The sequence below is a fragment of the Limosilactobacillus kribbianus genome (assembly GCF_026413145.1).
In the GTDB taxonomy this organism is placed as follows: domain Bacteria; phylum Bacillota; class Bacilli; order Lactobacillales; family Lactobacillaceae; genus Limosilactobacillus; species Limosilactobacillus kribbianus.
Map to the genome: position 1 here is coordinate 1 of NZ_JAOVYZ010000011.1, position 45,834 is coordinate 45,834.

General features: G+C 47.0%; 44 protein-coding genes, 1 tRNA gene, 3 pseudogenes and 1 CRISPR repeat array. Of the genes and pseudogenes, 9 read left to right on the plus strand and 39 right to left on the minus strand.

The window, feature by feature from the left end; genetic code table 11:
- Positions 1 to 104 (plus strand): annotated as a pseudogene (locus OCT58_RS03860) (IS30 family transposase); the annotation flags it as partial.
- Between the two features lie 22 nt (positions 105 to 126).
- Here the strand turns inward: OCT58_RS03860 and OCT58_RS03865 are convergent.
- The 8 genes from OCT58_RS03865 to recX form a co-directional block, all read right to left on the minus strand.
- Entirely contained in the window at positions 127 to 1,137 is a 1,011-nt protein-coding gene (locus OCT58_RS03865; protein WP_267201543.1) for a glycosyltransferase, read from the minus strand.
- An 11-nt stretch (positions 1,138 to 1,148) separates the two neighbouring features.
- Positions 1,149 to 1,790, minus strand: a complete 642-nt coding sequence (locus OCT58_RS03870; protein ID WP_267201544.1) for a YveK family protein — start codon at positions 1,788 to 1,790, stop codon at positions 1,149 to 1,151.
- Positions 1,787 to 2,992 carry a hypothetical protein gene (locus OCT58_RS03875; RefSeq protein WP_267201545.1) on the minus strand — a complete coding sequence of 402 codons (1,206 nt, stop codon included), beginning with the start codon at positions 2,990 to 2,992 and terminating at the stop codon, positions 1,787 to 1,789. The genes OCT58_RS03870 and OCT58_RS03875 overlap by 4 nt, the downstream gene beginning before the upstream one ends.
- 36 nt (positions 2,993 to 3,028) lie before the next feature.
- The gene (locus OCT58_RS03880; RefSeq protein WP_267201546.1) at positions 3,029 to 3,961 is read right to left on the minus strand and encodes a glycosyltransferase family 2 protein; all 933 of its coding nucleotides are present in this window, start codon (positions 3,959 to 3,961) and stop codon (positions 3,029 to 3,031) included.
- Positions 3,962 to 3,976: 15 nt separating this feature from the next.
- A complete protein-coding gene (locus tag OCT58_RS03885) occupies positions 3,977 to 4,738 on the minus strand; it encodes a DUF4422 domain-containing protein (protein WP_267201547.1) in 762 nt (253 codons plus the stop codon).
- Between the two features lie 23 nt (positions 4,739 to 4,761).
- Positions 4,762 to 5,700: a glycosyltransferase family 2 protein gene (locus tag OCT58_RS03890; protein ID WP_267201548.1), complete on the minus strand. Its 939-nt coding sequence runs from the start codon at positions 5,698 to 5,700 to the stop codon at positions 4,762 to 4,764.
- Positions 5,701 to 5,725: 25 nt separating this feature from the next.
- A complete protein-coding gene (locus OCT58_RS03895; protein ID WP_267201549.1) occupies positions 5,726 to 6,379 on the minus strand; it encodes a sugar transferase in 654 nt (217 codons plus the stop codon).
- Positions 6,380 to 6,455: 76 nt separating this feature from the next.
- Positions 6,456 to 7,247, minus strand: coding sequence for a recombination regulator RecX (recX, locus tag OCT58_RS03900; protein WP_267201550.1), 792 nt, complete (start codon positions 7,245 to 7,247; stop codon positions 6,456 to 6,458).
- Positions 7,248 to 7,344: 97 nt separating this feature from the next.
- Between recX and OCT58_RS03905 the strand changes: the two genes are divergently transcribed.
- On the plus strand, positions 7,345 to 7,557 hold the full coding sequence (locus OCT58_RS03905) for a DUF1659 domain-containing protein (RefSeq protein ID WP_267201551.1): 213 nt from the start codon (positions 7,345 to 7,347) through the stop codon (positions 7,555 to 7,557).
- A gap of 25 nt (positions 7,558 to 7,582) precedes the next feature.
- Positions 7,583 to 7,816: a DUF2922 domain-containing protein gene (locus OCT58_RS03910; RefSeq protein WP_267201552.1), complete on the plus strand. Its 234-nt coding sequence runs from the start codon at positions 7,583 to 7,585 to the stop codon at positions 7,814 to 7,816.
- Between the two features lie 48 nt (positions 7,817 to 7,864).
- Here OCT58_RS03910 and OCT58_RS03915 read toward each other — a convergent pair whose 3' ends face one another.
- The 3 genes from OCT58_RS03915 to map all read right to left on the minus strand — a co-directional run bounded on the left by OCT58_RS03915 (position 7,865) and on the right by map (position 11,644).
- Positions 7,865 to 8,740, minus strand: coding sequence for a YihY/virulence factor BrkB family protein (locus OCT58_RS03915; RefSeq protein ID WP_267201553.1), 876 nt, complete (start codon positions 8,738 to 8,740; stop codon positions 7,865 to 7,867).
- 230 nt (positions 8,741 to 8,970) lie between these two features.
- On the minus strand, positions 8,971 to 10,482 hold the full coding sequence (gene yjeM / locus OCT58_RS03920) for a glutamate/gamma-aminobutyrate family transporter YjeM (protein WP_267201555.1): 1,512 nt from the start codon (positions 10,480 to 10,482) through the stop codon (positions 8,971 to 8,973).
- Between the two features lie 304 nt (positions 10,483 to 10,786).
- Positions 10,787 to 11,644, minus strand: coding sequence for a type I methionyl aminopeptidase (gene map, locus OCT58_RS03925; RefSeq protein WP_267201556.1), 858 nt, complete (start codon positions 11,642 to 11,644; stop codon positions 10,787 to 10,789).
- 183 nt (positions 11,645 to 11,827) lie between these two features.
- On the opposite strand from map, the gene OCT58_RS03930 reads away from it, so the two are divergent.
- Both OCT58_RS03930 and OCT58_RS03935 read left to right on the plus strand, forming a co-directional pair.
- Positions 11,828 to 12,280 (plus strand): flavodoxin, encoded by a 453-nt coding sequence (locus tag OCT58_RS03930; protein ID WP_267201557.1) that lies wholly within the window; start codon positions 11,828 to 11,830, stop codon positions 12,278 to 12,280.
- Positions 12,273 to 12,716, plus strand: coding sequence for a GtrA family protein (locus OCT58_RS03935; protein WP_267201558.1), 444 nt, complete (start codon positions 12,273 to 12,275; stop codon positions 12,714 to 12,716). Before OCT58_RS03930 ends, OCT58_RS03935 begins: the two co-directional genes overlap by 8 nt.
- 95 nt (positions 12,717 to 12,811) lie before the next feature.
- On the opposite strand, the gene OCT58_RS03940 is transcribed toward OCT58_RS03935, so the two are convergent.
- From OCT58_RS03940 to OCT58_RS03960, 5 genes are all read right to left on the minus strand, one after another.
- Positions 12,812 to 14,281, minus strand: coding sequence for a KxYKxGKxW signal peptide domain-containing protein (locus OCT58_RS03940; RefSeq protein WP_267201559.1), 1,470 nt, complete (start codon positions 14,279 to 14,281; stop codon positions 12,812 to 12,814).
- A 171-nt stretch (positions 14,282 to 14,452) separates the two neighbouring features.
- Positions 14,453 to 15,586, minus strand: coding sequence for a non-hydrolyzing UDP-N-acetylglucosamine 2-epimerase (gene wecB, locus OCT58_RS03945; protein ID WP_267201561.1), 1,134 nt, complete (start codon positions 15,584 to 15,586; stop codon positions 14,453 to 14,455).
- Between the two features lie 171 nt (positions 15,587 to 15,757).
- Positions 15,758 to 15,830, minus strand: a tRNA-Arg gene (locus OCT58_RS03950).
- Positions 15,831 to 15,890: 60 nt separating this feature from the next.
- Complete coding sequence (locus OCT58_RS03955; RefSeq protein ID WP_267201562.1) at positions 15,891 to 17,195, minus strand: DEAD/DEAH box helicase; 1,305 nt, start codon at positions 17,193 to 17,195, stop codon at positions 15,891 to 15,893.
- 12 nt (positions 17,196 to 17,207) lie between these two features.
- Positions 17,208 to 18,224: a Gfo/Idh/MocA family protein gene (locus OCT58_RS03960; protein ID WP_267201563.1), complete on the minus strand. Its 1,017-nt coding sequence runs from the start codon at positions 18,222 to 18,224 to the stop codon at positions 17,208 to 17,210.
- Positions 18,225 to 18,390: 166 nt separating this feature from the next.
- Between OCT58_RS03960 and OCT58_RS03965 the strand changes: the two genes are divergently transcribed.
- Positions 18,391 to 18,753, plus strand: coding sequence for a DUF4828 domain-containing protein (locus tag OCT58_RS03965; RefSeq protein WP_267201564.1), 363 nt, complete (start codon positions 18,391 to 18,393; stop codon positions 18,751 to 18,753).
- A gap of 38 nt (positions 18,754 to 18,791) precedes the next feature.
- On the opposite strand, the gene OCT58_RS03970 is transcribed toward OCT58_RS03965, so the two are convergent.
- From OCT58_RS03970 to OCT58_RS04010, 9 genes are all read right to left on the minus strand, one after another.
- Complete coding sequence (locus OCT58_RS03970) at positions 18,792 to 19,361, minus strand: LOG family protein (protein WP_267201566.1); 570 nt, start codon at positions 19,359 to 19,361, stop codon at positions 18,792 to 18,794.
- Positions 19,354 to 20,283, minus strand: a complete 930-nt coding sequence (locus tag OCT58_RS03975; protein WP_267201567.1) for a lactate/malate family dehydrogenase — start codon at positions 20,281 to 20,283, stop codon at positions 19,354 to 19,356. The genes OCT58_RS03970 and OCT58_RS03975 overlap by 8 nt, the downstream gene beginning before the upstream one ends.
- A gap of 76 nt (positions 20,284 to 20,359) precedes the next feature.
- Entirely contained in the window at positions 20,360 to 21,901 is a 1,542-nt protein-coding gene (locus OCT58_RS03980; protein ID WP_267201568.1) for a glutamate--cysteine ligase, read from the minus strand.
- 69 nt (positions 21,902 to 21,970) lie between these two features.
- A complete protein-coding gene (locus OCT58_RS03985; protein WP_267201569.1) occupies positions 21,971 to 22,804 on the minus strand; it encodes an EAL domain-containing protein in 834 nt (277 codons plus the stop codon).
- On the minus strand, positions 22,797 to 24,119 hold the full coding sequence (locus OCT58_RS03990; protein WP_267201570.1) for a glycosyltransferase family 2 protein: 1,323 nt from the start codon (positions 24,117 to 24,119) through the stop codon (positions 22,797 to 22,799). The genes OCT58_RS03985 and OCT58_RS03990 overlap by 8 nt, the downstream gene beginning before the upstream one ends.
- The gene (locus OCT58_RS03995; protein WP_267201571.1) at positions 24,120 to 24,629 is read right to left on the minus strand and encodes an ABC transporter permease; all 510 of its coding nucleotides are present in this window, start codon (positions 24,627 to 24,629) and stop codon (positions 24,120 to 24,122) included.
- Positions 24,630 to 24,742: 113 nt separating this feature from the next.
- On the minus strand, positions 24,743 to 25,411 hold the full coding sequence (locus tag OCT58_RS04000) for a type 1 glutamine amidotransferase (RefSeq protein WP_267201572.1): 669 nt from the start codon (positions 25,409 to 25,411) through the stop codon (positions 24,743 to 24,745).
- A gap of 108 nt (positions 25,412 to 25,519) precedes the next feature.
- Entirely contained in the window at positions 25,520 to 25,915 is a 396-nt protein-coding gene (locus tag OCT58_RS04005; RefSeq protein WP_267201574.1) for a hypothetical protein, read from the minus strand.
- Between the two features lie 65 nt (positions 25,916 to 25,980).
- Positions 25,981 to 26,919 (minus strand): nucleoside hydrolase, encoded by a 939-nt coding sequence (locus OCT58_RS04010; RefSeq protein ID WP_267201575.1) that lies wholly within the window; start codon positions 26,917 to 26,919, stop codon positions 25,981 to 25,983.
- Positions 26,920 to 27,533: 614 nt separating this feature from the next.
- Between OCT58_RS04010 and OCT58_RS04015 the strand changes: the two genes are divergently transcribed.
- A complete protein-coding gene (locus tag OCT58_RS04015; protein ID WP_267201576.1) occupies positions 27,534 to 28,670 on the plus strand; it encodes a 5-methyltetrahydropteroyltriglutamate--homocysteine S-methyltransferase in 1,137 nt (378 codons plus the stop codon).
- Between the two features lie 23 nt (positions 28,671 to 28,693).
- Positions 28,694 to 29,170, plus strand: a pseudogene (locus tag OCT58_RS04020) (S-ribosylhomocysteine lyase).
- Here OCT58_RS04020 and OCT58_RS04025 read toward each other — a convergent pair.
- The 3 genes from OCT58_RS04025 to OCT58_RS04035 are packed head-to-tail and all read right to left on the minus strand — an operon-like array spanning position 29,071 to position 31,718.
- On the minus strand, positions 29,071 to 29,361 hold the full coding sequence (locus OCT58_RS04025; protein ID WP_267201592.1) for a hypothetical protein: 291 nt from the start codon (positions 29,359 to 29,361) through the stop codon (positions 29,071 to 29,073). The pseudogene OCT58_RS04020 and the gene OCT58_RS04025 sit on opposite strands and share 100 nt — an antisense overlap.
- Before the next feature lie 12 nt (positions 29,362 to 29,373).
- Positions 29,374 to 29,985: a DapH/DapD/GlmU-related protein gene (locus OCT58_RS04030; RefSeq protein ID WP_305069082.1), complete on the minus strand. Its 612-nt coding sequence runs from the start codon at positions 29,983 to 29,985 to the stop codon at positions 29,374 to 29,376.
- Positions 29,986 to 29,999: 14 nt separating this feature from the next.
- On the minus strand, positions 30,000 to 31,718 hold the full coding sequence (locus OCT58_RS04035; RefSeq protein WP_267201577.1) for a hypothetical protein: 1,719 nt from the start codon (positions 31,716 to 31,718) through the stop codon (positions 30,000 to 30,002).
- Positions 31,719 to 31,926: 208 nt separating this feature from the next.
- On the opposite strand from OCT58_RS04035, the gene OCT58_RS04040 reads away from it, so the two are divergent.
- A complete protein-coding gene (locus tag OCT58_RS04040; RefSeq protein WP_267201579.1) occupies positions 31,927 to 33,012 on the plus strand; it encodes an LLM class flavin-dependent oxidoreductase in 1,086 nt (361 codons plus the stop codon).
- 128 nt (positions 33,013 to 33,140) lie between these two features.
- Here OCT58_RS04040 and OCT58_RS04045 read toward each other — a convergent pair whose 3' ends face one another.
- From OCT58_RS04045 to cas3, 11 genes and pseudogenes are all read right to left on the minus strand, one after another.
- A complete protein-coding gene (locus tag OCT58_RS04045) occupies positions 33,141 to 33,788 on the minus strand; it encodes a CatB-related O-acetyltransferase (protein ID WP_267201581.1) in 648 nt (215 codons plus the stop codon).
- A 319-nt stretch (positions 33,789 to 34,107) separates the two neighbouring features.
- Positions 34,108 to 34,812, minus strand: a pseudogene (locus tag OCT58_RS04050) (alpha/beta fold hydrolase).
- Between the two features lie 102 nt (positions 34,813 to 34,914).
- Positions 34,915 to 36,045, minus strand: coding sequence for a hypothetical protein (locus OCT58_RS04055; RefSeq protein ID WP_267201582.1), 1,131 nt, complete (start codon positions 36,043 to 36,045; stop codon positions 34,915 to 34,917).
- A gap of 167 nt (positions 36,046 to 36,212) precedes the next feature.
- Positions 36,213 to 37,588: a CRISPR direct-repeat array (repeat unit 28 nt; unit sequence GGATCACCCCCACATACATGGGGAATAC).
- A gap of 29 nt (positions 37,589 to 37,617) precedes the next feature.
- Positions 37,618 to 38,493 (minus strand): type I-E CRISPR-associated endoribonuclease Cas2e, encoded by an 876-nt coding sequence (cas2e, locus tag OCT58_RS04060; RefSeq protein ID WP_267201591.1) that lies wholly within the window; start codon positions 38,491 to 38,493, stop codon positions 37,618 to 37,620.
- The gene (cas1e, locus tag OCT58_RS04065; protein WP_267201583.1) at positions 38,490 to 39,440 is read right to left on the minus strand and encodes a type I-E CRISPR-associated endonuclease Cas1e; all 951 of its coding nucleotides are present in this window, start codon (positions 39,438 to 39,440) and stop codon (positions 38,490 to 38,492) included. The genes cas2e and cas1e overlap by 4 nt, the downstream gene beginning before the upstream one ends.
- Position 39,441: 1 nt before the next feature.
- The gene (gene cas6e / locus OCT58_RS04070; protein WP_267201584.1) at positions 39,442 to 40,071 is read right to left on the minus strand and encodes a type I-E CRISPR-associated protein Cas6/Cse3/CasE; all 630 of its coding nucleotides are present in this window, start codon (positions 40,069 to 40,071) and stop codon (positions 39,442 to 39,444) included.
- A 17-nt stretch (positions 40,072 to 40,088) separates the two neighbouring features.
- On the minus strand, positions 40,089 to 40,778 hold the full coding sequence (gene cas5e, locus OCT58_RS04075) for a type I-E CRISPR-associated protein Cas5/CasD (protein WP_267201585.1): 690 nt from the start codon (positions 40,776 to 40,778) through the stop codon (positions 40,089 to 40,091).
- A complete protein-coding gene (cas7e, locus tag OCT58_RS04080) occupies positions 40,759 to 41,859 on the minus strand; it encodes a type I-E CRISPR-associated protein Cas7/Cse4/CasC (RefSeq protein ID WP_267201586.1) in 1,101 nt (366 codons plus the stop codon). Before cas7e ends, cas5e begins: the two co-directional genes overlap by 20 nt.
- 5 nt (positions 41,860 to 41,864) lie before the next feature.
- On the minus strand, positions 41,865 to 42,461 hold the full coding sequence (gene casB / locus OCT58_RS04085; protein WP_267201587.1) for a type I-E CRISPR-associated protein Cse2/CasB: 597 nt from the start codon (positions 42,459 to 42,461) through the stop codon (positions 41,865 to 41,867).
- An 11-nt stretch (positions 42,462 to 42,472) separates the two neighbouring features.
- A complete protein-coding gene (locus tag OCT58_RS04090) occupies positions 42,473 to 44,158 on the minus strand; it encodes a type I-E CRISPR-associated protein Cse1/CasA (protein ID WP_267201589.1) in 1,686 nt (561 codons plus the stop codon).
- Positions 44,139 to 45,695: a CRISPR-associated helicase Cas3' gene (gene cas3, locus OCT58_RS04095; protein ID WP_267201590.1), complete on the minus strand. Its 1,557-nt coding sequence runs from the start codon at positions 45,693 to 45,695 to the stop codon at positions 44,139 to 44,141. The genes OCT58_RS04090 and cas3 overlap by 20 nt, the downstream gene beginning before the upstream one ends.
- Between the last annotated feature and the right edge of the window lie 139 nt (positions 45,696 to 45,834).

The window sequence follows — 45,834 nt, forward strand, 5'->3', positions numbered from 1 at the left end:
TGATGCATCGTCGGAATAACATTCCTCGCAAGTCATTGAACTACCGCACACCACTTGAAGTATTCATGAAGCACGTCACCGATGAGCAACTAGCTTTTTTCTAACTTAATTTGACATTTCGGGTCTTTATAAATTCTCAAGTTTTTCAACTGCTTGCTTAATGAAGTATCCTGAGCGCAGCTTTTCCGCAATCTTCAAGACGTTTTGCTTGTAGGTTATGAATTGTTCCTCGCTAACGCTTGCCAGTACCTGGTCAAGGTTTTCAAGACTTTCAACTGCAATCCCCAGTTGATTTTCAACAATAAACGATGCTTCAGCTGCCTGCTTCCAGATCATCACTGGCAAGCCGCTGCTAAGGTACAAGGAAATCTTGTGGGGATTATTGTACCGCATATAATCGCCGTACTTACCGCCACAGGTATCCAAGACATCGCCGTCCCAAACTAATCCGAAGTTCTGCGTCAAATGCTTTGGTAACTCTTCAGGAGTGAATTGCCCCATGTATTCGACACCATGATGGTAGTGGTCACTGGGATTGGAACCAAAAATCTGCAGTTTACCATTAGTAAGTTCGATCTTATTCAAAAAAGAAGATTTAAAAAGATTGCCTGCATAACAGACTTCTTTCCGATAAGTCATATCTTTATTCAGATCCTGGGGGTTATCGTAATCGAATACCCCTAGTTCAACCATTGGAACAGTAACACCATTGTCTTTTAACCATTTTGCCATTCTGGCATTATGAACAATTAAGCCGTCACTACTATTAAGTAATAACCGCTCGCCCTGCCAATAATCCTTATTGCCGGAGAAGATTCGCAATGACTCAACATCATGGATTACAAAATAAAGTTTGTTTGTGTTACTTCTGAATTTTGGAATCAATCTCCGCATCAGAAAACTAGAGTACGTTGGATATTGAAAAATCAGTTCATCGAATTTAGCGGTGTGATCGAATAAATGAGGAATCATCCAAAAAGCATCCTTAAATTTCTGGATTTTTGAATGCACTTGGAACCGTTGATGGATAACTTGAAAGCCCTCCTGGGAAAGGTAATGATCAATGTCCACCTTTGCCTTAGGGCCTGCATTGCTCGCCCCATCGTATTCTTCAACAGTAAAAATAGCCTTTTTCATTTGATTACCTACTATTTTTTAAGAAAGTTTTTGATTGTTTCTGCTACAAAAACAATAACTAACCCCAGAAGGCCACCAAGTGCTAAACCAACAATAGCATGTTTCTTAACGCTTGGTTTAGTCTCACTAGTTGTGCCATTTACGGTCGCCTTCTGCAACAAGGTTACCTTCCCAGAACCAGGCTGCAACTTCGGCAGCTGTTTCTGCATTGCCTGAGCTGTTGCATTAACGATCGCAACTGAATCCTTCCGTGATCCAGTCTGGGCCTTTAATTCCATTACCAAGGACTGCGGTGTTACTTTGGCATGAACAGCACTCTTAATGTCATCGCTTGAGTACTTGGAACGCATCTTCTTTGAAAGATTTTTTCGGGAGGCCGCTGCAATTGTCCCATTTTCGGCGATGTCCTTATAAGTTGGCATCATGTTATTATCTTCGTTAACAATTGAATCGTTGGTATTGCCACGTTCACTCTGCAACGTTTTTTCAACATTATGGGAAATTACAATTGACCGTGTTGCTGTATAGGTAGTTGTCCTCTTATGCCGAGCATCAAGCCCCATGAAAACTCCACCCAATAGAGCAAGAATAATAACAATACAAATGTCCTTACCGAACTTACTCATGAAGTTCTTAATCGTGTAGTTCTTCAATTTTTTACCTCCGTCAACTTTCCCTTCTTATGAATTAGATAACACTGTGCAAACGTAGCGAGAAGAAATGGGTCATACCCGAAATCAAGCAGCCGTTGTTCAACGACCGCGCTAATTGTAACAATTACTAAAATGCTTGCCAACGCGAAATCATGAGTTGCAATTGATTGCCAGGAAATAACGGTCATCATGATCACAACCAATAGCAATACAATAATACCATATATAATAAATGTCCTAACGAATGCGGAATCAACAAAAAAGTAACTACTATTATCGCCAGTGGCAATCATGTGGCCTGAATTTCCGCCAAAGCCATGTTCGACAATCCGCTGACCTATCCATTTAAATGGATACTTCATCAAAGCTTCATGGCCAAAAAACAACCGACCTGACAAAACATTGTTAACTCGTTCTAATAAAGCACGTTGTGGGCTGTAAAGATATGTCATTAAAAGCATAATGTAGGCAGATAACGCCGGTAGTGTCCAATAGAATGAGGCAATAAATTGACAGAGCCTATTCCCCTGGCTTGCCTTTTGACCAATAAATATGACCGGAATTAGGATAATCAACGCATAGGCACTTAACCGTGCATCGCAATATTTGTTTAAGCCATATGCTAACAGGCAGAATACCAAGTAGCTCCGCCAGCCAACTTTCTTAAAGTATAGGTAACAATAGGCTAAAACAAGGTAGAGTACGTGCGCAGCAAAATCGGTTGGATAAATAATTCCAAAGGATCTTCTAACCGTATCAACACCACGATGATAAACCAGATTTTTGGTAAGACCGAGTAGCGAAGAGAAAAACACAAAGGCAAGCAAAATCGTTCCCAAAATAAGGTAAAGATACATTAGCCGTCGAAAATCAACATTTTTTGCTCCAAGAATGAAGATCCCCATTGGAAAGATTAAGTAACTTCCTGACGCCCGCCAAGTTAACACCAATAGTGCTAGAACAGCGAGGTTAACAATCAGTCTGCTTTTCGTATCATAGTCTAAGATAAAAATCTTAAATAGTACCATTATCAAGGGAATAAATGATAACTCATGTAAGAAATTGCCCGGGAAATAATCCGTATATGTTGATGTTTGGAAAAAAGCAATTACAAAATAAAAAGAAAACGCGATCTCATAGATAACTGGACCATTTAGTCGCATCTCCCCAATTCTTTTGCCCTTGTCTATTAAAGATGTCAATTCCTTTCTCCTCTTTGAACAAAGTTGCTAGTTAAGCTACTTTTTCTCTTTCACAATATAGATTGGTCGCTTCTTCACCTGCATGTAGATCCTTCCAATGTAGCGGCCCACAATCCCGAGACAAAGGAGCTGGACACCGCCAAGGAAGAGCATGATGCAGACCAGTGACGCCCAGCCAACGGTGCTACTTCCCGGATCAACAAAGTAACGTACAATGACAACGATCAGACCAATCACCGCAACGAAAGCCGTGATTCCCCCAAGCCAAGTGGCCAGCGCCAATGGGGCCTCGGAGAAATCAGTAATTCCATCAATCGCGTACTTGAACAGCTTCCAAGTCGACCAGTCCGTTGTCCCGGCGACCCGCTCAACATTCTTGTAAGGCAGATACTTGGTTTTAAAACCGACCCAGTTGAAAATTCCCTTTGAAAAACGGTTATATTCTTTCATTGAAAGAACAGCATCAACCATCTGCCGGGTCATCATTCGATAATCCCGGGCACCAGAAATAATCTTGGTGTCCGAGATTTTGTTGATCACATTGTAAAACTGGTCGCTGAGGAAGGACTTAAATCTAGCCTCCCCCTTTCGATCAGTCCGCCGCATTCCCACGCAGTCGTATTCGCCGCTGGTGATGTACTTATACATCTCTGGCAAATATTCCGGCGGATCCTGCAGGTCGGCATCCATGACTACCACGTAATCACCAGTAGCTGCTTCTAGTCCAGCATACAGGCCAGCTTCCTTCCCAAAGTTACGGGAAAATGAAACGTAATGCACCCGTTGCGGAGCGGCTTCATGCAGCTTGCGCATTTCGTTGAGGGTGTCGTCCGCGGAGCCATCGTTGATAAACCAGTATTCGATTTCCAGGGGCATCTTGGAAACGACCTTCTCAACCGCTGGATAAAACAGCGGAATGGCTTCCTGCTCATTATAGCAGGGAACCACAATCGATAACTCAGCTGTCATTCCACGCCCCTCCTTTTATTTATAGCCAACAATTTTCCGCTTCAGGAAGGCACCACCCTTCTTAAACCAATTGGTGTGCTCCATGAAGACATAGTTAACCTCAGTTGTCGAGTATTCTGGATGCTGATCCAGCCAAACGTCTAATAAAGGCTCGCTTAAGAAGCCGTAGACTCGTTGCTCATAAGTGGAATAATTGCTGATGTCAATCCGCTTTTCAACTTCGCTCAAGACATCGAACATCCACTTGCAGTATTCATTCAACGGGCCGCGCTTCATAATGAACATGTTGAACATGTGGGCCCAAGTCCGCTTCATTACTTTCCGATAAGAGGCCTGATATTCTGGATATTTCTCAGCGATTACCTGAGTCATCACGTCTAATGGTTCGTTTTCGTGTGAATGCCGGTAGTGTGACTCGATCGTTTCGATGTAATAACGCCGTTTTGGCGGCAAAATAATATCGTGATCTTGCAAGAGATCCACTGCTTGTTGCCGAGACAATACAGCGTCCAGGGACTTCTTGTGGTTCAGACTCAGATAGCGCCGGTAGTGCACTAATCCCATGGCATCAAGGTCAAGGTTCTTCCAGCCCCAATAAATTGCCGTTAATTCATTGTAGTAGGGGTTTTTCGCTGAAATATTGTCACCCGTGTTGTCACCCTGAAAACTGTGGTTAACGTCCGGATGGATTGCCTTACCAACAAAAACTGGCAAATACAGCTCATCCTTTGGCATGGCATAGTTCTTATGCGCTGCAACAAGTACTTTGATTTCCACTGTCTTTCTCCTTATATTATAAGCTATTGTTTTCGTCTTCTCTGTATACCGAAGATCCAAAGTGCTAGTGGAGCTGAAAACTTGAACAGTCCCATTGTCACCTTATATCGTTTTTCAATGTTTTTAGGGATCGGATTATCCTTCAGTACTCGATAAGCACGTTGATAGAGTCCTTGATTGTAAGACTTGGGACAAAACGTACAGTAACGTAATGCCTTAATAATCAACTCATTAATGTTATTTGCAAAAACTCGGGGATAATTCTCACGGAGAAAATCAAATTGATTAGCAATTGCCTCAAACTGATCGGCGATGATTTTACTACTTTTGCTAGCAACAATGCTATTACCATTTTCAACATAAAAGTAGTTCACATTTGGAGTATAAGAAATCACCTTTGCCTGGGCAAATAACTTGTAAGTTGTGAAGCCGTCTTCATAATAGCGACCCTTGGGATATTTAATATCGTCAAAAAGCGATTTGCGGTAAAGTTTATTCCAAGCGTAGCTATTCTCAACAGAATAGTCCATTGCTTCTTCCCTAGAAAGCACTCCTGCTTGTTTATCCGCAATTAGTCGCTGGTATTTTTGGCCCTCAGTAACTCTAGCATAACCAAAAATGACGATATCCGAATGGTAACGTTCCTGATTTTCCACTGCATCAGCACAAAAACTAGGGCTTACATAATCATCACTATCCACGAGCATTAAATAATTACCATGAGTTTTCTTGATCCCCGTGTTTCGTGCAACTGAAAGTCCTTGGTTTTCCTGCGCAATTATTTTAATTCGATTGTCTAATTTAGCATACTTTTTACAGATAGCTAATGAGGTATCAGTTGAACCATCATTTACTAAGATAATTTCGATATTTGAATAGGTTTGCTTTAAAAGGCTCTCAATACAACGTGGTAGATATTGAGCAACATTATAGACTGGTACAACAACACTAATAAGTTCCATTGCTGAGCTCATTTTTTCACCGCCACTAATATGCTCCGTTTGGCTTAATCATTACCTTAACAGTTTCAAACATAATCTTGAGATCAAGCCAAATTGAGCGTTCCTGAATATAAGTCAAATCCAATCTGACCATTTCATCAAAATCGACGTCATTTCGGCCACCAACCTGCCACATGCCAGTCGCCCCCGGTTTTACCATCAGGCGCTGCTTGTCATAGTCGGTATACTCGGCCACTTCACTCGTTAGCGGCGGCCGCGGACCCACAATGCTCATCGAGCCGCCAACGACATTTACCAACTGCGGCAACTCATCCAGGCTGTACTTCCGGATCACCCGGCCAACCCGGGTAATTCGGGGATCGTTCTTCATCTTGAACATCGCCCCGTTGACCTCGTTTTGACTTCTGAGCTTTTCCAACAGTTCATCGGCGTTGGTGACCATTGAGCGGAACTTATACATCTTAAAAAGGCGGCCATCCTTGCCCACCCGGGTCTGCGAATAAAAGACAGGCCCCTTGGGATCATCGACCTTAATACAGATCGCGATGATTAAAAAAACGGGACTTAAAATTATCACGGCAATGGAAGCCGCAACAATATCGAATAGCCGTTTAATTGTCCGATAAGCATACTGATGGTTCAGCTGCTGCTCATCGACATAAATTCTCATATTTTCCATTGCGCATTCTCTTTATCTTACTTCGAAATTAAATCATATCTTATACATGATACCAACATTTTTCCTATTAGGAAAGCTATTCTTCGTGATCATCCAACCAGGCCTGTACCCGGTCCAGATCAAAGCCCCGCCGAAACATCCCCTGCTTGAAGTGCTGCACCCACGCGCGACCCTCATAGCGGCGATAACGACGCCAGAGTTTCTCTGCCTGCTGGGTCAGCAATTCATCCTGTTCTTCTGGATCTTCCGCCGGCTCGACACTGGCCTTGACTTGATCGAAGAGTGCGCTGGCATATCCCTTAGTCATTAAACCCTGGCGCACCTTCTGCTCCTGGCGCATTCGGGGCTGGCTGCGATAGCGCTTGAAAAGCTTCTGCGCAAGCTTGGCCGCATTTTCCTGCTGACGCTCCGGGGTGAACTGGGTCAGTGCCGACTCGATATCATTATCCCCGATCTTTTTGGTTCGCAGGTGTTGACGAATCACCCCCGGTCCTTTCAGGCTGGTGATCATCGCCGTTCGGACATAACTGGCCGCGTACTCATGATCGTCGACCAGGTGCTGGTCGCGCAGCTTTTGTAAGATCGGCGCGATAAACTGTTCCGGGGTCTCCAGATCGTGCAATTTTTTGACGATGTCACTCTCCGTCCGCAGACTGTGCGCTAAGTAGTCGAGCATCCGCGAGTAGGCCCGTGCCTGGGCATCTGCCGTGGTGATTGCCGCCACCTGATTTTTGTCGAGCTCCAATCCCTTCATCAACCGGAATTTGATCAAAACACTTTCGGCGACCGGAAAAGCATAGTGCCCATCAAGATAAATATTATAGCGCCCCCGTCGCTTCTGGGCTTCGATTTTCGAAATTTTTGCCATTTCTTAAATTCCCCTTTACTTTTTTCATTTTCATTCGTCTATATCAATGTAAGCAGTGGCCACCGCTTATCAAATTAAATTCAAAGGAGTGCCTAAGATGAGTATGGTACGTAAATTTAAGTCCGCGAAGGTTCAATTGACGCTGGTCGGTGAACAACATCCCAAGGGCGTAGCGCATCTCTTCAATAACGTTCGCGAAGAAGTCAATGAGGACCAACTGGCAAAGTTAACCCAAGCCATCGAAAGCTTGACCGGCGAAAAATGCAGTGGCGCCAACGTCATCATTACCGATCACGTCGCAATCTCTTAATTTTGACAAAGGAAGGTAAGCAGATATGAAATCTCTCAATCTTACATTTAAAGGCATCACCGGTAAGAAGCACCTGCTCAAGCTCAGTTATGCCAACGACAATCTCGATGCTAAAACCGTTCGCTTCGCCATGGAGCAAATCGTCAGCTCCGGCTTGTTTATCAAAGACGGTGAGCAGCTTTATGTCACACCAGTCGCGGCCAAGTACGTTGACACCGTCTCGACTGTCCTCTTCAACGACGAGCAAGCCGCCGCATAAAATTTTCCTTCCTCCCAAAAAGATAAAGGGAGCAGTAATCGAGTGCGATTACTGCTCTTTTTTCATTTTTTCCTCATGTTCAATCAATTGCCAGAAGTGCTTGCGCTCGTGCAGTTGGCCTTCATGCGCCTCCTGAAGCGTCGCATTAAGTACCGCCCCCCACATGATGATATAGCCGGAAAAGTCCAGCCAAACCATCATGGCAATGAAGGCTCCGATCGTCTTGTAGGTGACTACGCTGTGACGGAAAATCACCGTGTAGTAGGAAAAGAGTCGCGACAGGCCCATCCAAAGCAACGCCGCAAGCAGGGCCCCGGCCAGGGCGTAACGCAAGCGCACCTGGGCATTGGGGACAAAGTAGTACAGCAAGGTCAGCGCGATGAAGAGCACGGTGAAGGTCACCGGCCACCGCAAAGAGCTGAAGATATAGATGTACTTCCGATGAAAGTGGAAGATCGGCTGGGCACTCTTGAGAAGCTGTTCCCCGATCCCATAGGCCAGGACGATCAGAAAGATGATAATCAAAACGACAATCATCCAAATGAAGGAGATCACCCGGTTGCTGACCGGGTTCTGGTTACGGGCCACCCCATAGGTCAGGTTAACGCTGCGCTGAAAGGCAGCGATCCCTTGACTGGTCGACCAAAGGGCAATCAAGGCCCCGGTCGTCAGCAGGCCACCGCTCCCCTGACGCAGGAAGTCGTAGATGAAGGGCTGGATGAAGGTGTAGATCGACTTGGGAACGGCCGTCTGCAGGTAGGACAAGACCGTCTTGGCATTGAGCCCAACCATTGGCAAAAGGTTCCCAATCACCAGGACTGCTGGGAAAATCGACAGCAGAGTATAGTAAGCCAGGGTCGCTGCCGAACTGGAAATTTGGGCCATCTGAAAGTGACGCAGCAGCAGCAGCACGAATTTTTTCATTTTACTCGGTTCTTCCGTCGTCCTGACCCCCTAGTTAATATAGGCTAATTATACCAGAACGGTCATAAAAAATAAGACCCGGTAACAAATTGTTATCGAGTCTTAATTTAATGAATGCAATTAACGTCCAGCGGGCCATACAGCTAACCTAGGGCAGAAGGTGGCGCTGAAGGCGCCGGCTCTCGTCCATAGATAGATACTAGGGGCTCGCTTGTTTCCACGTTATTTATTTACTTTTGTTCAATGTGATTCCGCTTCGTCGCAGTCTGGTAGAAGATCAGCGCTACTGCAGCGAAGAAGATTGGACCGGCGATCGTCCAGAAGGCCGTCTGCCAATCGTGCTCCAGCATTGGCTGAATAAAGGTGAAGAGGATCCCGATGATCAGGATAATCTCAACGAACCACACGATGACGTTTGTCCAGAACTTGCTCTTGAAGGCAACGAATGGCCGCTCGATGTCAGTCCGCTTCTTGAAGAATGGGAAGGCACCGACTAAGAACAGGTATGGGAAGCAGGTCGAAACGTTGGCCATATCAGTCAGAATGGTGTAGAACTTCTGGGCGGCAGAACCACCGAAGGCTACCAGGAAGATGATGATGGAAACGATCGTAATCTGCAGCCACATGGCATTGGCAGGCATCCCCGCCTTGTTCAGCTTAGTCAGCTTCTTTGGCCACAGGTCTGGGTTGGAACCCAAGATGAAGGCCTTGATTGGCGAGTACATCAGAACGAAGAGCGCACCCAAGAAACCGAGGGCCTGTGAGAAGGCCACGATCCGGGTCATTGCGGAACCCCAGCCAAGGGCAGCGGCATGAGAAAGCCCCAGTGCCGTCGCCAACTTAACCCCGAGAATGTTGAAAAGAACATAGGTGGCGTTCCCCAGGTTGGTCGTGGAAACCGCAAAGTCGTGCTTGTAGTTAGCGAACCAGCCGGCCATCAAAATCATAATGACATAGGCACCAATCGTGAAGACGGATGCGATAATCAGACCACGTGGGAAGGTCTTTTCCGGCTTCTCCATCGAGTCGGTGACGGAACCCAGTGACTCCATCCCACCGTAAGCGAAGATGGCGTAGACGACGAAGGAAATAATGGCAATCGGCGTCTGGAACTGGGCATTTGGTGACATGATCAAATCCCGTGCACCATGGAACGGCTGTGCCAAAGCACCACGGTTAGCAATCAAAACAATAATAGCTGCGATGATGTAAATGATATTGACAACCACGGTGAAGATCCCACCGATTGAACCAACCTTAGCGATCGCGGTCATTCCCCGGGAACTGAAGTAGGTGCAGGCAATCATCAGGATGATCCCCAAGATCCCGATCACTTCGGTCGAGGACAGGCCGGCAAAGTGCCATTGCTGGGTGGTATCCTTACCGAAGATCAACGCGGAGAAGGTGATCCAAATCCGTGAGGCGGTCGAAACCATCCAAACAATCCAGGAAGCAAGCCAAACGAAGGTCCCAATAAAGGCCATTCGTTCACCGATCGAGCCGGCCAGCCAGGAGTAAATACCACCCTTGGCGTCCTTAAAGGCGGACCCGTATTCGGCCATCATTAAGCCACACGGGAAGAAGAAACAAATCCCCGCTAAGGCATACCAGATGATACTACCGTAACCCATTTGCAGGTAGGCGTTTGAAACATTACCAAATCCGAAGATCGAGGTAATGATCATCGTCACCAGGCCAAAGGTAGTAATCATCTTTTTATTATTACTACTTTGCTCATCCAATGTAATAAGCCTCCAAAATATTTAAATTCTTAAATAAAAATAAGAATTTATTTAATAATTCAAGTATAGTCCTTTATTTTAAAAATAAAAGTCTTCTTGGGCGATTCTAATTCTTTTCTCACGCAAAATATACAGTTTTGCACGCATATTTTATTATTCTTCTGCATAACCTCCTATTTTCTGCCGTTTTATGCATAGAAATGTCCCCAATCGCCACAGGATTCATGAATTGTTTGATCAATATTTATGCTTAATTGACTGTATAAAAAGCGCCTTCTCTTATAATAGAAGGCGCTTTTCTAATTTATTTCTTGTATTGTTGAGCAATCTTGCGGGCAATTGCACCATAATGGTCCAGGTAACCAGCGTAGTTGTCGTCGTAGAGGTACTTGGCATCGGCCTCAGGATCCTGAGAGGTCAGGATCTTCGGGCCGTCGTTGGTAACTACCAGGGTGTGCTCGTACTGGCAAGACCAGCCACCATCAGCCGTCTTGGCCAGCCAGCCGCTCGGATCGGAGGTATCGGCTTCCCAGGTGCCAGTGTTGATCATTGGTTCCACGGTAATCGTCATGCCGTTCTTCAGGCGCAGGCCCTGGCCGTGTTCACCATAGTGCGGTACCATCGGATCTTCGTGCATTGTTGGCTGGATCCCGTGGCCGACGAATTCCCGCACGTCGCCGTAGCCATTCTCGTCTTCGGTGTAGTGCTGGATGACGGCACCGATGTCACCGATCCGGTTGCCAGGAACACACTGGTCGATTCCCATGAAGAGGGCCTTCTTGGTGACGTCCATCAACTTGGCAATCTCCGGCTTAACCTCACCGACCGCATAGGACCAGCAGGAGTCGGAGAAGAAACCATCAACGCTGACCACGGTGTCAACCTTGACCAGGTCCCCCTTCTTCAGGATCAGCTTTTTGCGGGGGAAGCCGTGGCAAATCTCGTCGTTAACGCTGACACAGGTGGCGTACTTGTAGCCTTCAAAACCGATCTGTTCAGCCTTGGCACCCGCCGCCTTGAAGTACTTACGGGCAAACTCTTCAATTTCCCAGCTGGACATCCCCGGCCGGATAAACTCACGAATACCGAGGTGCATGCCGGCAAGGGCGGCCCCGGCCTTTTCCATCGCTTCAATTTCACGCGGTGATTTTAAGGTAATCATTCTCTATGATGTCTCCTTTTTTGACATTTCTACCTTACACAGTATACCACTAGTTCGCCGATTCCGGGTAAAGCATGCTATACTATGGAATTGATCAAATCTTTTTGAATAGAAGTTGAATCAAAACTAGTGACACTTTTGATAAAATTAGATCAAACTAGTGATAATATGGAGGAATCTAAAATGAAAGCACTCGTGGTATATGCAACGATTACCGGGAACAACGAAGACGTTGCCGACATCATCACCGAAGTCTTAGAAAACCAGGACGTCGAAGTCGAGGAAACTGAAATCACAATGGCCGACCCGGCCGACTTCGAGGACGTCGACATTTGCGTCGTTTGCCCATACACCTACGACGAAGGGGCCCTGCCGGAAGAAGGGATGGATTTCTACGAGGATCTGCAGGACGAGGAACTGGATGGCAAGGTCTATGGAGTTGCCGGCTCTGGCGACACCTTCTACGGCGACAACTTCTGCAAGGCCGTTGACGACTTTGGCAAAGTCTTTGAAGAAACTGGCGCTACCAAGGGTTCTGAGAACGTCCACGTCAACCTGGCACCGGAAGAAGACGATATCGTCAAGCTGGATGAATTTGCTAAACAGCTGGTAGAAAAGGCCGGGCAGAATGACTAAGCTGGTCGCGCTTTTCAACAAGTACCGCTCAATCATCGCCTACCTTTTCTGGGGCGTGGTGACCACGGTTGTTAACATCGCGGTCTTCCAGTTCTTGAGCTCTGGAATTCATTGGAACTACGAGCTGGCGACCGTGATTGCCTGGTTCCTGTCGGTGCTGGTTGCCTACTTCACCAACAAGGTCTGGGTTTTTGGCTCTCACTATTCGACGGTCAAAGCCTTCGTGAAGGAATTCATCCTGTTTTACTTCTACCGAGGGCTGACCTTGATCATGGACCTGATCATCATGTATGTCGGTGTCACCCTGCTGGGCTTCGACTCACCGATCCAGCAGCTAGTGGTCAAGATCATTGATAACGTGGTCGTGGTGATCGCCAACTATGTCTTCTCCAAGTGGCTGATCTTTCATGATAATCGGAAGATCGCGGAGAAATAATAATTAAAAATCAAAGAGCCTTGGAAGATTTTTCTTCCGGGGCTCTTCAGTTTTTAAATTTCCGGGATCATTTTCTTGAATGGTGAGACTAAGAATTATCTGTCCCAGACACCGTTGGTACTAAAATGGTAGTTCTTCCCATTAATGTTATACCAGCCGTCTTTGTATATCTTACCGTCGGCTCCTGCATAGTACCAGACACCATAATTCTTATACCAACCACTAGTCACCAGTTTTCCATCTTTACCGACAATATACTCGCTTTGCACATCACTGCCGGGCATCGAAGCACTCCCATCAGATTGTTGACCTGTTACTAAATGATCTGTAACTAGAGAACCATCCATATTAAAACAATACCAGGCATTATCAATATAGTGCCAGCCATAAAGAATCCGTCCATCATGTTGCCCATCCGCATAGTACCAGGCACCATAGTTCTTATACCAACCACTAGTCACCAGTTTCCCATTTTTGCCGACAATATACTCGCTTTTCGCGTCACTGCCAGGCATCGAGGCACTCCCATCAGATTGTTGACCTGCTACTAAATGATCTGTAACTAGAGAACCATCCATATTAAAACAATACCAGGCATTATCAATATAGTGCCACCCTTTAGCCAATTGTCCATTTGATAAGCGATATTCCCAGGCACCATAATCATTTATCCAACTACCATTTGACTTTCCCGAGTTCCATGCTCCCGACGGTTCGAAGTAGTAGCTCTTACCATTAATATTATGCCAGCCGGTCAGCATCCAGGCGTTGGTCGGGTCAAAATAGTACCAAGTGTTATTAATTTTTTGCCAACTCTTGAGCGCCCAGGCATTATTCCAATCGAAGTAATACCAGTTGCCGTTAATCTTTTGCCAGCCAGTCAAGGCCCAAGCATTGTTCCAGTCAAAGTAGTACCAGTTGTTGGCACCGGATTCGAACCAGCCACGATCAGCCCAAGCATTTGTTGGGTCGAAGTAGTACCAATGATTATTAATATGTTGCCAACCGGTCAGTGCCCAGGCGTTATTGTTGTCAAAGTAGAACCAGTTACCGGCGCCAGACTTGAACCAGCCAGTCTGAGCATAACCCGCATTGTTGAAGTAATACCAGTTGTTATTGATGTGTTGCCATTGGTTGTAAATCCAGTTGCCCTGGTCATCCGTGCGCGACCAGCCCTGATCGCAGTGAACCCACTGGTTGCTGGCATTGGCCTTCGGCTGCGAAACCGTTAGCGTGCCAGCGTTTACCGCAGCCTGATTGGCGGTTGGGCTCTCCTGCTGCGTTGTGATTCGATTGGTGGTTGCAGCGGACTGCTGCTGGATAGACTGGTTCTGCTGCCCGGTTGGGCTCTGTTGCTCCGCGTTCGTTGTGCCAGCCTGTTGTTCAATATTTGACTGTGCTGGTTGCGTCGTTTCTGTCTGCGCTACAGTCGTCGTTGCTGAACTTGCATCGGCATGCACGCTGCTGGCTGCCAAGCCACCCAGCAAAGTAACCGCGGCGATTGTAATCGTTGCCGTTAGCCAATTTTTACCGGCCTTATACAGTTTCTTATGCTCCTTATTCAATGAAGGTCCCTCCCAGATTTATGTGTACGATTTTATAGTAGCACCTCTGAAAGCGTTCAAAAGCCGGTTCTTTCAGTTAACAGGCTTCATTTTCAGTGACTGAAAAAATATTTTTCAATCTAAAAAAACTGTCCCACAACCGTGAACCTCTCCGATTATGAAACAGTTTTTTTATTCTTTTGCGCTTAAATAACGATCAATAATTTCAAGGATCTGCTCGCTGGCGTGACCGTCGCCGAAAGGATTCGGTGCGCTGGCAATTTTGCGGTAGACCCGGTGGTTATTCAGCAATTCAAAAACTGCCTGCTGAATGGTCGTCGGATCGGTGCCGACGATCCGGACCACCCCAGCGTCGACTGCTTCTGGCCGTTCAGTCTTCTCCCGTAAGAGCAGCACCGGCTTGTGCAGAGCCGGCGCCTCCTCCTGGATGGAGCCTGAATCGGTGATGATCAGGGTGCTGCGGGCCGCCAAATTCAGGAAGTCGCGGTGTGGCAACTGCTTCACCAGGTGGATCCGCTCCTGGTCCCCCAGGATCTCATTGGCCAGGTCCATAATTTCCGGATTCGCAATCACTGGGTAGATCAGCTCCACGTCGGGATTGGTTTGAACAATGTCGCGCATCGTATGGAAAACCCGCTTCATCGGGGCTCCGACGCTTTCAGGACGGCGCATTGTCAGAACAATCACCCGGTGGTCCGCCGGCAACTGATCGAGGAGCGGGCTATGAAATTCGGTCGAGAGAGCTTCACGGACGGCATCGATCGAGGTGTTGCCGGTGACGTAGATCTGCTGGGCCGGGTGGTGCTCCGCCAACAGGTTATCCCGGGCACGGGTCGTCGGGGCAAAGTAGAGATCGGCCAGGTCATCGGTCAGGCGGCGGTGCATTTCATCGGGGAAGGGCAGATTTTTATCGTAAGTCCGCAGTCCAGCCTCCACGTGCCCCAGCGGCAGGTGGTGGTAGAAGCTAACTAGACTAGCCGCCAGACTGGTCGTCGCATCCCCAGCCACCAGCAGCATGTCGGGCTGGCTGGCCTTCATGACGTTGTTAAGGTCATGGAGGAGCTTACTGAGTTGCTCGACCAGGTCATATTCGGGCGCACCAGCCACATCGAGATTAAAATCTGGTTGGATCTTGAAACGTTCGATTGCCTGCAAAAGTTGCGACTGATGCTGTTGCTGTGCCGTCGTCACGATCACTGGCTGCCATTTGTCCGGCTGGTGACGCATCAGCCGGATGACCGGGATAAGTTTGAGTGCCTCGGCCCGCGTCCCGAAGAGCAGCATGATCTTGTATGGTATCTGCACGTTGAATCCCCCTTCTGCATTACTAATGTTCATTATACGCTAAAGAGGATGGTATTTGCGGTTTATTGAGCTTAATTAAGCGCTGCCAGTACTTAAATTTTGCCACTTCAGACAGAATTTATTTTGCAAAAAACAAAAAACGCCAGCCCAGCGTGGGCATGGCGTCATCGATGATCCCATCCGGGCTTGAACCGGAATCGACCGCTTAGGAGGCGGATGTACTATCCAATTATACTATGGGACCAAACAAAGAATATTATCGCATTTTACCGGGCATTGGTAAAGACGATAATATTCTTTTCTTTTAATTACCGGCATTCTTGCGGCGATGCTTGAGCCGAATGCCCTTGTTCTTGCGATTCTTCTTGTGGCGTCGCTTCTTCGGCTTGGTAAAGCCAGCTAGCGTTTTGTGAACGTGTTTTTCCACGCTGCCGTCGTCACGCTGGGCCTCCTGCAAGTGGTGGCTAAACTTGCGCTTCAGTGAAACCGTTGTCTGGCCCGCCACCGGCTTTTGGTCGGTCAGTTGGTCGTTGGCGATGTACATCTGGATCAGCTTGACGTCAGTCTCGCCCACCAGCTTCTTCAGGTCCCGAATGTCGTGGTCATCCCCGAGGTTCAAAACCACGCCGGGTTCACCCTGGCGACCAGTCCGGCCCGCCCGGTGAATGTAAGTGTTAGTCGCCTTTGGCAGGTCGAAATTGACTACGCCGGGCAGCTTCGGAATATCCAGGCCCCGGGCCGCCAGATCTGTTGTCAACAGCAGTTTAATCTGCCGCTTCCGAAAGAGTCGCATTGCCCGCTCACGCTGGGTCTGCTTCTGCCGGCCACCCAGGATACCAATGCTGACGTGCTCATGCTTTAAACGACTGGCTGCGTAGTTGAGCGTCCGGGTGCTGTTGAAAAATACCAGGGCCCGGAAGTCCTTGACACTAGCCAATCGCCGCAGGGTGGCAGTCTTCTGCTGGTTTGTCCGCGCGGCCAGGTAACCGTGTTTGACCGGCCCCCGCGATTTGTCAGTGTCGCGAACGTCAAAGACAACGATGTCCCGGCCAAACATGACATCCAGGTCCTTGAAAACCGGTGACATGGTGGCGGAGAAGAAGGCCAGCTGAGTACTCAACGGCGTGGCCCGCTCAATGTCCTCAACCACGGCCTGGGTATCGTCCTGGAGTAGGTCGTCCGCCTCGTCGATCACCAGGGTCTGCAGGTGGCCGAGCTTGAGGTGGTGATTGTCCAGCATGTGGAGGACCCGCCCCGGCGTCCCGACGACCACGTCCGGATGCTCATGCAGCTTTTTGACCTGGCGATACAGGTTGGCACCCCCGGTCAGCGATTGAACCTTGACCCCAATTAAGGTCGCCCACTCGCGCATCACCCGAGCAGTCTGCAGGGCTAGCTCCTGGGACGGTGACAGAACTAAAATCTGGGTGCCGGTTCCCGGCATGACTTTCGGCAACAACGGCAGCGTGAAGGCCAGGGTCTTCCCCGATCCGGTCGGGGCAATCCCGAGGACCGACTTGTCATTTTTCAGTGCTTCGGCGACCGCGGACTGAATTGCGGTCGGTTCCTTATAACGCGCGTTGAAATGTTCCTGAAATTGTTTAATCAATTCAACATCATCCTATTCTTCCTTGTCTGCTGGGAATGTCAGGTTGGCGGACTTGCGCAGCGAGTACATGATCGAGTTGACCGTCCGGGCCAGGTCCAGCCAGTGCTTGTACTTTTCCTGTTCTTCTGGGTCATCCGGGTTGTTGAAGAGGTCGGCGAAATCGTTCATCTCGTCGGTCATCGAATTCTTGGCAACCGGCGCATCCAGGACGTGGGCGTTTTGGTCGGCGTCATAGTAAGTAACGTGCTTGGTGTTAAAAATACTGTCAAAGACCAGGGTATCCTTTAGGCCGTACACTTCGGAATCAAGGTGGGAGTTGGCAGTCTTCCCAAAGTTCAGGGTAACCGAGTAGTCCTGGTAGTTCAAAATGGCAACCCCTTTGGCATCAACGCCAGTCTTAGCCAGGGTTGGGAAGTAGAGAACCGACGTTGGCGTGCCGAACAAAGTAACCGCACCATAAACGGCGTAAACACCGAGGTCCATCAGCGCCCCACCGGCGAAGTCGAGAGTAAAAATGTTCGGGTATGGCTTCGAGTCGGCCAGTACCTTATCGTAGCGCGACGAGTACTTCATGACGGTAATCGTCCCACCCTGACAATGTTCCTTCTTCATTTCGTCAAACTTGGCAACCGCCTGTTGATAAAGCGGCGTGTGGATGTGCCGGGCCGCTTCGACTAGGCGGGCTTTCGGATGAGCGGCCAGCAGTGACTCGATGGCCTCAAATTCGGCCGGATTGACGAAGGCTGGCTTTTCAACGATGATGAACTTATCATTTTCGATTGCCAGGCGCACCTGTTGGTAGTGAAGGCTGTTCGGTGAGGCTACGTAGACAACGTCAAAATCACCGTCTTCGAAGAACTTGTGCAGGTCGTCATAGTACTCGGTGGCACCATAGGGTTCACCGTATTCCTTAGCACGAGCCATCGTCCGCGAATAGACAGCCGTCAATTGATACTTCCCGGTCGTCTTTGCCGCATCTAACATCTGATCAGTGATAATGTGGGTTCCAATAATTCCAAGCTTAAGCATACTGTTTTTCCTCTCCCTTTTACGCAGATAGTTTTGCTTATCCTAATTCTAACAATTATTGCGTGATTTTAACAGAATTGAAATCTTCTCATAATACAAAAGTGTGTATAATATTGATGATGAAAAATTAACTTATCACTTAATTAATTGAGGAGACTGATGGAATATGAAGAAAAAGGGAATGTTACTTTTCGGCGCGGGACTGATGGCTGGGCTCAGCAGTACTTTTGGGTTCAGTCACGCGAAGAAAAGTAGCAAGACGACCGCACTACCAATTTTTTACACGGGCACTTGGCAGTATTACGATAAGGAACGCGATCGCTCCCATAAAATTACCATTTCTCCTGAATTAAAATTGGGAATCGATGATCAGCCGATTCCGGCCACCGTTCAGCAGATTCAGGCCGACAAATTAGTATTCCTCGATAAGTTTGGCTATCACATTACCATTCGAGCAAACGAAAATCGTCCCGTTTCCCTCACTGATGAGGCCGACGATCAAATTTACACCATTCAACCACTGCAATAATTCACGCCGTTTCTCCGGCGTTTTTTCTTTTTAAATTTCTATTTATACTGCCGCCGCAACGGTGCCCGATAATTATTCATGAAGTCCAAGATCCGGCCGAAATCAGTGCTAAAGCATAAGCTGTTCAAATAGCGTTCTTCCAAAAAGCCTGTCCGGTTCATCTCCATCAGTTGATCGCGGAGGGGATCGTAAAAGCCATCCAAATTGTAAAAGGCCACCGGCTTGGCGTTGTCGCCAAGGGTAATCCAGGATGCCGCCTGGCTGATCTCCTCAAGGGTTCCCAGGCCGCCGGGCAAGGCCAGCATCCCATCGGCCAACTTCATCATTTCCTTTTTGCGTGTATCCATGTCGGGCACCACCCGCAAATCGGCAATGGCATCAAAGGTCACGCCCCGGTCGACCAACTGCTGGGTGATGATGCCGTGCACAGTCCCAGCGTGTTCGAGGACGCCCCGGGCCACGGCCCCCATCATTCCATATTGGCCCCCACCGTAAACCAGGTCAATCTGATGCTGGGCCATCTTGGTGCCGATTTGTTCAGCAATCTTTTCGTAGTCGGGATTCTTCCCGGCGCGCGAACCACAGTAAACTGCTAATTTTTTAATCATTATCTTTCCTCATCCTTTGCATGGCCGCCACCTGCTGTTGAATCGTCGTGGCGGCCGTTTTAATTCCGGCCTCTTCAACCGGGTAGAGTTTCAGTAATAAGAGATTGCCCACACCCTGACGGCCAATCAGGGCTGGGAAGCTAACGTAGGTCGAGTATTGTGGCTGGTAGATAGCCACTGGCAAAGCTAAATGCTCATCGGTTAGAATTGCGCTAATGATCCGCTGAGTCCAGACACAGGCCGCATGAGCGTTGTATCCCAGCCCCTGGAGTGAGTACCAATTGCTCAGGTCAGCGTTGACTTTCAAATGCGATTGATCGAGCTTACGGCCATTGATCATCGCGTCCAGTGGCTGGCCATTGACCCGAACCGTCGACCAGGCAAAAACCTGCTGGCCGTCGTGCTGGCCGTAAACAAAACCGCCCACATTGGCTGGTGATAGCTTGGCCGCGGTGGCTACGGCACGGTGAAGGCGGGCCGTGTCGAGGACGGTCCCGATCCCCAGCACCTGCTTAGCCGGCAGGAGCACCCGTTGCTGCAGATAGGCCGTCACCGCCTCATTCGGATTAGCAAGGTTGATAATGACGCCCGTAAAACCGCTCTCGTGAATCTGTGGGGCGATTACGTCTACTAGTTCCCGGTTGGTGGTTAGCTCCGCCATTGGTTCTTCCTGAATCAGCTGACTGTTGCCGGCCGCTACCACCAGCACCTGGGCATCTTTCAGGGCCGCGTAGTCCTGAATAATAATTTGGGGCTGGTGGACCAAGGCAACCGCAGCATCCGTCAGGTCACTTTGCAAGCCCAGTGCTAGCTGATCATCCTGGTCAATCAGGACCAGTTCGTCGACGGCTCCCGTCACGCAAAGCTGGTGAGCAAGCAACCGGCCCACGTGTCCTAATCCAATAATTCCAATTTTCCGCATTTTTCTCACCTTTAATTTCCCGGGAAATAAAAAAGCATCATGGCCACTTGCTGCCACAATGCTCCTCCCTTATTGATTAATCTTCTGATTTTTCTTGGAATGCCCGTGCCTCTGGGAAAGCGTCCAGGACAAACTTCCGAATATCCCGATTGTCAAGATCCAGGTCCTCGTCAGGCTGATAGATCTCCTGATGATCATCTACGCTCAAGACAACCTTGTCATCCTCCAACAGAACCGAGATGCCGAGCTCGATCCCTGCCCGAATCAGACGCTGAACGTCATCTGAGTAGGTGTCACTGATCGCCTGCAGCGGGTGCTGATAGCCGATGTTGGCGGTGTAGCGATCGTTAGCGATCTTCAGGCCAAAGGACAGCAGGTTACCGTTTTCGATCTGATCGGCCAGTTGTCCACTGATCGTCAGACTAGGGTCGTCAATCCGCCGTTGGGCAAAGGTCAATGCCAGCCGGTACTCCCGCGGAGCATTGAATTCTGCCACGAAGGTCTGCAATTCGGCCATCAGTTGGTTGGCGGCTTCCTTCATCCAGTCGGCCTCTTCCTGCGGCTTCTGCAGAGCCACCTCGTTGTTCTGCTTCCGAGCCTCGGCCAGCCGGTGGGCCAGGTTGTCCGGCAGCGGTGAAACAATGCTGTCGAGCATGAGCAGCTCCAGGAAGTTAATCGTGTCGTCACTGATCCCCGTCCGGGACAGCGGATCGAGGTCAAAGTTCCGGAATTCGATGTAGTTGATCCCATTCTTGAGGATTCCCATCAAATCATTGTTGTCATGGTTATGGCGCCGCATCCGCACCGGTCCGAAGAATTCCTTCAGACTGTAGAAGGAACCGTTGTCGATGTAGTTTTGAAGCTCCGTGAAGTGCTCCTCCAGGGAATTATAGGTCACCTGTTCCGTCGCCAAGTTGTCATCCCCGTAGTTGCTGCACCGCAGGCTTCGAACAGGCAGCTCAAGGTCGTCAGGGAAACTGTGCGGCATGTCCTCGGTGACCGGGCTGGCACCAAAGAGGTAGGTGAAGAGCCACTGATAGAGGTAGAAGCTCTGGGCTAGCTTAAAGTAGAGGTGGTTTTGGAAATCAACCAGACTATCATATCGATCCGTGTAGAAACGCTGGTAGAGCTCTTTGACCAGGTCGCTATTGAGGCTGAAGTTGACGTGAACATCCCCCAAAATTTCCTGGGCAATCCCGTACTTCTTGCCAAGATAGTCGTGGTTGGCCTGGTCCCAGGGCTTGGTAAAGGCCGTCTTCAGGTAGTCCAGGTCATTCTGGTAGAGCGGAGCTGGGGCCATGCTCAGCGGCCACAGACGCTCATCACTATGCAGTTGGGCAATCATGATCTGCTCCAAAACCTTCAGATGACGAACCGCCCGCTTGCTCCCAACAACCGGGGCCGTCTCAAAGTCAATCATGTCGTCAGTGTAGCCCGAATTCAGGTAAATATTATGTTTTCGAGAACGCAGATTAGCTGGATATGGGTAGCGGCTCGCCCGCCCGTTCGTTAACACCCGATGCTTCTTAACCTCTAGTCCAAAGCGACAGGCAAACATCTGGGCATTTAGTGCCGGCTCCTTTAATGCCGCCTTGATCGCATCGTATTTTCCAGTCATCGCCTTCACACCCCCATCTTTTTATCTCGTAATCCACTCTAACACTTTTGGGACATAATGAGCAAGATTTTAATTTAATTCGTCAGCTTTTGATCGGTCAGCATGGCTACTGATGTCGCGCGGTCGATCATATAGGTAACCTTGTCGGTATGGAATGCCCAGTTGGTCGGCTAGCCGGCTTTGCTCTGGATTTTCCACCTGCTCCAGGATCATCTGGACATGGTAATTTTGGAGCTGCTTTTGCCACATGCCGAGGGTAACGTCGATCCAATGATCTTGTGACTTGTTAAACGCCTGTGCCTTGAACTTGAGATATTGAATGTTCGGCAGAAAGTCACGGAGCAGCAAATAAGTACGCATGGATGAATCGACATCCTCAATAATGATTGAAACACCTTGGCTCGTAATTTCCTTCAGCTGTTGGTTCAGACGGCGCCGCTTGGTATAGCCACTTTGCAAGAATTCACTGACACTGATTTCAAACACTAAGCGCTGATCCGGCAGAACATCCTGGGCCCAGCCAATGAAGCGGCTGATTCGAAAGTCCAGCACCTGAGTGGCAGTGACGTTCAGCGTAATAAATGTGTCAGCCGATTTCAGGTAGGGCTTCAGGTCCTGGATAACACTAATGACCCGGCTGAGTGGAAAGTCGGCCACCCGTTCCGGAAGGTGCCACTGTTTGCTCTGCTCATCGTATTCCCGGAGGAGCAAAGCATAGCCCACCACATGAGACTGCTGATCCCGAATTGACTGAACGAAATAACGGTAGCGACCGTTCTGATCATCACCGGTATCGATCCCAGGCTTGCGGTGATAATGAATCCAGGACTCAATGCAGGCCAAGATCGAAAGAATTGTGAAAACAACAAAGATCCACCACAAAAGGATTGCTAGACTACGCATTGCCTTTCCCCTTTCTCTCCGGGCTGCTCCAGGTGCCGCTACCATGACCAAGGATGGTCTTCACGGCCCGCAAAAAGGTCGTGACAATTGTCAGCGGATTGACGATCCAGGTAAATAACAGATAGATTGGGGCGAAGAAGAGGTAGCGCAGCTTGGTCCCCTTGAGGTCCAAGATCAAGGCAGCCAGGACTTGAATAATTCCGGCGATCAGCTGGAAATTAACGAAGATCATACTCATGACGATTCCGTGCCAGATTCGTTCGTAGTTGCCGACAATGGCAAAACGCAGCATCAACAGAATAAAGATAATGCTGGTGATCCAGAAGAAGAATGACCAGATAATCGAAAGGGTCGTATCCGTCAACATCGGAATGATATAGCGGTAGCGCCAGGGATGGCGAAGAACCTTCGTAAAGTTGGTCAGCCAAACCTCGGTTCCACCCTGTGCCCACCGTTTACGTTGCTTGTAAAGGTCGTGAAAACTTTCTGGAACGTTCATGTGAAAGACAATGTCAGGGGCGAACTTCGGCGTCATGTTCATGAAAGTGTGGTCCCAGGCAATGCTGATGTCTTCGGTCGCTCGATCTTGCCGGAAGCCGCCGACGCTGATCAAAAAGTCGCGGCGGTACATCGTGTTGGCTCCACTGTAAGCATACATAGTGTTGTTGACCGCCGTCTGGCTCCGCTTAATGATACCGACAATGCTCGAAAACTCGACTGTCTGTGATTTTCCCCAAAGCGATGAACGATTGAAAACGTCCATGTTGGCGGTAATTGCCGCATAGTTCAATCCCTGGGGCGTCTCAAAGTAGCGCATGTACTTAATCAGGGCATCCCGTTCCGGCAGCGTATCGGCGTCGTTGCTCAAAATATACTTTCCCTTGGCAAAGAACATACCGATGTTGAAGGCGTGGGCCTTACCCTGATTGTCCTCAATCCGGATGACCCGGAGCTTCTCATATTGCTGCTGCATTTTAGCAAGGATTTCCGGCGTTTTGTCCGTGCTGCCGTCATCCATCACCAGGACCTCGTAATTGTGATAGTTCAACTCATTGAGAAGATACTCAAAGGTGTCCTCGATCACCATCTCCTCATTGTGGGCCGGAACCATGATGGTGACAAAGGGTTCCTTCTCCAGTTTTCCCTCCGGTGCCAGCTCATCCTTTCGCCGAAAAAGCGTGTAGGAGAGTGCCCCCCAGAACCAGAACATCGCGCCCAGGATCGGGTAAATACACAGAATCAGGTTAATAATCAGGAGGAAGGCCATCCAGGGCGAGTTGGTTCCCAAGGCTTCATTCATAATATTTGAAACCATTTAGTCTTCCTCCTTTTTCTCAATGATCGTCTTCAGTTGGTTCTTTTCAAGATTCTGTTCAGGCTTGACGACATAGTGACGGACCGCATGCCGTTTGACAGGAGGTCCGAAGCGCTTGGCCATGAAACGTTCGGAGACTTTGATCTTGCGTTGATTTTCTGCCAAGTCGATCATCGGCCACTTTTCCACCAAGCCGTGACGGCGCTGGTTTTGAATAAAGCCAATCGCCAGGCAGAAAACCGCGATCATGCCCATGGCAAAGAGCAGGAAAATGATTAAGAAGTCCAGCTCCTGAAAGCCCTCGCGGTAGTGCCAAAAGAAGTGGCCATGCCTCCCGTTTGTTAAATAGGCTGTATAAGTCTTGATTGTGATATAGCAAGGAATAACAAAGATCACCCAACAGAGCAAGGTGACTAGCACCTGTCTGATTTTTAACCACCAGTGACCACGTTCAAAAAAATCATCGCGATAGTTGCGATGACCCAATTGGTTTTTATCGTCGTTCTCCATTTGTCAGTTCCTCTTTAAAACTTTGCTAATTTCCTTTAGTCTAGCACAATCAAAAAGGACAATCATGACGAGGAAACGCCTCTTCGTCAAAACTGTCCCGAGCTTTTTTATTTTCATTTAACGATGTAATCTAAAAGTTTAAACATCACCTGCTGGTTTTCATTCGGCACGCCATGGGCGATGATCTCCGCCGGTGTCTGGTGAAGATCGTTACCCTCAAGTGGATACTGGTCATCATTGACCGCCATCTCGCGGACATTATCGAGCTTTGGTTCGAAGTGGAACTGGAGACCGATAACGTTTGTACCGAGCAGGAAGCCTTGATTCTTCACCAGGTCGCTGGAGAAAAGCAACTGGGCTCCGTCCGGCACCTGGAACATTTCCTCGTGCCAGTGTAAGGCCACTAGCTTTTCTGGAATTCCCGGAATCACGTCTGACTGCCGGTAGACCGGCGCCCAGCCGACCTCTTTGTGCGGGGCCTTGCCGATCTCGCATCCCAGCGTCTTGGCAATCTGCTGGGCACCGTAACAGGCCCCAAAGATCGGCTTGCCCTGATTGAGAAGCTGCTTGATTAAGACCCGCTCCTGCTGGATCCAATCGAGGTCGTCGTTCGGGCTCATCGGCCCGCCGAGGACGACGAGCAAGTCCGTCTCGTCCGCCGTCGGGAGGTTGCCAAACTGATAGGGATGGTAAACGTAGAATTCGTGGTTATGAAGATGAGCCCAGTCCTGAATGGAGCCGGGGCCCTCATTTGGCGTGTGCTGCAAGACATTAATTCGCATGTTGATCCTTTCCATCGACGGCAATGTTGGATTAGGTATCGCCTGCAAGTACCCTCGTTGGTCACATTTTAGCACAATCCGGGCAATTGGGTAATCGCCTGATCAAATTTATTTCCTGGGAAATTTTGATGTTCCTGAATGTTTGATTGGAGCGGGATGGGCTAACCGGAGCAGATAAATCTCGCGCTCCGTGGCCACGCCATCGTTATAGCGACGAGCCCAATAACGAACCTGGCGCGTCGGCAGCCAAGATTTGCCGACCAGGGTCTGAGTTATTCGGGGCGCTGCCGTGGAACCATACCCCTTCCCCGGGCGGACCCGCTCCAAGTGCCAGCTCGGCCGGGTGATTAATTTAGCGCCCGGAACTTGCTCGTGCCAGCGGGCCTCGTAGTGCCAGTTCTCCGTCTGCCAGTCGTATTTGACCTGGTGATAGCCGACTTTGACTTGAGAGCTTGCCTGGGCTTCGATCGGAATCGGCCACGGTGCCGTCTGTCTAAGTCCCATCTAATCCTCCTCTCCAAGGAAAACCCAGAATTACTCCTCAGTGAGGCAATTCTGGATTACGCTTTTTATTCCAGATGAGCGGACTCGGCTAACTCATCCATCGTCTTGAAGAAGGCATCCTTGTCCGCCTTGGTGACCAGGGTCAGTGGGCGACCATCGGCAGTCTTGAAGGTCCGGCCAGCTGCCCGCCCCTGCGTCTTGACGTCCGCCGTGGTTTGGATTGTCTTGACCAAGTCTGGGTAGAGGCTGGACAGGGTCGTCAGGACGTCCCAGAGGTAGTAGGTTGAATCAGCCTCGTCTGCTAAGACCAGTGAGTAGCCCTGGCCGATCAGGTCGATGGCCGGGTACTTGCGGAGGCCGGCCCAGCGAAGGCGCAGTTCCTTGGTCAGCGGAATTTCTTCGGTACTCTCGAGGCCGACCATCTGAATCTTGATTTTAGAATCAAAGACTGTCTTAACGGCCTCTGGATCCCAGAAGGCATTCCATTCGGCGGTTCCGTCGAAGCCCATTTCATTGACGTTGCCGTGACCATCCAGGCAACCACCCATCCAGTAGAGGCATTCGATCTTGTCCTGGATGCCTGGGTCCACCTGCAGGGCCCGGGCCAGGTCGGTTAGCGGGCCAGTCATAATCAGGGTTACTGGATCATCTGCCTGGTTGATCTTTTCAACCATGTCTAGGTATGCGGGCTTGGCCGCCTGACGCGTCTTGATGGTGCCGGACTCGTTCAGCATCGGGAAGGCGTCAAAGGAGAATGAACTCAGTCGCCAGTTGGACGGAAACTGATGGTGGGCCCGGGAATCAGACTTGGCAACTTCCAGCGGATCGTGGCGTTGGTTGAAGCGGTCGATGATCTTCCGGGAAGCCTCGACGGCCGGATCGACGTAGCAGTCGGCGTCAACCACCCCAACGCCGAGCAACTTGATGTCCGGCACTTGAAGCAGAAGCAGCAAGGAAACCAGGTCGTCGACGTTGCCGTCATGATCAAAGTAGACGTTTTTCATGATAAATACCTCCTATTTGGCTTGAGTATATCATGGATTGCAGGCCGTCAGATTAACGTTTTCAGCCTAAATCGTTTTACGATTGATAAAAAGTTGGAGAAGTTTTCCGGTATTCTTAATATTTCCCGGGAAATGTTGGCAAATCTTTTTAAAATATCATTCTCATGATTTTATAATTTTTTCTTATTTATGTCCAACTGAGGAACATCCTTTTCAGCAATAAATTTGCAAATCACTGTTGACACTCGGAAAAAGTGTGGTTACAATAATGACAATCAAATTAGAAATTGCTTAGAAGAGATGAGTAGTGACCTGAAGTCATCACAGAGAACCGGGGAAGGTGCGAGCCGGCATGACGGATCTTCACGAAGATGGTCTTGGAGCAGTTGCGAGGTGTGAGCCGCTCGGTTAACACCTCACGGGAGACGCCCGGTATCGCGTCTGGGTCTACCATGGAAATGGTGTACCTACTGAGGATTGGGCAGTGATGCCCGGTTGAACAAGGGTGGTAACACGTTGAAAAGACGTCCCCGCAGATAAGCAAATGCTTTTCTGCGGGGATTTTTATTTACCCTGAGTTAGCTTGTTTTACATGAAGAAAGGATCGATGTTTTATGACTGAATTTACTGCACGTACGACTTCCCCATTTCGTTTTGACATTGTTGGCTCATTCTTGCGCCCCCAGGAACTGAAAGACGCCCGCGCCAAGTACGCCAAGGGCGAGATCAGCAAACCCGAGCTGACGGAGGTTGAAAATCACTGCATTGAAGATTTGATTAAGAAGGAAGAAGCGGCCGGCTTGAAGGCTGTAACGGACGGTGAATTTCGCCGCAGCTGGTGGCACCTTGACTTCTTCTGGGGCCTGGGTGGCGTTAAGAAAGCCATTTTGCAGGAAGGCTACCACTTTGCTGATGAAGAGACCCGGCCGGAAACCGCTCAACTCACCGGCAAGGTCACGGGTGAAAACCACCCCTTCGTCGAATACTTCAAGTTTGTTCGTGACCACGTTAGTCCAGGGACCCAGGTCAAGCAGACGATTCCTGCACCAGCGCAATTCTTGGAAGAGTTTCTCCGACCAGAAAATCAGGCCAATGCAAAGAAATTTTACCCGAACCTGGACGAACTTGACCATGACGTGGCGGCGGCCTACCACCAGGTAATTGAGGACCTGTACGCGGCTGGTTGTCGAACCCTGCAGCTGGACGACTGTACCTGGGGCATTTCGGTCAATAACTTCGCAAACTTAAAGAAGAAGGATCCGAACGCCGATACGTCACAGCTCAAGGCCCTGCAGGAACGTTTTCTGAAAGTTAATAACGAGGCGATCGCCGGGCTGCCGACAGACCTGACCGTCAACACCCACGTTTGCCGGGGCAATTACCACTCTACCTGGGCCGCAGCTGGTGGCTACGGACCGGTGGCCGACACCCTGCTGGCCCACGAAAACGTTAAGACCTTCTACCTGGAATACGACAGCGACCGCGCCGGTGGCTTTGAACCGCTCACCGCTGTGCCGGACGACAAGTACGTGGTCCTCGGGCTGGTCACCTCCAAGAGTGGGGAGTTGGAAGACAAACAGGCGATCATCGACCGAATCAACGAGGCAGCGAAGTACCACCCACTCAATCGCCTCTGTCTCAGTCCCCAATGTGGGTTTGCCTCAACGGAAGAAGGTAATATTCTGACGGAAGAGCAGCAATGGGCCAAGATCAAGTTGATTAAGGAAATCGCCGAAGAAATTTGGGGCTAACTAAGAAAGGAAGTTTTTTCATTATGGCTAAGGTTGAAAGTTTTACACTGGATCACACAAAGGTGAAAGCACCCTACGTTCGTTTAATTACCGTCGAAACTGGGCCCAAGGGCGATAAGATCAGCAACTATGATCTTCGGCTCGTCCAGCCGAACGTTAACGCCATCCCAACGGCCGGACTGCACACAATCGAACACCTCCTGGCGGGTCTGCTGCGTGACCGCCTCGATGGCGTGATTGACTGTTCGCCCTTTGGCTGTCGAACCGGCTTCCACCTGATTACCTAGGGCGAACATTCCACGACCGAGGTCGCTAAAGCGCTGAAGTCTTCACTGGAGGAAATTGCCTACAAGACCAAGTGGGAAGACGTCCAGGGCACGACCATCGAATCCTGCGGGAACTACCGCGACCACTCGCTCTTCTCCGCCAAAGAATGGTCGAAGAAGATCCTGAGCGAAGAGATCTCCGACCAGCCATTTGAACGCCACGTTGTTGAATAATCCAGCATCCACAGGAAGGGATGATCCAAATGAACATCACCAATTGCCTCAACACGAACCTGCTCAAGATTAAGGAGCAGGAACAATCCAATCAACAGCATCCACAACATCCCAATAGTATCTGGCAGAAAATTTTGAGCATCTTTTCCTAAATTAATGGCCGCCGAGAGCGAATTGCCCTCGGCGACCATTTTGCGTTTTGTTTAGTTTTCGATCTGCTTGATGACGCGAGCCGGCACACCAGCGACCACGGTGTTGGCTGGGACATCCTTGGTAACCACCGCACCGGCAGCAACCACGGAATTCTCCCCCACCGTGACGCCCTGCAGGATGGTAGTGTTGGCCCCGATCCAGGCATTCTTGCAAATGTGGATTGGCGCGGGGATGAGGTCGTGGCGATGGGCCGCATCCAAACCGTGATTCAGCGTCGCTAGGACTACATGATGGCCAATCAAGGCGCCGTCGTCAATCGTGATGCCCCCCTGATCCTGCATGGCAACGCCGGCATTAACGTAGATGTGCTTGCCGAATTTAATGTTGGCGCCAAAGTCGGTCGTAAACGGCAGGATAACGGTTACCGTAGAATCGACTGGACGGCAGGTCAGCTCGGATAAGGCCGCTTGAATCTCCTGGTGGTCGTGATAGCCAGTGCTAATTTCGGCTAGGATCAGGTTCGCCCGGGCAGTCATCTTGGCGCTCATCGCCATTTCTGGCGAGCCATGCTTGATAAGCTGGCCAGTCTGGACGTAGCGGCGGAAGTGTGCGAGCTCCGTTGGGTCGACTTGGCGTAGTTTGGTTTGTTCTTTTGGTGTCATGATGATTTCTCCTCTTATTTTTTCAAGCTGTATTCCTTCAACGCACGATGAAAGGCACTTCGTCTTGAATAGCGTGAATGGTATTGTGCCAGCATATCCTGCTTGCTTGATGATAGACCCAGTGCCACTGACGCCTCACCTAACATTGAAACCAGGGCGGCGCATTCATCATAAGCTCTTCGGTTATTGTTTTTCATTACTTCTACAACTCGCTTCTCAACCAATTCCCGGAACTGTTGGTAAAAAGCCAATTTCTGCTCAGTAGTGAGTTTAACTGTTCGCTGCCATTGCAAAAAATCTTTTCCAAGCTCTTTAGCAGTTATAGGCTTTTCTTCTATGAAGTCAAACAGGCTTAGTTCTCTCACGATCAACTCACACATTGATAATCCGCCAACTGAAAGCACTTTAGAATCGCTCAGTAAAAGCAAGAACGCTGGGACTCCGCATTTAACAAAGCTCCCTTTGCAAATTTTATTGGCTATCAGACTTTGAAAATCCCCTTGAAAGAAAAATAGTAGATTAGCGGCCGTATCGCTGAGTTGATTTTCATGCAGTTCCGTCGCTTGATTCATAAAGCCATATTCATTTTGTTCCCACCGTGATTCTGCTTTTTTTATTGTCTGGTCAACCTGCTCCTCGTATTTGGTAAAATCATGACAATTAAAGCGCAGCTGAAAGTAATTTGCCAAGGTTGAATGCGATGCAAAGGCAACAAACAGATATTGTTCCTCTTGGTCCGCGGTGCCAAACTTTGCGGCTAGTTTTGCTAGCATCACCGCAATTTTGCTTCGAACAATATACTTTTCATCAATTGTTTTGAGTGCCTCATCGCCAATTTGAAGCAGGTGTTGCCCAACCCTTGGGGAAGCTAAGCCTTTTTCTAATTGATTGGAAATGTATTGTTCATATAGTCCTGGATGAGTCTTAACATGCTTCCGCGCCGCTCTTAGTAAAATTGTCTGATCACCACTAAGTTTAATTGCCTCATTCAACAACTCTTGCGAAACGGGAGACTTTGTTCGACCAAGGTAGGTGATCCAAAGGGGAAGAAAATCGGCAAAGTCTGGTAATTCTTGCCCAACCTGCATCAGATTTTCCAACCTAATCTGGTAACGACTAGTTTTCATTACCTGATAAATTGCTCTGGGACGCTTCTTTAACGGTACGTCGAAATAGGTCATGTAAGCAGCCAAAATGGAAAGCTTTTGGGGGTGAATACCTGTTAATTTTTCATCAAGGTCCTCAAGTGGAACCTGATCTCCCGTTTTTTCTTCCCATTTAATGTTTATCGCTGTGACTTTCAAGTTCAACAAATTGGTGGCAAGCTCGCGCCCAATATGGCTTTCTCTATATTTCAGACACTTTAGAAGATAACGATATGCTGTTTTAATGTCCTTGCTGAAATTTGCATGGTCATGATAATAAATTTCGTTGTCCGGGTCGTCATACCAGTCGTCGTACTCCTCATTAACTTCTTTTTCAATCCAGAGATTACCTTTCTGGATTCGATTTAAGTTTTCCTTTATTATGTCATATTGCTTCAGGAATAATTGACGTTGTTTGCCCCGCAAATGTGGTTGCACCACTCCTGCCTGATTTAAAGCAGTAAGGAAACCGTTCCTTTGCTCAGCAGGCAGTTTCCGAGCATATTCGTGGATGAAGATAGAAAGTTCACTATGATTTTTCTGTTCACACTGTTGATCAACCGAAGTTAAGAATTGAACGATATTCATTTAATGCTCCCTGATTCAGAAAATAATAAACTACAACAAAGAAGTGTCTTCCACCTATCACAGTAACAGTTTCATTTGTAAAAACAAGTTAAGCAAAATCCATTCTGAGCTTTTTAGTCGTGCTAGCTTCCAATTTATTGCCAATTGTGCAATAAATTAATTTATGATATCATAGTCTTACAAAAAGTCAGTAAGGGAGCGTTTAACCATGACCGTTGAATTAGGAATCTCCACTTTTGGCGAAACTACACCACTGGAAGTCACTGGCAAGCCGATTCGACACGATGAGCGAATCCGCGACCTCATTGATGAGATTGTACTTGCCGATCAGCTCGGCATCGATGCCTACGCCGTTGGCGAACATCACCGCAAGGATTTCGCTGTCTCTGCACCGGAAATCATTCTAGCCATGGCGGCATCAAGAACTCAGCAAATTCACCTCTCTAGCGCAACCACCAATCTGCCGACGATCGATCCCATCCGGGTTTACGAGCAGTACGCCACGATCGACGTGGTGGCACCCGGGCGAGTGGAGATCATGGCCGGCCGTGGTTCGTTTACGGAGGCCTTTGATTTGTTCGGGTATAATCTAGCCGATTACGATGCGCTGTTTAAGGAAAAGCTGGACATGCTGATTAAGATTAACCAGCATGAGATCCTAGATTGGCCCAAGGGAAAGTTCACGCCAAAAGTCGATCATCTTGGGATCTATCCTCGTTCTAGACGGCTCCTACCAATCTTGCTGGCAACCGGTGGCAACATTAATTCGACAATCCGGGCCGCTGAAATGGGGCTGCCAATTGTTTATGCGATTCTCGGTGGCAAATATGCCGACTTCAAGCCGTTGATTCAACTATACCGGGCGGTAGCGGAGAAGGCCGGCCAAAAGCGTGGCCAAATGCCGGTTGCTGCGCATTCCTGGGGCTGGTTAAGTGATGATAATGAACAGGCGATCAAGGAATACTTTTACCCGACCAAGCTGCTCATTGATACCATCGGTAAGGAACGACCGCAGTGGAAGGAGATGACCTACGAGCAGTACTTGGAAAGCATCGGCACGGACGGCGCAATTTTCGTCGGGGATGCCGATCGGGTTGCCGATAAAATCATCAAGATGATGGAAGATTTGGGGTTGAAACGGTTCTACCTGCACCTGCCGATTGCTTCCATGCCGCACGACAAGATCATGCGCGCCATCGAAATCTATGGGAAAGGGGTCGTGCCGAAAGTGAAGCAGTACTTCGAACGAAAGAGTAAGCTCAACGAATTTTCGATTAAGTGGAAAGAACACTAGGGACGTTTAGTAATCAAAGCTTTCTCCGTTATTCACAAAGAAGTCGGATAATCTTGGTGGAATAGTTGCTTTAACAGTATGTATTTGAGCAACCTCAACGAAATCCAAAATTTACCCTCTTGGTCTGTTTAGTTACTCCCATCAAGTTTCTTTTTGATCTCAGCAAGCTTCACAATCGCCTCTTCTACATCAAGCGTGGTTAACAACGGAATAATCCGATCAAGCAATTCATCGGGAAAGTCCCACCATTTGATCTGCTCCAGCTTTGCGATCGTCTCATCATCAAACCTTGGGCGAATTAGCTTAGCGGGATTGCCGCCAACGACCGTGTATGGCGCAACGTTTTTCGTCACGACTGACTGGGCACCGATGATTGCACCATCGCCGACCGTTACGCCGGGCATGATCGTCGCCTTCCTGCCAATCCACACATCGTTACCAATCACCGTATCGTTGCGCTTGAGATCCTGACGGCTTACCCGGGTCAGCTCTCGCCAATCGGCAGAAAAAGTATTAAAGGGGTAAGTTGAAATCGACTTGACCGAATGATTCGCACTTGCCATCAAGAATTCGACCCCTGTCGCGATCGCACAGAATTTGCCGATCCTGAGTTGATAGGTATCGCGCGGGTTGTTGTATAAAATATGGTTTTGGCTGAATTTCGCCGGGTTCTCATCGCGGGCTAAACTGTAGTAGCTATGCTCACCAACATGAACATTCGCTGGGAAATCAATTTCTGACAGCATCAAGGTCGCTTCACTATATTTGTTGGCCATTTTGATCTCCGCTTTCTTTATGAATTTACTAATGCAATATTATAAAATCAGTATGTAGTATGAAATAAGCATCGGCTTTAACGGGTCGATGCTTTTATTTTTTCCAAATTAGCAGTCCACTCTCAACGACCCATGTGTTAACAGCTATCCTCTTGAAAACTGCCGCCCAATCGTACTGCATTACTTCTTCCTTGTTATAATCATGCAGAATTTCGTGGCGATCCCCTTCGAATAGCTTAAGAGTTACCTTTGAACACCCGGCCACCCGTAGTGCGTCATTACCAAGATCGCCAACCGGGGCCTGAGCACCCGAAACGATCTAAAGCGACAAATCATGCGGCATTGCCTGAACCGACTTCTTCTTGTTAGCAAAATGAGACAGGTTAAAAATCCCCCGATACATATTGACCGTTGGACGAAATTGCTGATAAGGGTCTGCTAGGTATTTAACGACTTCTCGCGGATCGTGATTTATCCAATTTGAACGGGTACGATTCGGTTTAAAATTGCGATTGAGCGAACCGGTGCTCAATTCTTCCAGCAACTTACTCCGATAGTCGAGGCCCCTGAATAGTTTAATTATTTCAGCAAGCGCGATTCCCGATCCAGTTAACAGCTGCAATTGCTGGCCAGTCCCCATCAAGATTGCTCCTGCTAGCTGATCATCATACTTAGCCAGGTACAGCCGAACAATGTAGGAACCCATCAAATACCCCAACACGATATAAGGAAGATTGGGTTAGCGTTCCTGCATCTACTGTCTGAGGAGACGGACATTCTCTACTAAAATTTCTCACTCATCAGGGAATTTTCTATAATCATCTTTTTGCTTGACAGTTTTGCCGTGACCAACATGATCATTGCCGATCACAATGTAACCGGCCCGATTAGCAAAGCGGGCAAACTGTTCATACAGCTCTGTATATTCAATCATACCGTGCACAATTTGAATAATTCCAACTGGGTGGTCGGCTTCCCACATAATTACGCGGGCCATAGTACCAAGAGACTTTTCCTCCGTCATTGCTTTTCAACTATTCTTCATCAGTAATTATCTTTAGTATAACGGATCTCAGAAAGCGGTTACAAGGGGTCTTAATGTGTTTAGGTGATGTACCATTGGCATTTAACTTTCGCCTTGCTCTACTCCTTCACTATCCTTAATCACATGCTGCTGAAGAATCTCCGCCGTGTGGCGATCGCGATACTGATAGTGATTCGACAATGATAAATTTGAATTTAGCATCTTAATGATTTGTTCGATATCCATATTGTCCGCAACGGTGTTTACTAGAATATTCAGATCCTTCACCTTGCGTCTCGTTCGCCGAGTTTCCTGCAGATACTTAACAAACTCTTCCGCATTAATCGTTGTTAAATTGCTCAATTCAACCAGGTGTAACTGATCCTGAAGTACCTTGCTGTCGTACCAGCTCAGTAGCTTATTCAACTCTTCCCGCTGTGCCAGGCATTCCATGACATACTTGAGACTATCAAAAAATTTAGAAGCATCGTACCGTGCGAAGTCAATCTGTGGCTTTTCCCTTGTTTTGTCGGTTACCGATAAGATTTTCTGGTCGGTATCATCAAAATGATCTGCTAACCGTTGACTAAGCTTGTCGATTTGCCGTGTCATTTGATCAGTTTCCCAAGTCGACATTGCCTGGTCACTCGATCCATTGTCCCAAACTATTTCCCCCGTCCGTAGATTTAAAACCCGCATCGAGTAAGGGTTCAGCTCAGGGAAATTACTCCAAAAGCGTTTATTGGTCGCGATGCTTCCCGCAGTGGCAACCGCCTTGCTTGCTTCATCCCAGCGGCGGACGCGATCGCCGAACGGATAAATGAAGCCGCCATTATCATACAGAGTCGTGTCCAAAAAGTAATAATTATCGCCGACCTCAACGGCGACTGCAAAGAGTTTCATATCCTTGCTGATCTTCTTTGCCATTTTCGGGCTAACCCACTCCGGCCACGGTGCCTCTGGCACAACTTTCTCTTCCGGCTGCTCTGCAGGCTCAGCAGTCGCATTAATTGGTGAAAGATTATCGGTCCCGATCTCGTGAACATAAAAGCGTTCTTCCTTTTTTGCACCAAAAATAGTCGGAAATTCCTGGCGCAGGCGACTAAAGCCCTCTGCCACCTCCAGCTCTGTATCCCAAGAACGATGATCTTCAGCTTTTTTAGTAAAGTGATTCGTTTGCGTCCAGTAAGAGCGGTTCCCCGCTTGCGAAATATAAACAAGTTCAAATGCCATCGTCATATCCCCATTTTAAACTATCCCAAGCAATTCAGCAAACGTATGTTCGGATATATTATATCATATAATCAGCGTTCTGGGAACGCTTTCATAAAATAGCTCTTCACCATGCCTTTATTAATATTTCTTGAGTTTTAGTTATTTTACAAACCGGTTCTTTTTAAGGATCACCCCCACATACATGGGGAATACCGTAATTGTTGCCATTGTTCACCCCTCCTCATGGGATCACCCCCACATACATGGGGAATACAGTTGATACGCGGGTGCGCAGGCTCTAATACAAGGATCACCCCCACATACATGGGGAATACCTGCTGCTGAGTCCATCGTAGCCGCAAGTAAAGGGATCACCCCCACATACATGGGGAATACTTGCCGAAAATGAAAAGCGGGTTGACTACTGGGGGATCACCCCCACATACATGGGGAATACTAAAATTAGTTCTCATTGGAGGAACCTAGGCAGGGATCACCCCCACATACATGGGGAATACATGTTGCGTGACTTTAAGTACGCCAGCAAGCATAGGATCACCCCCACATACATGGGGAATACGGGAAAGTTTTTTCGGTAATGCCATTACCATTAGGATCACCCCCACATACATGGGGAATACCATCAAGGTAGTACCACCATAGATCCCGGCAAAGGGATCACCCCCACATACATGGGGAATACTAGCCAAAGAGCCGGCCAAAGGCAACACTATCGGGATCACCCCCACATACATGGGGAATACCACTTTGATTGCTTCGCTAACGGTGAAGTTATCAGGATCACCCCCACATACATGGGGAATACGGGACTAGCAGGTGGACTACTTGGCCCAGCGTAGGATCACCCCCACATACATGGGGAATACTTTTCTTTTTGCCCTAATTAGGCAATCAATTTAGGATCACCCCCACATACATGGGGAATACTGCCCTGCAAGCTAACGATTTTTTAGCCCGGAAGGGATCACCCCCACATACATGGGGAATACTTCAATCAAAGGACCGCCATCTTACTACAATGGGGATCACCCCCACATACATGGGGAATACTGTCTGAACATTCTCGCCAGATGTCAGGGTTAGGGGATCACCCCCACATACATGGGGAATACGCTTCGTTGACATCTTTGAGAGCCAGCCCAGTGGGATCACCCCCACATACATGGGGAATACTTATGGTTTCAATCCCCAGGGACAGTGGCGTAACAATCACCCCCACATACATGGGGAATACTTAGTCATCGACCTGAAAAACGGCGATAAAGTGGGATCACCCCCACATACATGGGGAATACTCGGGGAATGATACAGATACCCTGCCACTGGTGGGATCACCCCCACATACATGGGGAATACTAATCAAGCACTACGTGAAATGAATGCGCAACAAGGATCACCCCCACATACATGGGGAATACACTTTGGAAACGACCCGTTGGTGCCGGTCAAGCAGATCACCCCCACATACATGGGGAATACTCCTTGCCAATCCCAAACATCTTGTGCCAGTTGAGATCACCCCCACATACATGGGGAATACACTAAAAAATCCCTGTCACACCGCGGTTCTTAGATCCTCAAAATACCTTTTTTCATGAGTTTTGTTGCCAACTCCATTGTTGCTTTCGCATCATATAATGCATTATGTGGGTGTTCATTGTTAATTTTATATCTTTCGAGGATAGTTGAAAGCTGATAGTTATCGCAGAACTTATCTAATTTCTTTATTCGTGGAAGCATATCAACCATCCGATTATTGAATTGAATAAGATTATGCTTAATCACTGCAGCTTCTAAAAAGCTTTCATCGAATGAAACATTGTACCCAATTACTGGTAAATTACCTAAAAAATGTTGCAAATCGATTATTACGTCTTTTAACGCAGCGCCTTCTTCTGCCAATCTTTGATCAGTAAGCCCCGTCATTCGAGAAATGTTTAAGGGAATACTCTTTTTCCCTTCTAATTTCACTAACCGATAAAACGCATCCGTTGAACCATTAGAATTTTTTACAGCACCGATTGAAATGATTTGATTGTTATTGGGTGTTAATCCAGTGGTCTCTATATCTAACACAGCAAATTCAGACCGCTGTTGCTTAGCATGACTAAACTTTTTAGCCTGATGAAACTTATAAGCATTACTAAAGCCATGCTTCAGATTATTTTTATTCTCAAACAGCGACTTCATTAGCGGTATTCCATCCGCATCAACAACTTGCTTATCCTTACGAGTTGTTCGAAAAGTATATCCTAATTCATTATTAGTATTGTAGACAATTGTTGCTTCGCCTAATCCCTTCGAATGGGTAATCCGTTGCCACAATCGTTCACGAATTCTAGCACTTACATTACCAACATAAACGCCTGACTGAATTTCTTGGCACCATTTTGTCAGGTCACCTCGCAACGAGGCAGGGACTTTAGTTAAAGTTATGACAATCAGCGTTCATCATCCCCGTCTTCATATTCATGATACTGAACTCCAAATTTCTGAAGTCCCTGCTTATCATCCCAAAGATGCATTGATTCAGCTCTTAAATTTTCATCAATGCTTAACAGATTTTTAAGATCTCGCACCATTCGTGCCAACAACTTACCATTTGCAAAGGCATCACGCATCATCCGTCTCGTCCAGTCAGCAATATCATTATTCCCATGCTTAGCTGTTGCTTCAAAAGCAATTGGAATCGAGTACTCTGCTTTATATAAGTCAGCAAAGTCGTAAACAAACGATAAGTCATGTCCAGTGTGAATAAAGCCTAATCCCGGCGCTGCTCCTAACGCTACAATCACACTACAACTTAGGCCATACAATGCTTGGTGAGCAGCAGTTAATGCTTTATTGATAGGTGTTGAACTTTCAAAATCATCAACCCGGTACTCTCGTCGTTCCCACATAACACCAGTTTTTTGTGACTGTTCTTGATAAACATTGCGAACCCGTGAGCCCTCTTTTCCTCGCAATTGTTGCATAGTCATTTTGGAGACATCTTCATTTGGAAAACGCATTTGGTACATTTTTCGGGCCACCATAATTCTGGAGCGCCGATTCGATACTAGTTTTGCTTGCTGCTCCAAGAACTTGGAAGAATGATCTAAGGGCCGCCCATGAGCGTATTGACGAACCCCGTGCTCACCAACCCAGACAACTGCCATACCGGAATCACCTATCAATTCCATTGCCCGATGAGTAATGTCAATTCCTGGACCGAGCAACAAAACGTTTACCATTGCTGATGGAACAAAGACTGTCCCGCGCTGATCAGTAACGGTTACTGCGCTATCTTGTCGATTCACCCGCGCATGTTCCAAATATAAAAAAGAAATTCGGTCCTGAATGCGTCCAAGTTCATTCAGCTCCGCTTTAGGAGCACCATAATTGTTACTCATCTTAACTCCTCAATGGAATTACTGTTAGCATTCCCATTCCATATGCTTTTTCACGACCAATGCCCTGGGTTAGCGTTCGCTTAAATTGGTCCTCATCTGTTACTACCAGCTCCCCTTCAAAAGTGACCTGACTGAGTTTAACTCTGTTTTTGTGATACAAAATTGGCCAACTGCGATCAACAATATCAAATTGCATTTTACCTGCATTACTAGTAGCAATGATGAAACCTGCTTTTTCCGTTCTTTCTATAAACCACTTTTTTTGCTGTTCAACAGTAATATGCGGATATACCTTACCATCCGTGCGATAAGAAGGATTGGCTACCAACCGGAAATGCATTACTTGACCATTATGAATTTTACTCAAAAACGGCCGGTAATCCTTCACCATTGCAGTATCAGGAACACCATAGCGTTGTAATTTGTCTAAATTGGGCTTTTCCTGACTAACAATCAGTAAATACCTTTTACCATGCAGTTGGTCTATCCGCCACAAATGACGCAAACGTTCTTGTTGTGCAATCTCATTTGGAAAACTATTTTCTACCCAATTATGATAGGCTCCCAAATGAGTAAGGTCCCTTATCTTTCGACGATTTTTATCATCAATTTCTACTCGTGATACGTACATTGCTTCCCTCCTCATTTCTACAAGCTTGCCATAACGTCATGATCTGTATTATTAAGCGAGTTTGCCAGCTTTACGTGGAGGGTTACAACAGCACGATATTGATGCCAACGATGAGCTTGGTCAAAGCTACCAACCTTATCTTTCACCAACGTAGATGCTTTATCTGGTAATAGATCTGCATCAGCAATAATCTCTGCTAAATAGCTCCCCTTTCGCTTTTGATACCATTCAGACGCCTGCCATTCAGAATTTTTTAAAACACTGACTGGGTCTTGATTATCAAAAATTTTGGTTTTTAACGGCCCTGCTGGGACATTAGCCCGTCTACCTAGCGAAAGTTGGAATTTGGGATGATGTAATGCATTATTAATTTGCTCAATTTTGTTACTATTTCCACTAATGGCGGCTATGAAAACAGCATCTTGCAAATAATCCCGATAGCTTAGACTACGTTTTTGGTGTGCACGATCATATTCAATAATCTGAAAATCAGTCATTGTTTGCCCTGGCTGGTCGATTCGTACCGCAACTTTTAGTTGATTAAGATTACTAATTCGCGAATCATCTCTTCTATATCCTAAAGCTGCTGCGATCATCCCTATCAAAGCACTTTTGGATGGATAATGATAGCTCGTTCGTCGACTGAAAGTCGCTTGATTTCCGTATGACTGAAGTGGACCAGTCAATTTAATCGTTAGAGTTTTCATCACTAACCCTCGTTTCGATAACCTTTACGACATCGTCAATTAAAGAAGTAATGTTATCTTCCTGATTTGCAATTAACGACTTTTCAAAATTAGTCAGAGCAAAGGTAGCAATTGGCTTTTCAACAAATTTTTGCGTTTGCTCGTACTCTTTCTCTAAGCGCTTGATAGAAGATTCAACATAACCCTGCTGTGACTTAACAGGCTGTTCAAATGCAGTTACAAGATTCACTGGAGTATCCGCTCTAATTGTTACCATCACATATTGAGGGACAGTCTTATTAGCAAAAGTATTCTGTTTTCCTGTCGGCATCGACATTACAAAGTCCTTAATAAAAAGCTTCAAACCTTCCAGTGTAGCCGTCTTGTCACCTAAGTTATGCGCAAGCTCGCAGACATTGACGTTGGCATACCGATATAACGTTGCAGAGTCGTATTCAATCGTTCCCAGCATTGCAGAGCCAGATTCATCGTCTTCTTTTGCATCATCAACTGCTGTGTAATAGTCAAATTCTGGAACAATTTCATGTGTTGAAATAGCGTGGGCAACTTGACATGATGCATCTACATTCAGGGAAGGATCATCGGCAACCATCCGCCCAAATAACGCCATATCCAAAGAACGTTCACTATTCAATATTTTTTTGATTGCTTTACTGTCAATCTCATCGTTTTCAAGAACGTACTTTGCTAATTTTTCAACTTGTCCATGACTAATCATCAATAGAGCCTTTGTCCGACTCGTCTTCTTATCAAGTTTGACTTTAGCTTTATTGAAAATAGTGAGTGCCATTTGTAAAGCCTCACCATCAGCCAAATCGGCCTTTTGTTTTTGAACTTCTTTAGCCAACATTTCTGGTCCTCGCGTGGTACGGATCCCTTTAAGCCAATCAGTCCCATTTTCAGCCATCTGATTTTCAAAGGCCATTCGCACTGCACGCTTCCAGCTCTGTGATGAAACTCGCGACCGTGTAACCCCACCATAAACAGCCGTTTTAGGAGAACCCGTATCATCTCGATTAATATTTGAAGACGGCACTGATTGCAAAACGTTAATGTCAACATACAAATTTTGGTTATTCATAGTAATTATTCTCCCTTTTGATTGTCATTGTTTTTGGGTATCCAATAATATTGTTGTCCCCACATCAGGCATACCTGTCGTGCAGTTTCAGCGCTAAATTGAAATGCATAAAAATCGCTTGCTAACTGAGCAAAGTCAATCTTTTCTTTGGGAAAATTGCTCTTCAAGATTTGGACAAGGTGATATATTGAATTTTCAATACTTTCAAAACTACTATTGCCTAAAATAGTCTGTACCCGCCGATCAATTGCCTTTTGGCGTACCTGATCTTGCCGCAATAATTGCAATGCAAAAAATAGTGCTTTTCCTTCTTTATCTCTGCCTGCAGACTCATAAATTAAGGTTCCATCATTTCCTTGCTGGTAAATTGCAAAACAGTGCAGCGCTGCAAATATTGCTTTCTCGGAATACGTTGGGAGGCCATTCTTGCTTAGGTCTTTTTCTTTCATCGCATTGAATAAAATGGGCCATACTATAGTCATATTACGGTCAGTTATATGTCTGGAATTTCGCAATGCTGCTAATTCACCTTTATTGGGTTTGCCATTATTCCAAAGCTGATGGATAACCTTAGCAGTAATACTGCTAATGTGATTAGTCATTTTTATCCTCCTTAACCATTTTTTATGGTTTTCATTACTGAAGCCTTAAAGATACGATAGTCGATAAAGATGTTTTCTAATTTCTCATCCTTTATTTGGCCACGAATTTCGCGTGGCGTGGCAGTATTTAAAAGTTTTTGGCCAGTTTCCATAACGATGTATGCTGCCTTTTCATTCCATTCATTAATTCGCATACTCCGCTCATCCTGACTGGACAAACTAGCCAACCACTCATAAAAAGGGACATTTAGTTGGCTGTAATATTCAGCTGTAACTTGATTAGCAAAATCAGTTTGTACCGAAGGAGAAAGGCCGCGAAGATTAGCTACATTTTTAGCAAAATACGACAGGTATAAGCCTAACTTTTGCGTTCTTACAACCGTTTCTTCAATTCGTGTTGGCCACCCAGCGTCAGTTAAGTCTTTGTCGAATAAAACGTCCGCATTAACCCGCATTTCATCCGCAAACTCAGCGGCTGGTGATTGTGATGTTGCGTTTCCGTCATTAATTAGGCCTACCGTAGCAAGATGGACTGAAAAATCTGGCTGAATCATGTTTTTACTTTGCAAATTATTAAGCCAAGCTACTATTCCTGGCTGAACCCCGTTTGAGTTTTGCGTACTAATGTATTGCCCAAAATTACGCCACATTGCTCTCCCTAATGAATTCAGCCAACGCAAGGTCGGTTTTATTGGCTCTTTATCCTTTACTTTCCAAGTTGTCATTGGCTCCAAAAACGCATCCTCATTATCTAGTTTTGGCAAGCCAGCACTAAAGATAGTTGGTCGATTGCCATTCCATTCAATATGAATTGCCCGCGACCAAGTGGTATATAGTTGTGCAATATTTTGGGGAAAATTATTATCTAGACGCAATTGAATATAATCTAGCGCTGGCAATTCCCACGCCGGCCTTTGAGTAAAGACGTTTTTGCCTAGTCGGACTGACTGTGGAACTAAAACCAAGTTCAACATTAAAGTTTCAAACAGATTATTTCCAACGGCAAAAACCGGATCTAGGTCATACAACCAGCCTTTAGAGACCGAAAACTTCTCTTTTGATTTTACCTTGGTCTTATCAGTTACCGCAGTAAAGTTTTGATAGGTAATCAGCCACCGAGTTAATTCAGAAAACGAAACATCATCCTTATGTAACGGCGCATTAGGGGAAAAAATATCGGGTTTATTGTTACTTTCAGAAATTGTTCGATTAATTTGTTTAACCGCAACCGTTCCCTTACCGTTCCCTACAGATTTAGTCTTTGGTACTAATGAATCATACTCTTCCCGTGTCACTTGGTAGAATGGTGTTTCAGCGTCAAGGAGATCAAAACGATTAGCATATGACTGGAGATATTCGAATAGTTCGGATGTAAATTTCTTTTGATTATAAAGATTTTCCCACGTTGCTAATAAATCTCTTTCGGGTCTCTTTCCTTGAAACTTAAAAGATTTTTCATCTATGTTTTGCCATTTATATACTTGTCCTTCGGCGCTATACCGTGAGTACACAGTTGTTAAAATTGCTAGTAGGAACCGTAAGATTGCTAAGTCTTGAGATTTCATTTCTCCGGCCAATTGACGATATTGGGCAGCATTTCTAAAGAGTGTTTCCAGCGAAATTTCTTGCTCTCGGTTATTTTCATCAATAACTTTAATCCAGGGTTCGGTTACTAAACTAAAATGTTTTCTGTCCATCCTGGTCCTCCTTTTCATACATCAAGCCAAGGGTGTTCGAATAATGAATTTGCCAATTATTGAGGCTAACTGTTTTCTGCTCATTTAACGGCAATACTAGAATTCCTTTGAGCCAAATGTTATTCTGCCATTCTGAAAAGCTATTATTCGTCTTGGTTTCGAGATCCTTAATCGTTTTTTCAATATTGGGCGTTACCGCATTCGGTAACCGGATTAACTGCTGTGCAATTTCATAGTCCTGAACATCACTTAATGGCCGACCATCCAGGAGAAAATCTCCTGCCTGAGTATGTTGAATCAAAATGACTTCAATTGATTCCTTAATGTCACGTACCGCAGCCTCCGCACTCGCCTCATCAGCCACACCGCGGCGATCTCGGTCCAGCCAACCATGGATAGTATCAGTTGGGGAAGGAAAATCAATCTGGTACACCTGGGCCTTCTGCCGTTCTTTTTCAATAATCAGTCGTTCTTGGTGCTGTGCTTCGCGAATTCCAACAATTTCACTATCGGTTATGGGATCATACACAAGTTGTACAAGTCGCGAAACATCTTCAGGAACCCTAATCGTGTCTGGAAAAAAATAATCGGTTTTCATTAACCAGTATTTTTCGTAGATAGCTTCATTTGCATCCCCATAATCGCCCAATGAGTTAATCCCAAGAATATAGGTCATCGGTTCAGTCAACTTAGCAGGACGCTCTATTTTATGACGGTGAAGTCTGCCAATCCTTTGAATTAGCAAGTCGATCGGTGCTACGTCAGTAAATAGAACATCAAAATCGATATCAAGTGATTGTTCAAGTACCTGTGTTCCAATCACAATCATTCTTTCCGGTCGATCAGCATTCTTTCCAATTGCTGATTGCAAGCGCTCCTCTAATTTTTCACGATCAGGAGCGAGAAACGCTGAATGAAGAACTAATTTAGGAATATTGTCTGGAACCAGCTGCGATAGCTTTTGCGCCCGTTTAACCGTATTTACAATAATCCCGGCAACACCACCCTCGCTGATGCTTCTCACAGCCTTATTTATTAGCTCTTCGTCATCACTATTCAGGCGAATAATTTTATTTATTTTAGAATTACCTGATTTTGGAAACTCCGATAATTGCTTAACTTCCTTACCATCCATGTAAGTAAGCAGCGGGTACGCCTGGCTATCCTCCAAACCAGTATCTGCTTCAATCGGCTCACCATATTTGCCGAAATAATATGCCTGCATCAGTTCAGCTCTTTTTTGCTTTGGAAGGGTTGCTGACAGAGCAATTACCGGTATGCTATAGACTCCAAGCCAAACTAGTGCTTGTTCAAGATAGGAACTCATATATGTATCATATGCATGAACCTCGTCGATAACTACGACCTTACCGCTCAAGCCAAGATGGCGTAAAAAGAGGTGTTTCTGCTTCAAACTCATTAAAAGTAAATGGTCAATAGTTCCAATTGAAAAATCCGCCAGTATAGATTTTTTACCGCTAAACCAGCTATTAATTACAACTGAGCCTTCTTCACCAACATTTTCTGCTTTCGGCAATCCAAGATTTTCCTTATGGCAGATTGTAAAATTTAAGTTGAACATTTAAGTGGACAGAAAAACCCATCAAGGTCTTTAATGGTGTTACCACACAATCCATTAGAAAGAAGGACCTTGATGAGCACCACTATTTTATCAT

Excerpts from the sequence above, each read along its gene's own strand:
- OCT58_RS03865 (WP_267201543.1), bottom strand. The coding sequence starts at position 1,137 with ATGAAAAAGGCTATTTTTACTGTTGAAGAATACGATGGGGCGAGCAAT.
- OCT58_RS03880 (WP_267201546.1), bottom strand. The coding sequence starts at position 3,961 with ATGACAGCTGAGTTATCGATTGTGGTTCCCTGCTATAATGAGCAGGAA.
- OCT58_RS03890 (WP_267201548.1), bottom strand. The coding sequence starts at position 5,700 with ATGGAACTTATTAGTGTTGTTGTACCAGTCTATAATGTTGCTCAATAT.
- OCT58_RS03895 (WP_267201549.1), bottom strand. The coding sequence starts at position 6,379 with ATGGAAAATATGAGAATTTATGTCGATGAGCAGCAGCTGAACCATCAG.
- recX (WP_267201550.1), bottom strand. The coding sequence starts at position 7,247 with ATGGCAAAAATTTCGAAAATCGAAGCCCAGAAGCGACGGGGGCGCTAT.
- OCT58_RS03905 (WP_267201551.1), top strand. The coding sequence starts at position 7,345 with ATGAGTATGGTACGTAAATTTAAGTCCGCGAAGGTTCAATTGACGCTG.
- OCT58_RS03910 (WP_267201552.1), top strand. The coding sequence starts at position 7,583 with ATGAAATCTCTCAATCTTACATTTAAAGGCATCACCGGTAAGAAGCAC.
- OCT58_RS03915 (WP_267201553.1), bottom strand. The coding sequence starts at position 8,740 with ATGAAAAAATTCGTGCTGCTGCTGCTGCGTCACTTTCAGATGGCCCAA.
- map (WP_267201556.1), bottom strand. The coding sequence starts at position 11,644 with ATGATTACCTTAAAATCACCGCGTGAAATTGAAGCGATGGAAAAGGCC.
- OCT58_RS03930 (WP_267201557.1), top strand. The coding sequence starts at position 11,828 with ATGAAAGCACTCGTGGTATATGCAACGATTACCGGGAACAACGAAGAC.
- OCT58_RS03935 (WP_267201558.1), top strand. The coding sequence starts at position 12,273 with ATGACTAAGCTGGTCGCGCTTTTCAACAAGTACCGCTCAATCATCGCC.
- OCT58_RS03960 (WP_267201563.1), bottom strand. The coding sequence starts at position 18,224 with ATGCTTAAGCTTGGAATTATTGGAACCCACATTATCACTGATCAGATG.
- OCT58_RS03965 (WP_267201564.1), top strand. The coding sequence starts at position 18,391 with ATGAAGAAAAAGGGAATGTTACTTTTCGGCGCGGGACTGATGGCTGGG.
- OCT58_RS03970 (WP_267201566.1), bottom strand. The coding sequence starts at position 19,361 with ATGATTAAAAAATTAGCAGTTTACTGTGGTTCGCGCGCCGGGAAGAAT.
- OCT58_RS03975 (WP_267201567.1), bottom strand. The coding sequence starts at position 20,283 with ATGCGGAAAATTGGAATTATTGGATTAGGACACGTGGGCCGGTTGCTT.
- OCT58_RS03980 (WP_267201568.1), bottom strand. The coding sequence starts at position 21,901 with ATGACTGGAAAATACGATGCGATCAAGGCGGCATTAAAGGAGCCGGCA.
- OCT58_RS03985 (WP_267201569.1), bottom strand. The coding sequence starts at position 22,804 with ATGCGTAGTCTAGCAATCCTTTTGTGGTGGATCTTTGTTGTTTTCACA.
- OCT58_RS03990 (WP_267201570.1), bottom strand. The coding sequence starts at position 24,119 with ATGGTTTCAAATATTATGAATGAAGCCTTGGGAACCAACTCGCCCTGG.
- OCT58_RS03995 (WP_267201571.1), bottom strand. The coding sequence starts at position 24,629 with ATGGAGAACGACGATAAAAACCAATTGGGTCATCGCAACTATCGCGAT.
- OCT58_RS04000 (WP_267201572.1), bottom strand. The coding sequence starts at position 25,411 with ATGCGAATTAATGTCTTGCAGCACACGCCAAATGAGGGCCCCGGCTCC.
- OCT58_RS04005 (WP_267201574.1), bottom strand. The coding sequence starts at position 25,915 with ATGGGACTTAGACAGACGGCACCGTGGCCGATTCCGATCGAAGCCCAG.
- OCT58_RS04010 (WP_267201575.1), bottom strand. The coding sequence starts at position 26,919 with ATGAAAAACGTCTACTTTGATCATGACGGCAACGTCGACGACCTGGTT.
- OCT58_RS04015 (WP_267201576.1), top strand. The coding sequence starts at position 27,534 with ATGACTGAATTTACTGCACGTACGACTTCCCCATTTCGTTTTGACATT.
- OCT58_RS04025 (WP_267201592.1), bottom strand. The coding sequence starts at position 29,361 with ATGGTCGCCGAGGGCAATTCGCTCTCGGCGGCCATTAATTTAGGAAAA.
- OCT58_RS04030 (WP_305069082.1), bottom strand. The coding sequence starts at position 29,985 with ATGACACCAAAAGAACAAACCAAACTACGCCAAGTCGACCCAACGGAG.
- OCT58_RS04035 (WP_267201577.1), bottom strand. The coding sequence starts at position 31,718 with ATGAATATCGTTCAATTCTTAACTTCGGTTGATCAACAGTGTGAACAG.
- OCT58_RS04040 (WP_267201579.1), top strand. The coding sequence starts at position 31,927 with ATGACCGTTGAATTAGGAATCTCCACTTTTGGCGAAACTACACCACTG.
- OCT58_RS04045 (WP_267201581.1), bottom strand. The coding sequence starts at position 33,788 with ATGGCCAACAAATATAGTGAAGCGACCTTGATGCTGTCAGAAATTGAT.
- OCT58_RS04055 (WP_267201582.1), bottom strand. The coding sequence starts at position 36,045 with ATGGCATTTGAACTTGTTTATATTTCGCAAGCGGGGAACCGCTCTTAC.
- cas1e (WP_267201583.1), bottom strand. The coding sequence starts at position 39,440 with ATGAGTAACAATTATGGTGCTCCTAAAGCGGAGCTGAATGAACTTGGA.
- cas6e (WP_267201584.1), bottom strand. The coding sequence starts at position 40,071 with ATGTACGTATCACGAGTAGAAATTGATGATAAAAATCGTCGAAAGATA.
- cas5e (WP_267201585.1), bottom strand. The coding sequence starts at position 40,778 with ATGAAAACTCTAACGATTAAATTGACTGGTCCACTTCAGTCATACGGA.
- cas7e (WP_267201586.1), bottom strand. The coding sequence starts at position 41,859 with ATGAATAACCAAAATTTGTATGTTGACATTAACGTTTTGCAATCAGTG.
- casB (WP_267201587.1), bottom strand. The coding sequence starts at position 42,461 with ATGACTAATCACATTAGCAGTATTACTGCTAAGGTTATCCATCAGCTT.
- OCT58_RS04090 (WP_267201589.1), bottom strand. The coding sequence starts at position 44,158 with ATGGACAGAAAACATTTTAGTTTAGTAACCGAACCCTGGATTAAAGTT.